Annotated in this window: 48 protein-coding genes and 5 pseudogenes (2 of these 53 running past the window's edge); 12 read left to right on the plus strand and 41 right to left on the minus strand. The window is 46.6% G+C overall.

Going from position 1 to position 57,671, the window contains the following annotated elements; genetic code table 11:
- The 3 genes from O9H85_RS03815 to O9H85_RS03825 all read left to right on the plus strand — a co-directional run.
- A protein-coding gene (locus tag O9H85_RS03815; RefSeq protein WP_269879972.1) for an MFS transporter crosses the window boundary here: on the plus strand, positions 1-1,050 show its 3' portion. 153 nt of this gene lie to the left of the window's left edge; the window shows 1,050 of its 1,203 coding nt (coding positions 154-1,203); its start codon lies beyond the left edge, outside the window; its stop codon occupies positions 1,048-1,050.
- A gap of 150 nt (positions 1,051-1,200) precedes the next feature.
- Positions 1,201-2,370 (plus strand): iron-containing alcohol dehydrogenase, encoded by a 1,170-nt coding sequence (locus tag O9H85_RS03820; protein WP_269879973.1) that lies wholly within the window; start codon positions 1,201-1,203, stop codon positions 2,368-2,370.
- Positions 2,371-2,471: 101 nt separating this feature from the next.
- Entirely contained in the window at positions 2,472-3,674 is a 1,203-nt protein-coding gene (locus O9H85_RS03825) for an MFS transporter (protein ID WP_269879974.1), read from the plus strand.
- A gap of 256 nt (positions 3,675-3,930) precedes the next feature.
- Here O9H85_RS03825 and O9H85_RS03830 read toward each other — a convergent pair whose 3' ends face one another.
- The 6 genes and pseudogenes from O9H85_RS03830 to O9H85_RS03855 form a co-directional block, all read right to left on the minus strand.
- Positions 3,931-5,025 carry a GntR family transcriptional regulator gene (locus O9H85_RS03830; protein WP_269880150.1) on the minus strand — a complete coding sequence of 365 codons (1,095 nt, stop codon included), beginning with the start codon at positions 5,023-5,025 and terminating at the stop codon, positions 3,931-3,933.
- A gap of 101 nt (positions 5,026-5,126) precedes the next feature.
- Positions 5,127-6,443 carry an ABC transporter substrate-binding protein gene (locus O9H85_RS03835; protein ID WP_269879975.1) on the minus strand — a complete coding sequence of 439 codons (1,317 nt, stop codon included), beginning with the start codon at positions 6,441-6,443 and terminating at the stop codon, positions 5,127-5,129.
- A gap of 20 nt (positions 6,444-6,463) precedes the next feature.
- Complete coding sequence (locus O9H85_RS03840) at positions 6,464-7,330, minus strand: carbohydrate ABC transporter permease (RefSeq protein WP_269879976.1); 867 nt, start codon at positions 7,328-7,330, stop codon at positions 6,464-6,466.
- Positions 7,327-8,064, minus strand: coding sequence for a carbohydrate ABC transporter permease (locus tag O9H85_RS03845; protein WP_269879977.1), 738 nt, complete (start codon positions 8,062-8,064; stop codon positions 7,327-7,329). The genes O9H85_RS03840 and O9H85_RS03845 overlap by 4 nt, the downstream gene beginning before the upstream one ends.
- Positions 8,065-8,253: 189 nt before the next feature.
- Positions 8,254-9,726, minus strand: coding sequence for an alpha-glucosidase/alpha-galactosidase (gene melA, locus O9H85_RS03850; RefSeq protein WP_269879978.1), 1,473 nt, complete (start codon positions 9,724-9,726; stop codon positions 8,254-8,256).
- 173 nt (positions 9,727-9,899) lie between these two features.
- Positions 9,900-10,033, minus strand: a pseudogene (locus O9H85_RS03855) (RNA polymerase subunit sigma-70); the annotation flags it as partial.
- Positions 10,034-10,525: 492 nt separating this feature from the next.
- Here O9H85_RS03855 and thpR point away from each other — a divergent pair.
- From thpR to O9H85_RS03895, 8 genes are all read left to right on the plus strand, one after another.
- Positions 10,526-11,050, plus strand: coding sequence for an RNA 2',3'-cyclic phosphodiesterase (thpR, locus tag O9H85_RS03860; protein ID WP_269879980.1), 525 nt, complete (start codon positions 10,526-10,528; stop codon positions 11,048-11,050).
- A gap of 38 nt (positions 11,051-11,088) precedes the next feature.
- Positions 11,089-12,057, plus strand: a complete 969-nt coding sequence (locus O9H85_RS03865) for a carbohydrate ABC transporter permease (protein ID WP_269879981.1) — start codon at positions 11,089-11,091, stop codon at positions 12,055-12,057.
- The gene (locus O9H85_RS03870) at positions 12,054-12,887 is read left to right on the plus strand and encodes a carbohydrate ABC transporter permease (protein ID WP_269879982.1); all 834 of its coding nucleotides are present in this window, start codon (positions 12,054-12,056) and stop codon (positions 12,885-12,887) included. Before O9H85_RS03865 ends, O9H85_RS03870 begins: the two co-directional genes overlap by 4 nt.
- 93 nt (positions 12,888-12,980) lie before the next feature.
- Positions 12,981-14,393 (plus strand): extracellular solute-binding protein, encoded by a 1,413-nt coding sequence (locus O9H85_RS03875; protein WP_269879983.1) that lies wholly within the window; start codon positions 12,981-12,983, stop codon positions 14,391-14,393.
- Between the two features lie 71 nt (positions 14,394-14,464).
- Positions 14,465-15,244: an HAD family hydrolase gene (locus tag O9H85_RS03880; RefSeq protein WP_269879984.1), complete on the plus strand. Its 780-nt coding sequence runs from the start codon at positions 14,465-14,467 to the stop codon at positions 15,242-15,244.
- A gap of 372 nt (positions 15,245-15,616) precedes the next feature.
- Positions 15,617-16,054 carry a DUF5662 family protein gene (locus O9H85_RS03885; protein ID WP_269879985.1) on the plus strand — a complete coding sequence of 146 codons (438 nt, stop codon included), beginning with the start codon at positions 15,617-15,619 and terminating at the stop codon, positions 16,052-16,054.
- A 467-nt stretch (positions 16,055-16,521) separates the two neighbouring features.
- Complete coding sequence (locus O9H85_RS03890) at positions 16,522-16,680, plus strand: hypothetical protein (protein WP_269879986.1); 159 nt, start codon at positions 16,522-16,524, stop codon at positions 16,678-16,680.
- A 421-nt stretch (positions 16,681-17,101) separates the two neighbouring features.
- The gene (locus O9H85_RS03895) at positions 17,102-18,547 is read left to right on the plus strand and encodes a stalk domain-containing protein (protein ID WP_269879987.1); all 1,446 of its coding nucleotides are present in this window, start codon (positions 17,102-17,104) and stop codon (positions 18,545-18,547) included.
- Between the two features lie 899 nt (positions 18,548-19,446).
- Here the strand turns inward: O9H85_RS03895 and O9H85_RS03900 are convergent.
- The 21 genes and pseudogenes from O9H85_RS03900 to O9H85_RS04000 form a co-directional block, all read right to left on the minus strand.
- Entirely contained in the window at positions 19,447-20,364 is a 918-nt protein-coding gene (locus O9H85_RS03900) for a DMT family transporter (protein WP_269879988.1), read from the minus strand.
- A 316-nt stretch (positions 20,365-20,680) separates the two neighbouring features.
- Positions 20,681-21,637 carry an NAD-dependent epimerase/dehydratase family protein gene (locus O9H85_RS03905; protein ID WP_269879989.1) on the minus strand — a complete coding sequence of 319 codons (957 nt, stop codon included), beginning with the start codon at positions 21,635-21,637 and terminating at the stop codon, positions 20,681-20,683.
- Between the two features lie 797 nt (positions 21,638-22,434).
- Positions 22,435-22,653 carry a hypothetical protein gene (locus O9H85_RS03910; protein ID WP_269879991.1) on the minus strand — a complete coding sequence of 73 codons (219 nt, stop codon included), beginning with the start codon at positions 22,651-22,653 and terminating at the stop codon, positions 22,435-22,437.
- Entirely contained in the window at positions 22,650-22,829 is a 180-nt protein-coding gene (locus O9H85_RS03915; RefSeq protein WP_269879992.1) for a MarR family transcriptional regulator, read from the minus strand. The genes O9H85_RS03910 and O9H85_RS03915 overlap by 4 nt, the downstream gene beginning before the upstream one ends.
- A gap of 68 nt (positions 22,830-22,897) precedes the next feature.
- Entirely contained in the window at positions 22,898-23,701 is an 804-nt protein-coding gene (locus tag O9H85_RS03920) for a protein phosphatase 2C domain-containing protein (RefSeq protein WP_269879993.1), read from the minus strand.
- 52 nt (positions 23,702-23,753) lie between these two features.
- A pseudogene (locus O9H85_RS37645) lies at positions 23,754-24,325 on the minus strand (YdcF family protein).
- Between the two features lie 34 nt (positions 24,326-24,359).
- The gene (locus tag O9H85_RS03930; RefSeq protein WP_269879995.1) at positions 24,360-25,562 is read right to left on the minus strand and encodes an ABC transporter permease subunit; all 1,203 of its coding nucleotides are present in this window, start codon (positions 25,560-25,562) and stop codon (positions 24,360-24,362) included.
- 134 nt (positions 25,563-25,696) lie between these two features.
- Positions 25,697-25,837, minus strand: coding sequence for a DUF4964 domain-containing protein (locus tag O9H85_RS03935; RefSeq protein ID WP_269879996.1), 141 nt, complete (start codon positions 25,835-25,837; stop codon positions 25,697-25,699).
- Between the two features lie 19 nt (positions 25,838-25,856).
- The gene (locus O9H85_RS03940; protein ID WP_269879997.1) at positions 25,857-27,617 is read right to left on the minus strand and encodes a glycoside hydrolase family 2 protein; all 1,761 of its coding nucleotides are present in this window, start codon (positions 27,615-27,617) and stop codon (positions 25,857-25,859) included.
- 17 nt (positions 27,618-27,634) lie between these two features.
- Positions 27,635-28,459: a carbohydrate ABC transporter permease gene (locus O9H85_RS03945; protein WP_269879998.1), complete on the minus strand. Its 825-nt coding sequence runs from the start codon at positions 28,457-28,459 to the stop codon at positions 27,635-27,637.
- The gene (locus O9H85_RS03950; RefSeq protein WP_269879999.1) at positions 28,460-29,335 is read right to left on the minus strand and encodes a carbohydrate ABC transporter permease; all 876 of its coding nucleotides are present in this window, start codon (positions 29,333-29,335) and stop codon (positions 28,460-28,462) included.
- 83 nt (positions 29,336-29,418) lie between these two features.
- Positions 29,419-30,723: an ABC transporter substrate-binding protein gene (locus O9H85_RS03955; protein WP_269880000.1), complete on the minus strand. Its 1,305-nt coding sequence runs from the start codon at positions 30,721-30,723 to the stop codon at positions 29,419-29,421.
- Between the two features lie 250 nt (positions 30,724-30,973).
- Positions 30,974-31,897: an ArsR/SmtB family transcription factor gene (locus O9H85_RS03960; protein WP_269880001.1), complete on the minus strand. Its 924-nt coding sequence runs from the start codon at positions 31,895-31,897 to the stop codon at positions 30,974-30,976.
- 83 nt (positions 31,898-31,980) lie between these two features.
- On the minus strand, positions 31,981-32,469 hold the full coding sequence (locus tag O9H85_RS03965; protein ID WP_269880002.1) for a GerAB/ArcD/ProY family transporter: 489 nt from the start codon (positions 32,467-32,469) through the stop codon (positions 31,981-31,983).
- Between the two features lie 225 nt (positions 32,470-32,694).
- A pseudogene (locus O9H85_RS03970) lies at positions 32,695-33,393 on the minus strand (aldo/keto reductase); the annotation flags it as partial.
- Between the two features lie 259 nt (positions 33,394-33,652).
- On the minus strand, positions 33,653-33,955 hold the full coding sequence (locus O9H85_RS03975) for an EthD family reductase (protein WP_269880003.1): 303 nt from the start codon (positions 33,953-33,955) through the stop codon (positions 33,653-33,655).
- Between the two features lie 52 nt (positions 33,956-34,007).
- Positions 34,008-34,661 (minus strand): peroxiredoxin-like family protein, encoded by a 654-nt coding sequence (locus tag O9H85_RS03980; RefSeq protein WP_333474156.1) that lies wholly within the window; start codon positions 34,659-34,661, stop codon positions 34,008-34,010.
- Between the two features lie 118 nt (positions 34,662-34,779).
- On the minus strand, positions 34,780-35,355 hold the full coding sequence (locus O9H85_RS03985) for a TetR/AcrR family transcriptional regulator (RefSeq protein WP_269880004.1): 576 nt from the start codon (positions 35,353-35,355) through the stop codon (positions 34,780-34,782).
- Positions 35,356-35,902: 547 nt separating this feature from the next.
- On the minus strand, positions 35,903-36,988 hold the full coding sequence (locus O9H85_RS03990; RefSeq protein WP_269880005.1) for a GerAB/ArcD/ProY family transporter: 1,086 nt from the start codon (positions 36,986-36,988) through the stop codon (positions 35,903-35,905).
- 279 nt (positions 36,989-37,267) lie between these two features.
- On the minus strand, positions 37,268-38,467 hold the full coding sequence (locus O9H85_RS03995) for a Ger(x)C family spore germination protein (RefSeq protein ID WP_269880006.1): 1,200 nt from the start codon (positions 38,465-38,467) through the stop codon (positions 37,268-37,270).
- Positions 38,468-38,470: 3 nt separating this feature from the next.
- Positions 38,471-40,051, minus strand: a complete 1,581-nt coding sequence (locus tag O9H85_RS04000) for a spore germination protein (protein ID WP_409348099.1) — start codon at positions 40,049-40,051, stop codon at positions 38,471-38,473.
- A 376-nt stretch (positions 40,052-40,427) separates the two neighbouring features.
- Here O9H85_RS04000 and O9H85_RS04005 point away from each other — a divergent pair.
- Positions 40,428-40,985: pseudogene (locus tag O9H85_RS04005) on the plus strand (IS6 family transposase); the annotation flags it as partial.
- Positions 40,986-41,151: 166 nt separating this feature from the next.
- On the opposite strand, the pseudogene O9H85_RS37650 reads toward O9H85_RS04005, so the two are convergent.
- The 14 genes and pseudogenes from O9H85_RS37650 to O9H85_RS04080 all read right to left on the minus strand — a co-directional run.
- A pseudogene (locus tag O9H85_RS37650) lies at positions 41,152-41,596 on the minus strand (sigma-70 family RNA polymerase sigma factor); the annotation flags it as partial.
- A 72-nt stretch (positions 41,597-41,668) separates the two neighbouring features.
- Positions 41,669-41,971: a DUF2437 domain-containing protein gene (locus O9H85_RS04020; RefSeq protein WP_269880010.1), complete on the minus strand. Its 303-nt coding sequence runs from the start codon at positions 41,969-41,971 to the stop codon at positions 41,669-41,671.
- Positions 41,972-42,012: 41 nt separating this feature from the next.
- Complete coding sequence (locus tag O9H85_RS04025; RefSeq protein ID WP_269880011.1) at positions 42,013-42,891, minus strand: carbohydrate ABC transporter permease; 879 nt, start codon at positions 42,889-42,891, stop codon at positions 42,013-42,015.
- 13 nt (positions 42,892-42,904) lie between these two features.
- Positions 42,905-43,864, minus strand: coding sequence for an ABC transporter permease (locus tag O9H85_RS04030; RefSeq protein ID WP_269880012.1), 960 nt, complete (start codon positions 43,862-43,864; stop codon positions 42,905-42,907).
- Positions 43,865-43,885: 21 nt separating this feature from the next.
- Entirely contained in the window at positions 43,886-44,971 is a 1,086-nt protein-coding gene (locus tag O9H85_RS04035; protein ID WP_269880013.1) for a mandelate racemase/muconate lactonizing enzyme family protein, read from the minus strand.
- A gap of 23 nt (positions 44,972-44,994) precedes the next feature.
- Entirely contained in the window at positions 44,995-47,301 is a 2,307-nt protein-coding gene (locus O9H85_RS04040) for a helix-turn-helix domain-containing protein (protein ID WP_269880014.1), read from the minus strand.
- 17 nt (positions 47,302-47,318) lie between these two features.
- Positions 47,319-48,851 (minus strand): extracellular solute-binding protein, encoded by a 1,533-nt coding sequence (locus O9H85_RS04045; RefSeq protein WP_269880015.1) that lies wholly within the window; start codon positions 48,849-48,851, stop codon positions 47,319-47,321.
- Positions 48,852-49,656: 805 nt separating this feature from the next.
- On the minus strand, positions 49,657-51,258 hold the full coding sequence (locus tag O9H85_RS04050; protein WP_269880016.1) for an extracellular solute-binding protein: 1,602 nt from the start codon (positions 51,256-51,258) through the stop codon (positions 49,657-49,659).
- Between the two features lie 91 nt (positions 51,259-51,349).
- Positions 51,350-52,210: a carbohydrate ABC transporter permease gene (locus tag O9H85_RS04055; RefSeq protein ID WP_269880017.1), complete on the minus strand. Its 861-nt coding sequence runs from the start codon at positions 52,208-52,210 to the stop codon at positions 51,350-51,352.
- 13 nt (positions 52,211-52,223) lie between these two features.
- Positions 52,224-53,192, minus strand: a complete 969-nt coding sequence (locus tag O9H85_RS04060; RefSeq protein WP_333474157.1) for an ABC transporter permease — start codon at positions 53,190-53,192, stop codon at positions 52,224-52,226.
- Between the two features lie 98 nt (positions 53,193-53,290).
- Entirely contained in the window at positions 53,291-54,139 is an 849-nt protein-coding gene (locus O9H85_RS04065; protein WP_269880018.1) for an SDR family oxidoreductase, read from the minus strand.
- On the minus strand, positions 54,115-55,215 hold the full coding sequence (gene uxuA, locus O9H85_RS04070) for a mannonate dehydratase (protein WP_269880019.1): 1,101 nt from the start codon (positions 55,213-55,215) through the stop codon (positions 54,115-54,117). The genes O9H85_RS04065 and uxuA overlap by 25 nt, the downstream gene beginning before the upstream one ends.
- Before the next feature lie 291 nt (positions 55,216-55,506).
- Positions 55,507-56,604, minus strand: a complete 1,098-nt coding sequence (locus O9H85_RS04075; RefSeq protein WP_269880021.1) for a Gfo/Idh/MocA family protein — start codon at positions 56,602-56,604, stop codon at positions 55,507-55,509.
- A 21-nt stretch (positions 56,605-56,625) separates the two neighbouring features.
- On the minus strand, positions 56,626-57,671 hold the 3' portion of the coding sequence (locus O9H85_RS04080; protein ID WP_269880022.1) for a Gfo/Idh/MocA family protein. It continues 115 nt past the right edge of the window; 1,046 of the gene's 1,161 nt are visible here — the last part of the coding sequence; the start codon falls outside the window, past its right edge; the stop codon is at positions 56,626-56,628.

Consider the following 57,671-nt stretch of genomic DNA (forward strand, 5'->3'; position numbering starts at 1 on the left):
CTTGTCACCGCGTACTCGATTCCCTACGGGCTCTTTCAATTGGTATATGGTCCAATCGCCGACCGGGCGGGCAAGGTGCGGACCATCCTATTTTCTTTGGCGTTGTTTTCTTTGGGCACCTTGGCTTGCGGAATTGTCCATGCTTTTTCCTGGTTGCTTGTTTTGCGAATCATTACCGGGATGTTCGCCGCAGGCATTATCCCGACGACCCTGGCGAAAATCGGCGATTTATATTCGCTGAATGAACGTCCCCGGGCGATCGCCTTCTTTATGTCGCTATCCACATCCGGGCAGGCGATGGGCATCGTAATCGGCGGGTTAGTCGCCCAGTTTGCGAGCTACCGGTTTTTGTTCCTGCTGCTCGGTGTGGCGGCGATCCCGACCTTGTGGACGCTTCGCCGCCAACGCGACGAGGAGCCGGCGGCCGGCCGGGAGACGCTGCCCCTTCTCAAGCGATATCTGACGCTGGTGCAGTTGAAGCGGGCGTGGCTTATATACGGCCTAGTCTTCTGTGAAGGTTTTGTCTTTTATGCCGGTTTTACGTTTCTTGGAGTATACGGCGTTGAAGAGCTGCATTTGTCTTATCTTGTCATCGGTCTGCTTACGGCGACCTATAGCCTGGGAGCGTTTGTTGGCAGCAGGACGATTACCCGCATTATCGGGCGGCTTGGGGCTTCACGGATGCCGTTGTTCGGCGCGTTTCTCATGACGCTCGGGTTTGCCGCCGTATGGGCCTGGACCAACGTCGCCGCGCTGACCACCGGGTTTATCGTGCTCGGACTCGGCTTCAGCTACTGCCACTCGACCCTACAGACCTATGCGACGGATTTACTGCCGAAAGCACGCGCCACCGCGGTTTCCATCTTCGCGTTCTCCCTTTTTCTTGGGAGCGGAATCGGTCCGGTCGCCGCGGGAAGCCTTTACGACCGATTCGGCTTTTCCGGGTTGCTGGGCACGGTGACGGTTGGGATGGCTTTGTTTGGCTGCTGCTGCGCCGCGTTACTCCGCGTACAAGCCGCAGCCCGCCACCGGACGGATCTGTCGAAGTAAAGGAGCAGGCCGTATTGGGCATCATGGGAATCATCATATGGTTACTAAGTTACGTTAAGGTAAGAAGCTGAAACTTTTATCAGTTATTTTCATTCTCGCACGGTGTAGCTATAATAGTTGGGTGAGAATTTATAAGATGGAGGATATACAATGAATTCATTTGAATTTCAAAATCCGACCCGGATTTTGTTCGGCGCAGGGATGGCAGATCAGTTGGGAGAGCAGGTTAAGAGCGGCGGCTGGAAGACTGTACTGCTCGTGTACGGTGGAGGCAGCATAAAAAAGATGGGTTTGTACGATCGGGTGATCAGTCAACTGCAGCAGGTAGGGGCGAAAATAGTAGAGCTTCCGGGTGTGGAGCCTAATCCTCGAGTTACCACGGTGCGTAAAGGCATCGATTTGTGCCGGGAAGAGGGCGTGGATCTCATCTTGGCCGTCGGTGGAGGCAGTGTGCTCGACGCCGCTAAAGCGGTAGCTGTCGGCGTACCTTATGAAGGGGATGTATGGGACTTCCTCATCCGCAAGGCGCAAATTCAAGGCGCACTGCCGCTCGGCACGGTGCTGACGCTATCGGCGACCGGTTCGGAGATGAACGGGAACTCTGTTATTACCAACTGGGAGGAAAATTTGAAAAAAGCGTTCGGAAGCATTCATGCTTTTCCGAAGTTTTCGATCCTGGATCCAACGCTCACTTATTCAGTTCCGGCGGATCAAACCGTTAACGGGATTGTCGATATGATGTCGCATGTCTTTGAACAATATTTCAGTTCCACTCCGGATACACCGCTTCAGGAACGGTTGTGCGAATCAATCCTGCAAACGGTGATCGAAAATGGTGAAATCGCATTAATGGAGCCGACGAATTATGCGGCCCGTGCCAATATCATGCTTTGCGGGACGTATGCATTAAACGGCGGCATGATTAGTGTCGGTATGCAAAACGATTGGGCGACTCACATGATTGAACACGAGGTCAGCGCAATCTACGATATCGCTCATGCAGCAGGATTGGCCATTTTGTTCCCGAACTGGATGAAATATGTTTACCGTGAACGCATCGACCGTTTTGTCCAGTTTGCCGTACGTGTGTGGCAGGTGGATCCTAATGGAAAATCCGATGAGGAAATTGCACTGGCAGGCATCGAGGCCACAAGGGCTTATTTCAGCCGCATTGGAGCACCGACCCGTTTGGCGGATATGGGTATCGGCGAAGAACAGCTGAATCGGATGGCTACGGAAACGGTACGTTTCGGCACCGTCGGGTCTTTCAAGCCGTTGAACGAGCAGGATGTAAAAGCGATATTGCAAATGAGTCTGTAAACAATACTATTTTAATAGCTTTCTTCTTTTATAAGGGGCTATCGGGATAACAGCCGGTGTTGGGTCAAATATTTTTTGATACCACCAAAGGAGATCCAGTCATGAAGTTTCCAGCTTCAGGACGGGCGAATCATACCGTCCTAGCGCTTGTCACCATACTATATTGGTCTTCACTTTATGTTTATGTTCCGATCCTATCGCCTTACCTTCTACATCTTGGCGCTTCCTACAGCATGGCCGGTGTTGTGCTTGGAAGTTATGGACTTACCCAAATCTGTCTCCGGCTGCCGATAGGCGTTTCTTCCGACCGAATGAAGCGACGCAAACCATATGTGCTGCTCGGCATGTTAACCACGGCGTTGAGCTGTCTGTGTTTCGCATGGGGCGAACAAATCGGTTGGGTGCTTGTCGGACGGATCGTGTCGGGGTTAGCCGCTTCCACTTGGGCGCCGTTTACCGTGATGTATGCCGGAATGTACCGAAGCGATCAGGCGACAAGAGCAATGGGCTCTATTAGCCTGCTAACCGCATTCGGTCAAATGATCGGTATGAGCTTAAGTGGCTATTTGGTAAAGACAGGAGGCTGGAGTTCCGTTTTTTGGACAGGAAGCGTTATTGCTTTCACCGGTTTTGTTCTGGCTCTGCTGCTAAAGGAGCCGAAGGAGAGCATTGACCGGGCACCAATGCAATACAGCGAAGTGTTGCCCGTCATGAAAGATTCATTGCTCCAAAAAGTGGCGACTCTCTCCATTTTAGCTCACAGTGTACTTTTTATCACGATGTTCGGATTTACGCCCTCCTACGCCGTATCTCTTGGGGCCGATGAAGTGAGCTTAACGTTGCTCGTCGTCGCTTTCATGATTCCCCATGCGGTCAGCAACTTTATCACTGGCAGGATTCTTGCCCCTCGGTTTGGCGCATGGCCTGTCGTGCTTATCGGATTTTTGTTCAGTGCGATTTGTTCCGCCGCAACCTCCATAGTGACCGATTATTCGCTGCTCGTGCTGACCCAAGCCCTTAACGGTTTCTTCCAAGGGTTACACTTTCCGTTGCTGCTGGCGCGGGCTATCCAGCATTTTCCGGAGGAAAAGCGGGCTACCGCCATGGGCTTTTATCAAGCGCTATATGCGTTCGGGATGTTTGCTGGACCGTTTCTGGCAGGCGGATTGAACGAGTGGGCAGGACTACGGAGCGGTTTTTATTTTGCCGGAATTCTCGGGATGGTCGCGGCCTGTTTGACCTTTTTTTGGTTTTTACGGGGATTAAGGAGCGCCGTCACATTGAAACGAGCCTCTGCAGAATAAGGACGATATATCCTTATTTAAGCAGTTGATCATATTCCCCATCGCGTCTTTATGTTGCAGCAACACTTGAGTCAATAGACATTTGATGATTAACAAGCTTCCGTACACTTCAACAGGTTGCCCATGTTTTGATATTATCCCCTTTAAGTAGACAAGTGCCGAAAAGCGCATACCGTATACTTGGAGGGGATATTATCATGAGCGAAATCAGAAAAACATACGACTTGATATGAACACGAACCGATTTAATTATGTATCATTCATTGACCTTGCATGTGGAGGTTCGAACCACAAGTTGAGGCGGGTAAATAACGGATTGGTTATGTGGGTCTGCGATTTTTCCTTCGATTATATCCACGATCAATTTAGCCGCATCCGTACCCATCTTTCTTTTGGGATGAGCAATGGAAGTCAGCTTAATTTCCGACATCTCGGCCAAATACGAATCGTCATATCCTATAACTGAGACATCATGCGGAACTTTCAGTCCGAATTCACGAAGAATATTAATAATATTCAGAGCAACCGCATCGTTGTAACAAAACATAGCAGTAACCTCGTATTTTTGGCTGTCCAACAAGTCCCTTATTTCCCTCTCAATGGTTTGCCTTTGCCCTTCGGTATCGTAGGCAATAATGAATCCCGGCAATATCGGCAAATTATATTTCCGATGGGCCTGAATAAATCCGTTCATACGGTTCACGCCCTGAATGTCGTCGGATTTAAAAATTCCCGCGATCTTGGTATGGCCAAGCTGTATCAAATGCTCGGTAGCGATGAATCCCCCTTTCTCCTCGTCCATTCTCAAACAGGGTCCTCGGAGCTGGGGATAAATGGCGTTCAGCATAACGTAGGGAACTGCATGATTCTCCAGGTTTAAAAAGTAATTAATGTTCGGATTATATAAGGCGCTCTTTGTAGGTTCAACGATAATGGCATCTACATTACGCATTAATATCGATTCTATGCATTTTCTTTCCTTCTCAATGTTATTATTGGTACTTGCCAGTATCATCGTATAATCCATATGGCTTAACTGGGACTCGATCCCTCTCATGATCGAAGAAAAAATATAATCGGATATATACGTGGTTATAACACCGATGGTCCTGGTGCCCTGCGCCGGATTGACGCGAATGGGCGGTACAGAGCAAAACGTGCCTCTTCCCTGCTTGCGGTATATCCATCCCTCTTTTTCCAGATCCCCTATAGCCTGACGAACGGTATGACGACTCACATCAAACATGGCCATGAATTCGGTTTCGGTACCGATTTTTTCGTGAGGAACAACCTTGCCCTGAAGGATCCACGATTTAATCTCATCTTTAAGCTTGGCGTATTTCGATTTCACGCAACCACACCTAGTCCAGAATTTGATAATAGCAATCATTTGGTTAAACAGAAGACCAGAGCAGAGCTCCGGCCTCCTGCATTACCTTCGGTTCAACACGGTTATTTCAGTGCATCCGTCATGTCCTTTTGAGTTTTTTGCAGAACCTGTTCCGCAGTCGCAGAGCCGTTGACCACGAGCGGATCCATATTTTTGCTGTAAATTTCATTCAACTGTTGGAACCGGTCGGAGGTTTCGTCTTCGGCCAGCTTCGGATCGATGGTTTTAACGATATTGAGAAAGAGATTCATCTCATTTTGGAAGCTCGTGTACTTCAGTCCTTCGTTAAGCAGACTGGTACGTACGGGAATAAAATTCGAAGCCTCGCTGAAAGCCTTCATGTTGTCCTTGCTTGTCATGTAGTCGATAAAAATGGCAGCCGCATTCGGGTATTTGGTGCCTTTGTAAGCAAAGAGCGCATTACCGCCCATATCGGAGCCGGTTTTACCTTTCACTTGCGGCATGTAGGTAACGCCCCAGTTTCCCGGCATATTCTCTTCCATATAGGAAAGATGCCAGCTTCCGGAGAAGGTAAATGCGATTTTCTTGGCAACGAACAGCATATTGGTGGCCGGTGTCTGTGTAAAGCCTGTCTTTACGACGAGCTTTTCCTTTTGCCATGTTTCATATAGCTTGGTAGCCGCAAGCGCTTCAGGCGAATTAATCGTAACGGATTTCATGTCTTTACTCAGCACGGATCCGCCGTTCATATAGATAAAGGGAAGATAGCGGTAGCCCGAACCGTTCTCCCAGATGCCGCCGAAAGCATATTCCAAATTATTGTCGGCTTTCAGTTTCCGGGCGATGCCGGTAAGTTCATCCCATGTCCAAGCGTCATTGACATCTTTAGGTATGCGTATTCCGGATTTCTGAAACATGCTCTTGTTATAAAAAATAGCCATCGTATCCGTGTGATGCGGCATTGCCACAAGCTTGCCTTTATAAGTCACGGCTGAACGATATGCCGGTACGAGATCCTTAAGACTTTCTTCAGAAATTTTCCCCGTCAGGTCCAACATCACATCGTTTTCTTTGAATTTTCCCAGTCTCTGGTAAGTGTAGCGTACGATATCCGGCCAATCATTCCCCGCGATTCGAGTATCTAAAATTTGCCTGTACGTATCGGACGGATATACCTGAGGCTCCAGCTTAATTTCCGGATGATCTTTAGCAAAATTTTTGAGCATCAAATCCCAACCGGCTTTATCCGATGTTGAGGATTCCCAATAAGCCACCTTAAGAACCGCTCCTTTTTCCGCGGCGCGTGAATCCGTATTCGTTGTCGGCGCACTGCCCGTCGAGCTGCACGCCGATAAAGAAACTGCCGCAGTCAGAGCACAAAGCGTTGTCAACGGCCGATAAAAAGAACGTATATCCATATTTACTCCTCCTAGGAATGCTAGCCTTTGATTCCCGTAAAAGCAATCCCCTGCACAAATTGTTTTTGAAAAAGGAAGAACACCGCCAAAACCGGAAGAATCGAAATGATGGCCGCACTCATCAAATCATTCCAGTTTACGTAATTGACTCCATTTAACATGGCAAGACCAAGCTGAACCGTATACATTTTACTATCCGACAACACGATCAAGGGCCATTGAAAATCATTCCAGCGCCACATGACCGTAAAGATCACCAGAACTCCCAGCAGCGGTTTGACATTCGGAAATACAATTTTACTGAAAATCGCAAATTCGCTGGCACCGTCTATACGTCCCGATTCGATCAGTTCATCCGGGATCTCCTCCATGAATTGACGGGAAAGGAACAACCCGAACGCTTCCGCGCAAGGCGGCAAAATCAATCCCGTATAGCTGTTGAGCAGCCCCAGTTTGGAGATGATGATAAAATTAGGAATCATGATGAGTTGAATAGGAATCATCAATGTGCTGAGTACCACCATGAACAAGAAATCTCTGCCCTTAAATCGGTACTTGGCAAAGGCGAAGCCCGCGAGCAGGTTGATAAAAACGGTAATCACCGTAGCGCATACCGTAACGATGGCGCTATTTTTAAAGTAAGTCGAAAAATGGGTGACCGTCATGGATTTGGCAAAGTTGCCCCAAATGAATTCGCTTGGCCAGAGCCTGGGGGGATATTCGAAAATTTCACCGATGGGCTTTACGGCCGTGATCAGCATCCAATAAAACGGGAATAGAACAACAATGCTGACAATAACCAGAAACGCATAGGCACAAGCCTTCAAAGTCGTATTGCCCGATTTTTTAGACAAAGCGGTTGGTTGGTTCATGTTTGTGGTTATCATACATTCTCCTTGCTTGCCCGAAGTCTGTACAAAGAAAACAACAGAAGGATTAAAAACAGGACTACGCCGGAAGCGGAAGCCCGACCGTAATAGTTCATCTTGAACGCGGTGTCGTAAACGTACATAACCAGAGTGGTTGTCGCATTGAGCGGTCCGCCTTTGGTCATAACGTAGATCAAATCGAAGGATCGGAAAGAGTGAATGACGACGGTGATGAGTATGAAGGTATGAATCGGCTTAAGCAGCGGCATCGTAATGTAACGGAACTTTTGCCAGGCATTCGCTCCGTCGATGGTGGCCGCCTCATAGTAGTCGGGCGATATCCCTTGCAGAGCCGCCAAATAAATGACCATGTTGTATCCGACCCTGCTCCATAAAGTGCCTACGATAATCATGACCATAGCCATACTGGGGTCTCTGGACCATTCGATGGATTGAATGCCGAGCAGGTTCAGCACATAGTTAATGAGCCCCAATTGATCGCTGAACAACCAGACAAACACCATGCCTACAACGACGGACGATATTACCGATGGAATAAACAGCACGCTGCGGAAAAATTCTCTGAATCTGATTTTTTGATTTAATAAAAGAGCAAACATGAGCGATAATACCATCAGAAAGGGAACCGTCGAAACGGTGAAAAGAATCGTCACCCAAATCGATTTTCTAAAAACCTCGTCCGTAAACAGATAAATATAATTATCCAGTCCGATGAATACCGGCTTTCCCATACCTCCCCATTTCACCAGGCTGTAATAAAAGGTCATAAAAATCGGTATGATCATAAAGCACAAAAACAGAAGCATGTTTGGAAGAATAAAAAGGTACGGAACGACCTTTATATTATTCCAAAACGGCTCTTTATGTTTTGTTGGCAAATGAAATCACCCGCTAATCTTTAAATGTCCGTTGTTGTTGACTTAGTTATCCGAGTGTCCTACAATCAGTCTCTCGTTACCTGCAGCTGCGGATTCCCGGTTTGCGGATGAGAATGGCGGACGGTTTGCCGATTTTTTAGGGAAACGATATACCCCCATGTCCGGCTGCGGACGATCGGCCCAGCGTCTTCCATCCCCGTTAAATTGCGGCATCCACGGAGCGAGCGCTTCAAGCATCTCCTCGCACATGGCCCAAACTTCCTTGGTGCTGCAGACGGCGGCAGTCAACGGATCGTGAAGCACGGCCAGCTTCACCAGCTCGCGGTCACCGGTTAGAGCGGCCTGCACCGCCATTTCTTGAACGCTGATGCTGGTGCGGCATGTGGCCGCGCATTGTAACGGGAGATCCCCGACAAATGTCGGATGGATGCCGTTTCCGTCCACATAACAAGGAATTTCAATGGTGCACTTGTCGGGCAGGTTGGTGATCAATCCGCGGTTTTCGATATTGAAGTGCCCTCGGTACGAACGACCAGTTTCCAGCGCTTCTATGATGTAAGAGCCGTGTTCGTTGGAACGCTCCCCCAGCTTGATGTATTCCGCCTCGCCTTTTAACCATTTGGGGTACATTTCTTTGTACTCTTCCGTTTTCGTAAGGCAATGATTCAGGTAACCGGCGGTTCTTCCGCCAATCCATACATCCGGATAAATCCATTGATCGATTTCTTCTTTTCGCTTCCGATACCATGGCAGGTATTCGCTGAGATGCCCGTTAGATTCCGTGGAATAATATCCGAATCTTCTCAGTACATCGATTCGACAAGGCTCGCTCCTTGATAGCTGCGGATGGTTCTCGAATGCGTCCAACAGATACGGGAGCATATCCTGTCCCTTATGAGTCACCTGAATATACCAGGTTTGATGGTTTATTCCTGCACAGACGAAATCGACTTCATGCTGGGGAAGACCGAGCGCCGTTGCAATTTGCTTATGGCCTCCCTGCACTCCGTGACAAAGGCCGACGACTTTGATTCCTCCGGCACGCCGTAATGCCCATGTATTCATCGCCATAGGATTGGAATAATTCAGCAGCAGGGCTCCGGGAGCAAGCTCGCGCATATCTTCGGCCAAGTCAAGCAGTACGGGAATGGTCCGCAGGGCGAAGAATACTCCGCCAGGTCCCAAGGTATCCCCTACACATTGATCGACCCCGTACTTTAAAGGAATTTCCACATCGTGCCGGAACGCCTCCAGTCCGCCGACGCGGGCCATGCAAAACACGTAATCCGCCCCTTTTACCGCCTCCCGTTGGTTTGTGGTCGGAACAACCGTCGCAGGCAGCCCGTTGGTCTGGATCATGTGCCCACAAAGGTTGGAAATCATAGTCAAGTTTTCCTCATTGATGTCCATCAATCGGAATTCGGTGTCTTGAAACTCAGGTACCGCGAGAATGTCCATCATCAGCCTTCTTGTGAACCCTACGCTCCCTGCTCCGATCATGGCAATTTTGAGCATACTTTTCCCTCCTCGATGTCAACGTTTTCAATTCGCTTTGATTTTCCTTTGCAGTTGTACGAATAAAGTTGAAAAATCCGACGTTACAACAAAACTTTATACGTACGTATATGCGTTTCAAAATCACCATATTACAAAAATGGATTAGCGGTTTCTTCGTTGGAATTCTTCTACCGCTCATCGAGAATATCCGGATTTTTGTATATTTTGCTCTTCTCAATCCTCAGCTGCACCTTTTTCACGACATCATCAGCTTCTGTGCCGAGGATATCGATCAGTTAATCTCATTTCCCTCCTTGCCCGTACCGTGTTGCAACTTTTAATCTCCCTTCGATAAAAAGTTGTCAACGTGACAGCGAAAAATTGAAAGGAGCCCGCACCGCGGTGTTTAGGCGGCGAAATCTCTTCCTGTACAAAACCTTTTGCTGCAGCAGAGAGCTTTTTTACATTCTTTTAACATAAAAATTGACGAATACTTGTTTACATTCTCATATGCACGTTATACAATGGCGTAATTTGTATCTGTTCCTTTCTCATTAAGGGAGTAGGATGCAAACCATGTTGGAGTATTTTTGTTTGTTGTTTACATTAATAACTATTAAAGTAAAATTTTACATTCTTAATGGAATCGCCTTAGTCCGTTTTCTGGGAATCTTTTCTTTGCCTTAAACTGCAAATCACAACCTCATTGCACATGATTGAGTCGTTGTACCAGTTAATAAAATCTTAAATTGACTTCCTTTCGAATCAGAATTATGTTGGTGTATCAAACATTTTTAATAAAAGGAGAAAACACATAATGGAACTGTTTGTCGCATTGGACGTACCTCTCGCGGTAAAGCGAGAGCTAAGGAACATTCAAAACCATCTGCGTCAATTTGATTCTTCGGGGAAATATGAGTCTGCTGAAAACTTCCATTTGACGCTGAGTTATATCGGGGAATGGACAAGCCAGGAGACTATCATTTCACATCTGGAACATATCCGATTCAACAGCTTCGAACTACAGTTACATGAACCGGGCATATTTGAAAATCCGGGGAAATCCGTAGTATGGGTCAATGTAAAGGAGAACGATCGCTTGCACGCCCTTCAACAAATGATCGTCCAGGCGCTGGCAAATGCAGGGGTGCTGATAAATCGTTTCGTTTTCGTTCCCCATATTTCGCTCGCTTATGGCTGCAACCCATCTATATCGAGTTCCTTTTCTGCTTGCAAGGTTATACCACTTTCTTTTGAAGTTTCCAGTTTTTATTTGTACGTTGTTCATAGTGTGTCAGAAAGTACCCGTTTTAAAAAGTTACGCAATTTCAAGTTGTTCTGAGAAGGCATCTTACACGACAAAGGAGACAACATCATCCCATGCTAAATCGAAAGCTAACCCGGCGTTCGACCAATCGATACGATAACACCGCTTATCTGTATCTACTCCCTGCGTTTCTATTGCTCGGAATCTTCACGATCTATCCAATCATCAATACGTTTATAACTTCGTTTAAAGACAATTTTCAGTTTCTCACGGGGAACTTCGCCGGGATCAATCTCTCGAACTATATCAAAATCATCGGCGATTCCACATTCCGAAGAGCGCTGTTGAATACGTTTTTTATCGCCTTTGTTTGCGTGCCTGCCACTATACTGATCTCGCTCATTCTAGCTTTATGCCTGAATTCCGTTAAAAGGTTGCAGGGCTTGTATCTGACGCTCTTTTATCTTCCCCAAGTCACGAATGTGATTGCATCAGGGCTCGTATTTTCTTTTATTTTCAACACACACTTCGGACTCATCAATATGGTCTTAGGATGGTTCGGCATCCATCCTGTGGCATGGATCAGCGGCGAAGGCATCGTCGGTTCGCCTGAACGGTATAACCAGGCTTATGCGCGAAGTTTGTTTATCCTGTTTGTGTACAGCGTTTGGGAGGGGCTATCGCTGCACGTCCTCTTGTTCATGCGGGGTTTACAGAACATCAATAAAGAGTATTACGAGGCCGCTCAGGTTGATGGTGCAAGCCGCTGGCGCATGATTCGAAGTATCACGCTGCCACTGTTGTCCCCGACGACGAGTTTCCTTTTTGTAACATCCATTATTTTTGCCTTCAGGGCGTATGCGAGTGTTGTGGCCTTGTTCGGCAAAACCTATGGTCCGCCCGGCGATGATTCAAAGATGATGATTACGTTAGTTGGGTATATCATGGACTCTCTCGGAGATTATTTGTCACCAGGAGCAATTAGCAGCGCGGGTGCCGCGGCAGTCGTGCTCGTGTTGATGGTTATGGTCGTAGTCTTTGTTCAACTATTTCTGATGAAAAGATGGGTGCATTACCAATGAGGACAAGCGTTAATCACGGTAAAGCGTTTCTGAATCTGTTCTTAGCCGTTTCCGCCATCGTCGTACTCGTTCCTTTATACTGGATGGTGAGCACTTCCCTGAAAACGTCGGCAGAAGTAGCGAAGGTTCCGCCGACATTGTTCCCGAGTCACTTTCGTTGGGCTAATTATTTGGATGTTATCACACAAGCACCTCTGCTCGGGTATTTGGCCAATACGATCATCGTCGGCGTTTCCGTCGTAGCCGTAGGCACAGCTGTAACTGTATTGTCCGCGTTTGCTTTTGCACGGCTTCATTTTCGCGGGAAAAACCTTCTGTTTTTTGCAATACTTTCAACTATGATGATCCCACAGGAGATGCTGATCATTACAAACTTTCAAACGATCGCGCAGTGGGGATGGATGAATACGCTGCAGGCACTCATCATCCCGTACTGGATCAATCCATTTAACATCTATTTGCTGCGCCAAACGTTCTTGCAAATACCTGACGAACTATATCTGGCGGCGAAGGTGGACGGCCTAGGCAACTTTCGTTACTTAAGCAAGGTCTTGGTTCCGATGTCCTGGTCCACCATATTGACAACGATGATCCTCTCATTGATTTTGATATGGCATACATTCGCCTGGCCGGATCTGGTCACAACGAAAGACAGCCTACGGCTCGTATCCAATGGGCTACAGAATGCCTTTACAAGCAGCGTCGGCAACATTGATTATGAATTGCAGATGGCTGCGGCGACGTTGATTACAGTCCCCCTGATCGTACTTTTCTTACTGCTTCGCAACTTCATTTTTTCAGGATTGATGCATGGAGGCATTAAAGGATGAAGTCTGGCTACGCTGCTGATAAAAAACGGCGTGTTAAACCAAAAACGCCTTGATATAAAAAAGTAAATCTAGAGTGGAGGAGTGTTCGTAAAAATGAACAAGAAGTTGTGGAAAGTCGTAATAGTCGTGTGCATGATTAGTATGATTCTGCTCTCTGCCTGTAAAAATTCGGGTAACACACTGACGAATCCTGCTGCCCAGACACCGAGTGCAACCGTAAAGCCGACAAGACCTCTGGAAAAGGCCGTTCAGAGCGTGCTCACCGACAAGAAACAAGTGAACATCTCGTTCTGGACGGGCACCGGAGCGACGAACTTCCCGATACTTGAAGAGATGGTCAAGGCGTTTCAGGCGAAATATCCCAATATTACAGTTGATTTTTCTAATCAGGGAGCGATCGGTGACCTTACGAAAAAACTGACCCAGAATATTGTTTCGAAATCGACACCCACGTTGTCTAATATCGTTGCAAGCACGTTTCCGGAGTACATTTCAAGCAAAGCAATCATCGACTTGATGCCTTATTACGAGGACAAAACGATCGGTCTTGCGAACGGGAACGACGGTATTTTCTCCTATTATATCGATGAAGTAAAGAGTCTCGGACCGGAAGGCACGATGTACGGTTTTCCGACCAACAAGAAGACGTCGGACGTGCTAATGTATAACAAAACGTATTTCGACAGCAAAGGGTGGGCCCCTCCGAAAACGTGGGACGAACTCGTGAGTTATGCGAAAACGATCAGGGAGGAAACCGGAAAACCTGGTTTCAGCTTCGACAATGCGTACGGCGATGCGCCTTTCATGCTTCTTTCAAGGCAATGGGGCAGCCCGTACATTCGCCCGGATGGCACTATCGATATCAACAATGATGCAGGCAAAGCCGCCTTGAAATTTTACAAGGACAACATGGACCGTGGTTATTTTACCATGCCTGCCCTGCTGCCGAGTGCGGGCGGCGGTAAATACAGCAACAAAGGTTTTGTCAAGGACGAAACGTATATGTTTATCGGAGCGGCAGCCGGTGTCCAGTTCGCTATACCAAATCCGAATGCGGGTCAAAAAAATTTCGAAGTGGGCGTAGCTCCTGTTCCACAAAAAGATGCTGCGAAACCCATTAATTTTTCCAAAGGTGAAGATTACGTCATTTTCTCGAATGCAACGGAAGAACAACGGGTCGCTGCATGGCTGTTAATTTCTTTTCTGTCCGATGCGAAGAACAATGTGAAATGGTTGACGGAAACCGGAAACCTTCCGATCAGCAAAGCCATGTTGGACGAACCGGAATACCAGTCGTTTCTGAAGGCCAAACCGAGTGCCACGCCGGGATATTACCGGGCTGCTGCCGTTAATGCCATTCTGTCGGCCGGTGATCTGTCGTATATCAAAACCGTTCCGAAGTCTGGTTCACTTGCCGACCAAGTAGGAAAAATGTGGGAAGCGGTCATGATCGGCGGCGGTAATGGGGATCAACTACTGCAGGAGACAGCAAGCAAGCTGAAATAACAAGACTTCACAGAAGAGACACCATACTGCCGGCGAAGGTGTCTCTTCTGCTCATTAAAGGAGCAGATGACATGCAGAAGTATGCATTTTTTTTCGATTTCGACGGTACCCTTTACAGCCACTCAACAAAAAGCGTACCCCAAAGCGCGCAAGAAGCCCTTTGCAAGCTTCAGGCCGATGGTCACACAATTATAATCGCAACTGGCAGAGGTCCGAATTCGATGGAATTGATTCAACGCGAATTGGCTTGCTCCTGCGATACGATGATTCTTCTCAACGGACAGCTCGTTTTTCACAAGGGTCGTAAAATCTTCGAACAATTCGTTCCTCAATCAACTCTGCGCGAATTCCTGGGTAAAGCGAGGGAATACGGGTTCGCTTACGGAGGATACTGTGTAAATGGAGAAGTGGTGGATCATATGAACAAGAGGGTCGCCGCGGTCTGGAATGATTTTCATAACCCGATACCGGCCGTGCTCGAGAGATTTGAAGAAAAGTATCCGTTGTATCAGGGGCATCTGTATATCACAAGAGAAGAATCAGACGTTCTGAATGAATATTTGAACGATTATGTCATGAACTGGTCGCATGAATATCTTGTGAATCTAATTTCGAAGGAAGCGGGGAAATCCCGAGGCATCCGCTGGTTGTTAGAACGATATGGAATTCCGAAAGAGCATTCCTTCGCATTCGGTGATGGGTATAACGACAAAGACATGCTGCAGTTCGTCGCACATGGCATCGCAATGGGGAATGCGTTGGACGATCTGAAACAAGTGGCGGAGCATGTTACGGATTCCGTCGACGAAGACGGGATCGCAAATGCGTTATCATTATACAACGTAATATGATCTGATTTTCAAACTGTATTGGCGCTGGCCGAAGGTGGTTTATGCCAATATAAGCCAAGAAGAGCTTTCCGCAGAACAGGTTTCAACCTCAACTTGCCCGTTGTAAGTGCCATAGACGGAAGGTTTCCAATTGGGCACATGAACCAGAAAAATATCCCCCCAGGACAGTGACACATTGCGATTTCCTGCAGCTGACATCACCCTTGGCAACAGGGTCTTTTCCCAAGTTGATGAAGGGAATAACCGCCTCAGCAGCCACGCAGCTCATCTGAAAGTCGGAGTTGAAAACCTCTCCGGTATAAGCATGTTTGGGGCATAGCACGCTTTCTTTAGTTGGAGTGAAATTGATGGGATGGGATGTGCTTTATATCAATGTTGAAGGCTTATTGGAAATATTTTCTATACATTCTTAACCATAAACTTAATGTTCTGATTGAATGTTGGCAGGAAGGGTTATATATTCAAGGAGTAATTCATGATTTATCGAAGTTTTCACCAGTTGAATTTTTTCCATACGCAAAGAAATTTTACTCTGGAAAACCGCTAAACATCGATGACGAATTAAAGTGGAAATACGCATGGCTCCATCATCAGCATAAAAACAAACATCATTGGGAGCATTGGGTGATTAATCCAAATACTAATGAAGCATTGCCAATGCCCAAAAAATATCTCATTGAAATGGTATGTGACTGGCGTTCCTTTTCTAGGAAATGGGGAAGAAAGGTCAATGAATCTACTCTTAACCTTATTGATAAAATCGTGGTGCATCCAGATACAAAAAAAGAACTTGAAAATCTGATGAAGTGAAATCTTTAACAACTATTAAAGGAAGGTTATCCCTCCTATGTTGTTAGTCATTACCAGCTGACGCAAACGTGCCTCCGAAATTCATGAGTGATAATAAAGTATTGCTGTTTCAAAAGGTTTGTTGCACTAACGGATGTAGAGGGAGTTGAATGAAATGTACCGTAATGCCGCGAAGCGTTTGGTCCGGAATTCACGTGAGGATTAGGCTGAACCCGCGTACCTGAGTGCGATAGATCCTCCTGAACCACTATCCAAAGTGGATCGGGAGGCTTTTTTCCATCTGCGATGAGCCCGGCTCCTTTTGGATATTTTTCCTTATAAATTTTTCGGAGCTTAGTTTCCCGGCTCATTCCCAAGATAATCCTATCAGCTTCCCGCCGCATTTCCCGGTCATGTCTCATGTAACCGGAACGCTCCCACTATAAACTGAAAAGTGTAAGAGAAATAATCTGTTGGAGGTTATGACCATGACCAAAAAATTAAAAATGATGTTGGCGGCTACACTGCTTACAGCGATCGCCCTTCCCGCATCCGTGAGTGCAAAGCCTGAAGCAAAACCGGCGGCTTTTTCGGCAAAGGCGGGATCGATATTTGCAGCGAAGCCCGAGGCAAAGCCGGAAATGTGATAATCGCTCAAAACATATTAGAAATGGAGAATAGTGAGAATCATGTTAAAGCTCAACAAACAAAAACAAAGTACAGTATTATTCCTTTTGCTCGCAAGCAGTCTTGCATTTAGCGGAATTGCGAATGCCTTTGGCGAGACCCCGCCTGCAGGTGTAAAGATTAAGGAATTCAGTCTGCTCGATACGGCAACTGACGTTGTCGGTTCGGCAGATTTCACACCGGAAGGTAATAAGGATGGTCACTTCAAGTTGATGCTGAGCCTGGCTCAAAAGACGGTGATTAATTCCGTTGTCCTTCGTTCCACTGATGATTTCGGTAAAGATAATTACCAGGACGTATGGAGAACAAACCGCGCGACTACGGGGTGGCTGCTCGGAATTGTGCAAGACAAAACAATTACGACACCGAACGGCACTACCCATGAAAATAGTGATCATCAATCCGGGTTTTCGCAAGGATGTAAAAGACCCTGTCGGCGAATTCGAAGGCGAGCTTGCCTTCGACCTTTATGCGAGCGACAACGGCACTATCAAGGAAACTCAAGCTTATGTGTTGGAAATCCAAACGCCACATGGAACAGTCGTCTCCAAGCCTATTAAATATAAGAAGCCGATGACTGCGGAAGGGACTTCGACAACGGCACCTGCACCAAGCCCTGCTCCTGCTCCTGCTCCTGCTCCTGCTCCGGCACCAACACCGACTCCGACGCCGGCACCATCTCCTGCACCGGCGGAGGGTCCGACGATCCGCGTGTTTTTCAAAGGACAGGAGTTGTCTTTTAGCGACGCTAAACCGGTCATCAAGGATGGTTCCACGTTGGTTCCTTTCCGAAAGCTATTCGAAACTCTTGGCTTTACGGTAAAATGGATCGATACCGGTGCGACCCAACAGGCGATCGGCACGAAGGACGGCCTCACCATCGAATTAACGATCAACGGCACCACCGCGAAAGTAAACGGAAATCCCGTTGGCATGGAAGTCCCTGCACAGATCATTAACGGAAGTACCCTAGTCCCTCTACGCTTTGTGGCGGAGAACACCGGCTACAAAGTCTCTTACTCCACCGACGGTAACGTAGCGAAAATCCAGATCGTCGATGCCGGAGTGGTCACAAGCCCTGCACCGACGCCGGGACCGACTCCTGTACCTGCACCAACGCCGGAACCTGAACCGACACCGACGCCCGTACCCTCTGTAGAGGAATTAGAGCCATACGTTGTCAAGGGCTATTTACGTAACGCGCAGGGCAACCTAATTCCTGGAGTTACGATATATGCGGATAACCAATTGTTTTATGATAGCAACATAGGAGGGGTGACCGATGAGAATGGTTATTATCGGATCGAATTGTCTCACATTCCCACGAGCTGGATTATGTCTACAACTTTCTCCCGTGAATATAACGGGAAAGAGCAGAGATTTTACTTAAGGTCTGACGTCGATCAACCATTCGCCGGGAGTTCAGGGGCTATTCGCAATTTTACCTTGAAGGATATTGTAGGGCATATTGAAATCCATCCTGATTTTTGGTCGTTTGACGATAGTTTGCCAACATTCCAAATGAATGACTTGGAAGTTACACTTCCACCTGTTGGACAATTATTTGACGGAAGCGCCGGAAAAATAATAACGACACACGCAGATGTACTCCCAACAGGAGGTCACGGAGTGAATAAAATACTGCTCGGCCGATACAAAATATCCGCTATATGGAAGCCGGAGGGTCACGCTCCAATGCCTATGCTGTTACGAATTAAAGGTACTGGTAAATTTGTTCAGTCTCTCGAATTCGATTTCCATAATCCATTGGGAGCACCTTCCATCTATATAAATGAGTTTGAAGCCAAGCTCGACAGTCAAAAATGAAAATATAACTGCAAAATATGCACAGCCTCTCTTATTTAGGGAGGCTGCCTTTATTTGTACATTGATGAGGTACTTTATAGAAGTCTTACTTACTCCACATTAGATTCCGGGGTTAACTGGTACAAACATATATTAGTATGTTGCTCTAAAGCGGCAAAAGCAGTTTGTTGAGCTATCGTACCGAGGGAGTTGAGCGACTGCCACTTTTAGGTACGATACGGTTGTCCGCATTGTCTATATCGGCAAGTTTTAAAGAAAACATCCCCATACTCTCAGGAGTCGGGGTTCCTCTTTCGCCGAAGATTCGAAAATATGGGGATGTAGGAGAGAAAGGCATCATGGCGTCGAACTGAATAACGCAACTCAAGCTATCTCCTGATGGAAGACGGTATTCCATCAGGACATTAAAGGCTGTTTCTGCATCAACCACTTTCCACTCGGCGATCGCAATCGACTCAGTGCTCGGATTAATAAAGGATTGTCGATAATCATGAAACTCGGCGAGAATCGGAGCCTTCTCTGTACCGACCGATTCGTGCTTCTCCCATCACGCGGATTGGTTCACTACCGATCACCTTCGTCACGCATGTCAGCCGAAGAAAACGCATGAAATTGCTGCCCGACCAGCCCGTGAAGCTATCGGTTATGGGATAAAGATAATAGCGGTCGCCGAACTTCGCAAGTTCCGGGTCGGCGAATTGCCTCGGCAACGCCTGATGGTCGTCGCCAAGGTTGGGACCTGAATTTTACCGAATTACACGCGATGCTGTGAGTCTGCGAAATTAGGAGTTGCCGTTGAATTTCGAAGAAATGGTGTCTTTAGCCAAAGCTATCGGGGCGATTCCTGCATATATTTCATCGGGAACCGCTATATACAACTTAGAACGTTATATCACCAATCATGAAGAGATCTTCTCCTCCCCGGACGGCTTTGCCAAAAAATGTTCACCCCTTCTCGGTAGCAGTTCTGTTGCAACCATAACTCCAAAAATAATAAGCACTGAGCCGCCGATCTGCGGCCAAGTCACAGGTGTCCCGAGCAAAACAAACCCGACAAGCATTGCAACGAATGGCTGCAAATTCAAAAAAATCGCCGCTTGGGATGCACCGATTTCTTTGATCTCCCGATTCCAAAGAAGTCCGCACACTCCTTGCATCAACAATGCTGTCGCGATGGCAAGAAACCAAGCCCAAAGTGGCGCGTGTGATATGGCGGATACCGGCTCCACGAAGGTAGCGGCTATGATTTGCATAGCACAACCTATGATAGTTGAGTACATGGTTGCGCTGAACGGATTGATACGCTCCGTCAACCTCCTCATCATAATAATGGAAGCGGCAAAGGTCAGCATAGCGATAAAGATCAGCCACATCCCAGGTGTAATCCGGAACGGCTTACCCACTCCCACCACGCAATAAACCCCTAGCACCGCAAGGACTGCACCAACGGCTACCCGTTTGGTCAGCGGCTCCCTAAGAAATAACCACGCGAGAATTACGGTTGTAATAGGTGCAAGAGACATGATTAAGGAGGCTGTCGTCCCATCTACCGTCTTCATCCCGGTAAAAAAGGCAGTTTGATTTGCAAGCGTTCCTATTAAGCCTAAAGGAATTAAGAGTTTCCAATCCGACAGATGCAGCCGAAAGGAGCTCCTCGAAAGCAGTACGTATCCAATTAAAAATAAAGATGTAAAAGAGAGTCGGATAGCCGAAAGCAGCATGGGCGAAAACTGCTTCACTAAAATAGCCCCGAATACAAAGTTGCTACCCCAGAAAAAAATACACACAGTGAGCAGCAAATACGATTTCAATTTCATCTGGTGGTCCAGTCCTCCCAGTTCAAGAAATGCTATCCTCAAGTTTACGACGATTGAGCCCAAGGTTCAATATACAAATCCTATACACAACAGAAAAAAGAATGCTTAGATGTGACGAGGGAATGCAAGGACTTAGACCCGTTGAGACATTTTCACCGGCTAGAAGATGCGTGCTTCTGGGCACGCTAAACATAAAAAAAGGCCGCTATATAACGACCTTGCACATTTTCTTATCTTCCGACGTTTGGTCGGTTCTTTTCCGGCTATTCCGGTCGGACAGATCCAGCCCATGACAAAAATAAAGCCAATACCAGTTTTATGACACGTCAATCTTCTTCTGCTCGATCAACCAATTCACGGATTCCCTAACGGCCTCCATTGAGGAATACCGGGGCTCATAGCCTAGCAACCGCCGCGCTTTCTCGATGCTGCAGCTGGGGCTATGGGCGATGTGGTCATAAACGGTGCGTGCCTCGCCATTGCCAAGGGAGTGCTTCATCGACTCGAAAGGCTCGAAGCGGAGTACCGCTTCATGGCCGAACCAAGACGCTGCCGTTTCCGCATATCCCCGAAGCGAGACGGCAGCGGGCGAGACGACATGGAAGCTGTGCCCGACCGCTTGGCTCCAGCATTGGGAAGCCTTAATGAATGCCTGGGCGACATCCTCCGCATGCACATGATGGACAGTTTCCATGCCCAGGTTGGGAATAGAGATTTCCTTGCCTGCAGCCAGTCTGGCGAAGACATCCGGGTTAAAATGGCCGGCGGGATTCAACGGCACCCAGCCCGGCCCTACGATATGCCCCGGATGCAGCACGGTAGCGGGAAAACGACCCTTTCTCGCCTTGTCCAGCAAATAAGCTTCAATCTTCGCCTTGCGGATGCCGTAATCGCCGAAGGGCCGCCGCGGCTGCTCCTCTGTAACCGGCACGGTCACGCTCGGCCCATGCACCCAGATCGTCCCGCAGCTGAGATAATGGTGCACCTCACCCTCCAGCGCTTCCGTTACCTGCTGAGCGCTTTCCAGAGTAAAGCAGATCAGATCGATGATGACATCCCCTTGAAGCTCGCGAATGCGTTGCCCGAACGAGCCGTCGGCCTCCGCCTTATCCCGGTCCAATGGAACGCGCCGGACTTCGTTCCAGGCCGGATCGGGCCTATACGGCTGCCTCTCGCCCCGGCTCACTTCGATAACTTCGTGTCCCAAACGGACCAAAGCTGGTACCAAATAAGTACCGATATGACCGCTGCCGCCAATAACAATGTATCGCACCAGGAATGGCTCCTTTTTATATCATATAGTCTATACTAAGTCATTCGAACTCTCTTAATTATAAAATCAAAAGCAATTTCATGTAAGAGCTAACGGAAAGATAACTAAATTACATTAGGGTAAGTGTTCTGAGAAAATTCAATTAAACTATTTTAGATCATCATAGAACTTTCGAGAGTGAGGAGAATTATGTTGGTGTCAAAAAAGCCATGGAACTTACCTTGAGGGTCATATTCCGAATCAAGCCCTGTCTCCAACCATTGTAAATTATTACAATCAAATATGGATCATAAAGAGCTAATGAAAGATTATAATGATTTCATTTCAGAAACATTGAAAAAAGTCTATAAAATATAAATAAAATCCATGATTCAATAATTCACTTCGCAGAACCTGTATTCTGCGAAGTAAAAGGAAAGCATTTTTCCTTCGACGATCGGGCGACCTCTTCTGTTCATGGGTTAGATAAAGGCGGTACTTGAAGGCAACTAGCATATTCCGGTCAAGCTAAAATTGCTGCTTTGGATCCGCTACATCCGATCGTTTCCGGTAGTCGCCAAAGGTTAGTTCTAATATCTCGGATACTAACACTATAACTTCCCTCAGAATCCACTGCACGGCAAAGGTAGAAAACCATTAGAACTAGGTTGGATTTTAGTGGATGCAATCAACGAATAGAATCCACGGCTCGAAGATCCAAGTAAGGAGAAAAATAGCCCTTTCGCTTCCCGGTAGGAAGTCGGAAGGGCATATTTTGTGTTACGGTACATTTTAGCGGCGAGTGAAGCGATTGCCCTTTAGTAAGACAACGTATTGACCGGGGCGGCGAACATTTGCTTCATTACGAGTCCCGCAGCCATACCGGCGGCGTCGGGCCGACGATCTTTATAAACGAGACGAACATTCCGGCAATGAAACGGAATGTTACGGATCAAATGTTTTTCAATCGCGGGTACGAACACAACCCCTGCATCCTCGACGATTTGCCCGGTCAAAAGCACATGGTCGGGATTCATGAACGTCCTGATGTAGTCGGCAATCCTTCGATGACGACTTTTTCTTGAAGCATCCGATTGACGATATTGGTAATTGTCTGCTGCGTCAACCCTGTCTTGTAAGCCAGCTCGACTCTGGAAATGGAGCCGGCGTTATATATGAGATGCAGCACCTTCTGCTGGTTCATATGCTTCATCAGCTGTTGGCTCGTTGTATTTTCAAACATCCATTCATAAAAACCTTTCATCGCGTATTTAAAGGACATTATCCAAGATCGAGAACGATGCCTGTCTTGTCATCCGATATTTTCAGCCTTGGATACTTCGAACAGTCCGGGTCGCCTTGCTCCATTCGAACCAAATTGGCAACGTAGGTGTCGAGGCTTTGGCTGTCAATGTCAGCAAGCATCTTTGTCCACGTTTCGTCCGGATTTACGTCAGCCAAGCAGTGAAACAAGCCATCCGTTATGGCATATAGCCTCGTCAGCCTTGCGCGGCTAAGACGGCCCGCTTCCAGGTAACGGCTTAGTCCCGGTTCGCCGTTCAGTACGGCATAACCTTCGCAGGTATTCGCTTTTCTCCTATTTTCACAGAGCGTAGGATATACATATTCACGGATTTTTGCCGGATCCGTTATTCCCTGGACTATCGCTTCCCTGCGCTTTTGCAGCGTAATCCGGTCGGCATGCGCCACTTGGTCATGCGTTACCCGTCTATATGTTCCGTCCATGTATTTGGCAAACAGCATGCAATCCCCAGCCTGGACAAAATCGATGTAAGTATCATTCACCCGGAATAATACAAAAGCAGCGCTCCACAATTGCCGTTTATCGGCGATATCGACTCCCGCCTCCAGCATGCTTTTGCGGAGCGTATCGTTCGCCTGGGTGACCACCTCCTCCAAACGGGCGGCTAACGGGACCTGTTGAAATGTTGAGGCCAATATATGTGCTGCAATATAACCGCCTGTATGCCCGGATGCATTACGGTAGTCCGTTAGTGATGTTGCTCCGTCCGCTACGCCGTAGACGTTGTCCTTACTATTTACGATCAGGGCGTCCTCGTTCAAGCATCCGCTCCCTTGCACAGAACAAACCTGTATCATTCAAACCAGCTCCATTCTATGGATTGCTCAGTTCCTTAATCACCTTATGCGTGGTACGGAAAGCTTTCAGTTCATGCAGCGTCCGGTAGCCTTGCTTCCTTACAGCTTGAAAACTTCGATCGGCATAATATAAAGCGGAATATCCGATTGCATTTGCTATATACCGAATTCTTCGAATGTGAAACGAGTTGGAGATGAGCATGCAAGTTTTGAACCCATGAAACTCCATTATTTTTTTGCAGTTGTAAATATTTTGAATCGTATCCATGGCCTCTTGATCCAGAAGGATTGTTCCTCTTGAACGCCGTTTCGTACCAAGTAATCTTTCATGATAACCGCTTCCGACCTTGCGGAAGAGACCGCTCCGCCGGTTAATATAATTTTTTCAAAAGGATGCGAACGATACAGCTCCAGTGCTACCAACAACCTTTCCTCCAATAGCGGGTGGATTCGGTCATTGTCACATTGAAAGCCAAGGACGATCATCACGTCCGCCCCTTCCTTCCGCAAAGGCGCCGTATGGATCCAGAGCATAAACAGAAAAAGCAGAACCGTGAGGCCTATTACGAGATAAATCAGTAAAGTCATACAGCAACATCCTATCAAAGAATAATAAGAAAAACTAGCCTTTTACTCCGGAAGTCATCGTTCCTTCAATAATGTACCTTTGGTTAAACAAGTAGACCACGATCAGCGGCAGAATCGTAATGACGGAACCGGCGAGAAGCAAGTTCCAATTTGTGCTGTACTCCGATTGAAATTGAGACAGCCCCAGCGTCAGCGTCCGAAGACCGGGTGATTGAATATAAAGCACCGGACGAAGCACTTCGTTCCAGTTGTTCATGAAGGCGATAATGAACAGCGTAGCCAGTGACGGCTTCGCCAACGGGAGAAATACACTCCCGTAGACCCGGTATGGAGAGCAACCGTCGATTATGGCCGCTTCTTCCAGGCTGGCAGGGACGCTTAAGAAAAATTCGCGCAGCATAAATGTTCCGAACGCTCCTGCCAGCAGAGACGGAACGATGAGCGGCGCATAGGTGTTAAGCCAGCCGAGCTTGGAGAAGAGCAGAAATTCGGGGATGATCGTCACCTCCATCGGAATCATCAAGGTCGCAACGAGCAGCGAGAAGATCCAGCTTTTTCCCGGAAAGGACATTCGCGCAAACGCAAATGCGGCAAGCGAACAGGTAAGAAGCTGTCCAAGAGACGCCGTCGTCGAAATCAATGCGCTGTTCCCCAAATAACGGAGAAAAATTCGGAAATGGACGAAAGCGTTCTGGTATATAAAATACGATAGCGTCGTTGTAGCCTGATAAGGCCCTCCCTTGGTCATCGCATAGGTGATGTCGAACGTATGAAACGATTCGATGATCGTGATGATCACTACGAAAAAGATCGTCGGTGTAAGCATCGGTATGGTCACGAAAAAAAACGACATAACCGGGCCTGCACCATCCATCTTCGCGGCTTCCTTCAAATCACCCGGTATATGCCCGACCTTGCGGATATTATCTATAGCAAACGAACCATCCACCCACATCGCCGCTTTGCCGAGCGGGAACACATCCTCCTGCTTGATTCCTTTCATTTCCTTCGGCGTCGGGGAAACTTTATACTTCACGGTAAGATCTATCAAAAACTTGAGCGTTTCCTTGCCGTTTTCATTGACGGCAAACTGGGTCTTGTCCGGATTCAGAATGTCGCCGTCATTTTGATACAGCCAAGGCTCAATTTGCGCATAGCGTCCGAACAACCAGAAGCCCCATTGATCCGTCTTGCCGTCGCCGTTCGTATCCAGCGTCAGCTTCTTGGCCGCATTCATTCCAATGAAGAAACATCGGTCATGTTCTTGTTACACTCATGGCCGGTTCGTTTGCTGCATGCCGTGGCTAGGCAGAGCCTCGATATCGCCACGGATATCGAGGCCTCCCATGAATCTCCTCGCGGTCCCGTCGATCACAGCCATCCCGCACATGCCGTGATGCCGCTTCGTCCAGTGCGGGTTACCCCTTCATGCAGGTTGTTGTTGAACGACCAGATGCTGAGATAAGGATCGACGGTAACCAATGGTACTGCAGGCGGTCTTAACGCTGTCAATAGGTTTACCTCCGCAGGATTAGGCCAGGTTAATGGCTCTAATGGCTTTCAAATCGACCTTCGGCTTTCTGTCTTCCGTGAGAAGGCCGTTGATTTCCTGCTGTACATCGGTCGTCTGGGTATAGCAGTAGCCGCAAACATAAGGGACATCCTTGATCGCTTGCGTAATATCCTTGTATCGCTTCAGGAACGCCTCTTCCGTAGGGACCATGCTGCCGTAGCCCCATCCCTTGTCGGCTTTGAATGCGATGCCTCCGTATTCGCTGATAATAATAGGCTGCCCTTTATATTCATGGCCTTGGGCAAAAGCCAGCTTGTGCTTGCTGAACGAACGCTCGTTGTTTACAATCGGTCCCTTTTCCTTATAGCGCACCGCAAATTGTTCACCGAATTCTTCATAGTCGTGCAGCGTGAGGATGTCGGAAACGGTGTGCTCCCATCCGTCATTTACGACGACCGGCCTTGTCTCGTCCAATGCTTTGGTCAAATGATAAATCGTTTCGGTAAAAGCCTGCTGCTTCCGTTCGGTGTAAATCTGCGGAACCCCCCACGATTCGTTGAACGGAACCCACGTAATAATACACGGATGGTTATAATGCTGACAGACAATGTCGGACCACTCCTGGGTAAACTGATGTACCGCCTGATCCGAAAATTCATAAGATGCCGCCATTTCAGACCAAACGAGCAGCCCCTTCCGGTCACACCAATATAAAAATCTTGCGTCCTCGATTTTTTGGTGCTTTCTTACGCCGTTAAAGCCCATCTCGAGCGTCTTATCGATATCCTCGATGATCGCTTCTTCAGATGGCGGGGTCAGGAGGCTATCCGGCCAGTAGCCCTGATCGAGCAGCAGCCGTTGGTACAGCGGCCGGTTATTTAAATAAATGAAGCCGTTTTCGATGGAAATTTTCCGCATGCCGAAATACGAATGGACCCGGTCCACCAGTGTACTGCCGTCGTACAAAGTAAGTTCGACATCGTACAGGTTCGGTTGGCCCGGCTGCCAGAGCATCACTCTCCATTCATGAATGTCACTCGCAATGTCAAGGCTCAGGCTGATCCGTTCCCGATCCACAAGCGACGACACCTGCTTCACAGGCTTCCCTTGAAACGTAATCGCGGTTTCCACGCGAAGATTTCGTCCGGATGCGCCGTCCACTTGATACTCGAATTTAACCGAGCGGCTATCGATGTCCGGCGTTATTTTCACATGGCGGATGCTGGCGTCGTTCATAAATTCGAGCCATACCGTTTGCCAGATCCCGGTCGTCTGCGTGTACCAGCAGCCGAAATTTTCATTCTTCCATCTCTGTTTGCCTCGAGGTTGGAAGCAGCTGATGCTGTCCTCCGCTTTGACGACAATGCTTTGCTCGCTATGAATATCGTGAAGCGAATCCGTGATATCAAAGGAAAATGCGGCATACCCGCCTGTATGCTGTCCGACAAAACGGCCGTTTACCCAAACCTTAGTCACATAATCCGAAGCCTGAAAATGAAGAATCACCCGCTTGCCCTCATACCGGGCTGGAAGCTTCGGCTTTTTCTGATACCACACGCCCGCATGGTGCGTTTCCTCCCCGATGCCGCTCGCTTTGCTTTCATAGCTGAAAGGGACGATGATTTTACGATCCAGGACCGATCCGTCATACCACATCTGCGATTCGCCGACATTGCCGTCATCGAAACGGAAATCCCATTCCCCATTCAAGTTCATCCATTCGTCTCTTACATATTGCGGTCTTGGATATTCCTGCCGAACCGCTTCCGTATTTGCCATTTTTCTTTTCTCCTCTCTTATCCTTTAATTCCTGTAAAGCTGATGCCTTGGACAATTTGTTTCTCAAAAATCATAAAGGTTACGATCACCGGTATGGATGCAATCGCATTGACCGTCATCGGCGTTACATAGTCCACCGTGTAGTTGGACAGCAGCGTAGGAATGCCAACGGGAAGCGTGAAAAGCTCCTCGCTTGTGATGGACAAGTAAGGCCATAAAAAATTGTTCCATGATCCGATAAAGGTAAAAATCGCAATCGACGCCAGCGCCGGCTTCGCAAGCGGTACGACGATCGTGCTGTAAATCCGGAACAAGCCGCATCCGTCCATTTCCGCGCTTTCAATGACTTCTTTGGGTACGCCGTCGAAGAAGCTTTTTAATATGACGACCCCAAGCGGCGCTGCAATCCCCGGTAAAATAATGCCCATATAGCTGTCCAGCAAATCCATGTCTTTGACTACCGCATATAAAGGAATGATGGTCGCTTCCCCGGGGATCATCAGTCCGGCAATGAAAAACAAAAAGATAGCGTTCTTGTAGGAAAAACGAATCTTTGAGACGGCGAATGCGGCTAAGGAGGTGAACAAGACGGTCAGCACGGTTTTCACGACCGCAATGAACAGACTGTTCCACATCCACCGGAGCATGGGTGTTTTACTCAGCACGTTGGCGTAATTAATGAACGTATACGGCGGAAGAAACCAATCGATCAACGTTTTGATGGGGGTTCCCTCCGTTTTCACAGAGACGAACAGCATCCATATCACCGGGATTAAAAAGCTTACGGCCACGGCGAAGGCCAGGACCAAGCGAACGGTTCTTATCACAGCGGCAGAATTCACCTAGATCTCCTCCTTCGGTTTAAATTTGAGCTGGAAGAAGGCGAGCACGAGTAAAATGATGAACAAAGCATAGGACATGGCCGCTGCATAGCCTAAATCATTGTTTTTGAACCCCGTTTCATAAATGTATTGGATGACCGGCCTTGTTTTCGTTCCGGGTCCCCCTTTGGTGATCAGCCAAATTTGGGCGAATACTTTGTAGGAAGCGATCACCTGCAGGAGCAAAATGACGCGGGTAACGGGCCCGAGAAGCGGCAGAGTCACGTACCGGAACATCTGACCGTCCGTTGCCCCGTCCATTTTTCCCGCATCATACAAATAATCCGGAATGTCCTGCAGGGAGGCCAAAAATAAAATCATATTAAAGCCGACCGTCCACCATAAGGTAACGCCGATAATGGAGACCCATGCGAGCGTATTGTCCGCCAGCCAGAAAGGCTCGGCCTGAATTCCGGCAAGATGAAGAAAAGAATTGATAAAGCCCGTATACGGCCGCAGCATGAAAATCCCCAAGAAGGAAATGACAGATACGGACAGGATGCTCGGAAGAAAAAAGCTTCCTCTGAAAAAGGTGCGAAATTTCGTTTTCATGTTGGCGAACAGCGCTAAAATCAAAGCCAGCACGATCATGCCCGGAGTGGATAAGACAACGAAAAGCGTCGTATTCCACAGCGCCAGCCAAAATTGCGGATCCTTGATCATGGCGGCGTAATTGGCCAATCCCACAAAATCCATCTGCTTGATCAGCGTCCATTGGTAAAGACTCATTTGAAGCCCTTTGAGCATAGGGTAGACCGTGAATAAAACATACACTAGGAAAAAAGGAAGAAGAAAAGGTACGGCCTTGACATTCCCGCTCCACTTCCTGATCTTCATTGCAACACCCCTCTACGTTATCCGGATAAAGCCCGGAAACAGTCTCCGCCCCCGGGCCTTTCGGAGCAAGGTTCAAAAGGTTATTACTTAATGACGGTCTTTACTTCCTCCATCATTTTCTTAAAGGCCTCTTCCGTAGGAACGCTATTGTTCCAGATGGTATCCAGGTTCCGTATGATGACGGTTTTGATCGGCCAGTTGTAAGCTGACTGTTTAGCAAAAGCAACGGTGTTGGCAACGGAAACGTAATCGCTTCGATAAGGAAGCTTTTTGAATTCCGGATCTTCAATCACCTTGGTTTTCGACGGGATATGTCCGGCCTTAGCCCACACTTGGCCGTTATCGGCGATATAATTCATGAAGGCCAGCGCGGCCTTTTGTTTCTTGGGATCAGCCTTCTTTTGAGTCGGCAGGATCAGCGTATGAGAATCTCCCCAGGTCGCCTGCTTATCGAAAAATTTCGGGATCGGCATCGCACCGAATTCCAAATCCTTCGTTTGCTCCATCGTTCCTGTGTTCCATACGCCGGACATGAAGAACCCTGCATTCCCTGCCTGGAATACCTTCGTGAAATCCTCCAGGTTTAATGGAATGACTTGCTGCTTATGATATAAATCCTTTATGTAATTGGCTGCTTTAACGGCTTTTTCCATATCGATTGAAGGTGTTTTCAAATCGTCGGCAATCACGTCCTTCCCGCCGAGTTGATGATACAGCGCCCACCAGAGGCGGAACGGATCGTCTCCCTTGCTCGGGAAAGCGAAGGCCATTTGCTGATTGTTTTGAAGGCTGGACTTCAGCTTCACGGCAAAGTCCACAAACCCTTGTGCGGATTGCTCCATGATCGGTTTGCCGCTGCCGTCAAGCAAACCGGCTTGCTTCAACATTTTTTTGTTATAGAAGAAGATGAAAGGGTGCGTATCGATCGGAACCGCGTAATGCTTCCCGTTCATAATCGTAGAGTTTAATATATTCTGGTTGAAGGAGCTCCAATCCAGGTTTTCCGTTTTGGCCACCGGATCCAGCTCAGTGACGACGCCTTGTTTGATTAATTCAGGAAGCTTGGAGGAATGGGATACACCAATATCGGGTCCGTTGCCGGAGGCTACGCCCGTCATTAGCTTGGTGTAATACTCTGCCCACTCCAGCTTCACGTTCTTCACTTGAATATTAGGATTGGCTTTGTTGAAGGAATCGATCATTTGCTGCATGAAATCTCCGTCACCGCCGCTAAATAGGGACCAGAAAACAAGATCAATCTTCTCGTTCGACGACTGCCCTTTGTCCCCATCGCCGGTCTTCGTGCCGGATGAGTTCCCGCTCGAACATGCGGTAAGGGCAGAGAAAGCAAGAACAGCGGATAAAAACAATGAAAGCCTTTTCGCCAATTTTTACACTCCCCTTCAAAGTGAATTTCCATAAGCTAAACAAACATCATATTTGTTTTATTACAATATTTATGTAGATTATGATAGAAAAATACTTTAAATTATGGAATATGGCAATTATTATTTTAAATAATTTTGGTATTAAAGCGATTATATTAACGCATTCAGATGTTTTATTACAATATTATTGCAACAAATGGCTTTTTAGCCCAAAAAAGAGACTGCCTCAGGCAATCTCCCCCATATCACGTTAATCACTATAGCAAATGGTCATTTTAATATCCTGATCGAAGTCGCCGAATTCTTTTCCAAACAAGTTGACTCCGCCTTTATGAACGGCATCCGATTTAATCCCAATTTTAAAACTAATAAAATCGGCACCCGATATATTCAGGTCCACGAGGGTTACATCGGAAATAGGAACGTCATCTACGGAAGATTTGGACCGATCGACTTTCCATGTCTTCAACATGCCGAATTGCGTGCTGTTCTCAGGCCACCAAGCCGGGTTGAGCCGCCCTTTCCTGCCACCGAAATCCCCCGGACACATCCAGGTGCCGATTTCCGTATCATTGACACAGACCGTAATGTCCGACGGCCAGTCATTATCGTACCTGGGGGCTTCGGAGCAAAGCTCCAAGCTGAACTGCAGGGACTCGATTTCGGCTTTATTGAAGGCTCCAAGCGGAAATTTATATTCAACATACCCTTTTCGAAACCAGATGAGCTGCGCTGTGATTCGATTGGGTTGAAAGAAGCTGGACGGATGGTCCTCAGGAATAATCATCTGAGAGGTGTTTGCCATGCCGCAAGTCGGATGTACCTCGCAATCGACAAAATGTCCGACAGGCATGTCGATTTCGAACTTATTTTTGTTACCTTGAGCATGGGTCTCGGGATTTAAAGCCATGAGCACATCGTCAAAGTTTCTGCTGCATACTTTCATCACTCCCCTGACGCCGGGATGCAATTCAGTGAGTATAAGCCCGGATTTTTCCAATATCCGAATATTGGAAGCCGCTGTAGAGACCGGGATATTCAATGCTTCGGCTATTTCGATGATATTCATATTTCTGTTGTTCAGCAGCTGAAGAATATGGATCCGTACCTCTGATGACAAAGCGTGAGCTACCTTTGCCAGTTCTTCCGGCTTATGAATGGATAATTTGAGCATGATCGCCTCCAAAACAATCGTGGCTTGCGCTTGTAAGAATTATATTAATTTTACTTGTAACCCATGCGCTTGTCCATGTTCATTCAAACCCGCTTCGGTTTTGAGGCAAATATTGGTACTAATGAAAATAACAAAAAATCGGCTGCGGTTGAATCCGTAGCCGATCCCATTGAACAACTAACTCCTCTTCGCTGTGAATTATAATTGCTGAGGTTTAACCATTGCGCTGTTCCTAATACTAAGACATAATAATAAATTGAAATCTTTAAATACACTCCGGCAATCCAAATCACGACCACCAACGATTCCAAATGCTCCAGGAAATCCGCGATGCTGATGAAGCGTGCGGCCTGCATAACGGGAAAAGTAAAGTTGCCCGTTATGTTTCCGAACAGCAACAATGAAAAAAGGCTGGATTGCATGAGCACGAACATCGAAATGATAACGGCAATGACAGCCCACTTTTGCCCTTTCACGGTCTCGCAGATAAGGACATGCTTGGTTTTAAATCGTTTTTGACTGCTGATAAGACGTTGAAGGGAATTAATTAGGAAAGGACGGGCCGAATGCAATCATTCGTCTGTCCTTTCAACGGTTGAACTGATTAATAGATTATTTGGATTGGCAGCAAAAGTAAACGTACATAACTTGTCATACTTTTTGATCTTTTTAAATGTTTGCACCAGAACCAGGTTCGTCGTCTAGAGTGTCTCTTTAATAATTTATTATCCAAAAGTACTGGAATTAGAAAGTGAAGTGAGTATCAAGAAAAGGAGACTATTCGTATTTATCAGCGGTTAAAAGAGAAATACATCCGGGTCTGGACCGAACCGGTGATCTTGGTTCATTTGATCGATCTTTTTCATATCTTCTTCAGAAAGCGTAAAATCGAAGATGTTGGCATTTTCCTGAATGCGTTCTTGGCGAACTGATTTGGGTATGGTGACGACCCCGTGCTGCAGATCCCAACGAAGGACGATTTGTGCAGGAGTTTTCCCATACTTCGCGGCCAGCTCGATAATCTGCGGCAGATCCAGATTACCCTTCATGATCGGACTCCAGGCTTCTAATTGGATTCCCTCACGTTTGCAATATTGGAGAAGCTCTTGCTGGTTGAGCAGAGGATGAAACTCCACTTGATTGACAGCGGGAACCGTGTCGCTATCCTGCTTTAACGATTCCAGATGATGGATTTTGAAGTTACTTACACCAATGGCGCGAATGTACCCGTCCTTTTGTAATTTTTCAAAGGCTCTCCAGGTTTCCTTGAACTTATCTTTGCCGGGCCAGTGAATCAGATAGAGGTCGAAGTATTCGAGATCGAGTTTAAGGCGGCTGTCCTCAAAAGCACGAAGCGTGGATTCGTAGCCTTGATCTTTATTTGCCAGTTTAGTAGTGATGAACAGCTTGTCTCTGGGGATTCCGCTTTGTTTGATAGCGGTGCCCACCCCGGTCTCGTGCGGCCTGCTTATCGAAAATTTGATATGAATATATCCACCGGGAGATATAACATCCAACGATTATCGGTGTGTGTGGTTTGGATTCCAATTGTGAAAAAGTAGGTTGGTAAGTCGGCTGCTGGTCAATAAGTACATAGCATTTTATAACAGAACGCTACCAATAGGCATTAAAAAAGATGACTCCTGATGAATACAGAAGGCATCTTTAGTGGCTTGATTCAGAATCCTTTTCAAAATCGTCCAAATATAGGTCACAGTTCAAATTTTAGGAGAGTTTTGCAAATATAATATTTGTTTATTCGACAATACAGATAACTGGGGGATTATGCAAAAATTCAATGAAATTTCTTGAATCGCCTTGTACTTCTTGACCTTCAGGTGTTGCCATTCCTTGATTGAGGGCATCTAAATTTTCAAATTCAATCTCAACAACCAAATACAGTTTTAAATTGGTATTATGGGAACCCGTTACACGATGAGTAGAGACGTTCCTCACTTTCGGAATTTTCTGCACGAGTGGAATATGAACGTCAAAGTAATATTTCTCAAAAGCTTCTTGGTTTTTCGGTTGTTCGTAAAGAACTATCATTTTGGCCATAATATGATTTCTCCTTTTAATCATCTACTTTAAAAAAACTTCAAAATGCTCTTTACAATACCTCTTTTAACAATTCTACCATTCTTGAGGGCTCTTCTCTTTTTGTGTAGTCCGGGTCTACACTCGCAAACCGGATTTTTCCTGATCGATCAATAACATAGGTTGCCGGAACAGGGAGTTCCCATGTATCATTTCCGTTATGTCCTGGAATATCAAGGCCGAACCCTTTATAAATTTCAATAATGTAATCCGGCAGTTTGAATACTAAATTATAGTTCCCAGCGACGATTCCATCTGGATCACTTAATACAAGAAACTCCAGCTCGTTCTTTTCTTTCATCGTAAGAGAAGCATCAGGGGTTTGAGGACTAACTGCAATCAATTGTCCGCCTGTTGCCTTGATATCTTTAAGTACTCGTTGGTATGCATTTAACTCAAGGTTACAATACGGGCACCATGCGCCTCGATAGAAGGTTAAGATCACAGGCCCTTTTTTCAATTCTTCATATAGGGAAATGGAAGCGCCTGTCGCATCTTTTAAGGTAAAATCAGGCGCTTGTTCACCAACCGTCAATCCTTTCGCAATATTCGATTCGGACAATTCTTTGGTTGCTTGTTCCATGAGTTTTTGGGTTTCGATCGGAGCTTTTTTTCTAAAATTGTCCTGATATTGCTGAATTTCATCGAGTAATTTTGTTGTCATCATTTTTTACCTCCAGCCTGTTTGTCCAAATATTTGTACCTACCGGTTGGTACAACTCGTAGTTTATCATACCGTTTTATTATGAGCAAGAAATAAATTGCCCATAAATTGCTTATACTCATTAAGAAAGATTAAACTGCAATCGAATCATATCGACTACATTCTTTAAAATTTGAATGTCTTTTTGATTCTTCATTAATAAAATACCTCCTTGAACCATCGATGCAATTGCTTCGGCACTTTTTCTCGTATCGACATTTGAATTTAATTGGTTTTGTTCAATCATTTCTGCTAGTGAATTGTCAATTGCTTCAATCCAACGTGTGAGAAAATGTTGAATCTTTGATCGAAAAGTTTCATCGTGCTCACTCATTTCAATAGCTAAATTACCTATAGGACATCCAAGTTTTTCTTGCATTCCTGAATGGTACGCAATCACCCAATCAAGCATTTTATTTATTTTCGATTTGGGGTCATCTTTGGATTGGAGAGTATTTGTAATAAGTGGATTGGTCATATTTTGAATGATATATTCAACAACAGCTAACCCCAGATCATATTTAGATGCAAAATAATGATAAAATTGACCTTTTCCAATATTGGAAGCATCAAGAATATCGCTGATAGATGTTGGTTGATAACCTTTAGAATGTATAATTTCTGTCGCTATTGAGATAATTTCTTGCTTTTTAGACATTATAACACACCATATACCTTTCATTTTTATTTGTACAAATCAATAATTTATTACAATGTTCCGTCTTTTATTATAAGATTTGTTGTCAATACGACGGATACGATAGCGGAATAAATTGATGGCAGTTAAACATTATTCATCAAAGTTCAAACTGGTATATTCATTGCTTCGCAGATATCCGGGTCTACATCAAATTATGATAGTAAGCTTATGATTCAACTACCCTAATCACGTTGATAAGTCTTGCAGGTCATATCCCTTTTCGTGTTTTCCTGTAAGATATGCGTTTACGCATAGGTTTCCCCGTTTTGTGGGTGGGCCACCCAACACCTCCGCCACCTCTGGTTTACGTATTGTTCCGGGCTGGACTTTGCCTGCAAGCCCTTCGGATTCCCCTCACGGGAGACACCCTGCCAGTCCTTCCCCATATGGAGTAATTTGTTCCCGTAACCCGAAATATCGCCGGTGCTCCGTGACGGGGGGCGGTCAATCTTGTTTTCCAGACCAAGCTGTCTTTTTAGGGGACAACGTCAACAGGTTGATTATTTCATTTTTTCCGTATAACTGCAACAGCAAGCAGTAATAACGGAAATAAAATACCAATAATTGGCGCAAATGCTGTATAAGCCTGTAAAAATTCGAACGAATAGGCGACATTGGGACGCGTAACAAGGGCGAAAACGACCAGAATAGCACCCACCGGCAGCGTCAATAACCGGTAATCTTTCAATTCCAGCACTTGGGCGATACCTATTATGGAGATATAGTAAAAAACCGTCACCCTATAATAAGTGGAGATAAACCAGATTGTCGCTACAAGCACTTCGATCCGTTCCACAAATTTGCCGACGCTTATTTTTTTGGCTAATACGTAAGGGGGGAATAAATTGTTCGACGTCATCTCCGCTCCAAGTACCATAATGCACAAAAAGGTAATAACGAACAATATGAGGCCGGCAGCGAATACTCCTTCGAATAACGCTTTTCCCATTCGATCGGGCCGATTCAAATGATCGACAAGGATTAAAAATATAATGGGTTCCAGGAAGGGGTAACTGATATACGTAAGGCTTGCTCCCACCAGCGGTTTCATTCCGGTCTCGAAAACAGGCTGAATGTTCTCGACTTTCATGTCTGGGGTAAGGAATAATACCAAAATCAGAAAAAATAATACGAATGCCGGAAAAAACACTTCTGCAGACCGGGCCAAAGTTTCGATTCCCGCTCTCGCTCCTATGACGGCAATGACCATAAAGATGATAAGAACCGATTCAATAGGTGTTTCCGGCAGCATTTGCGTTGTGATGAAATCTCCGATAAAGCGCAGCGACAGTCCGGACAGATTGACCGGAAACATGATAAGAAATATAAGAGAAACGAATTTGCCCAAGCCTCTTCCAAGGATTTCTTCGATTCCATAAATAAATGACTTACCGGGAAAGCGCCTCCCTAACGCCGTATATAAAGGAATCACTAATAATCCCGCTAATATCGGTATGATCGCTGCAATCCAGGCATCTTGTTTTGCCTGTTTGGCTATTCCGGACGGCAGAAGTAAGATTGCAGTGCCGATGATACACATTGTAATCAGCAATGACAACTGACGGGACGATATTTTGCCATTGTCCAGCATGATCTCACCTCAAATAAAGTATGGGATTTTTCAGCTAAATTACGTCAAGTACTTCATGAGATTGTCGACGAATGGCTTAAATATATAAATCACGGCATCCAAGGGATTAGGGATTTTCACATGCATGCTCTGAGCTAAACTTAGCCCTGTAGCGAAAAGGTGAAGTATGGAAAATATCCAAAACTCTTTCATAAGATGTCTTTTTCTTAGGGTTCGTCCTTCGATGATAAAAATAACAGCGGCTCCCGCCAATATTCCCGCACCTGTCCACATAGCCGTTCATTCCTTAGTCTTTTCAATAATGGAATTAATTATTGTCCCCATACGTCGAATCTTGATATCCAGCTTCATATTTACTGGAAGGTCGGCAAATTGTTCATCCCAATTTTTTTTTAATCTTGCCCAAGCTTTCGGCTCAGAACGATGGATCGCCTCGCCAAAACCATAAATGTCAACTTTATAAGTTTTTTGCACTTTATCTAGCGACATTTGAATAATGTTGCGCAACCTTTTTTTGCTATTATTTTCCAATTGAACGAACGTCTCCTGTTTAGTGAGATCAATCTTACATTGTACTTCCGCTACATTCAGTTCCATTCGGATCAATACATCGATTTGGGGCTTCCCGTCTACTAGCTTCCCCTTGACGTCTGTTTTTGTGTTAAACACCTCCATGGAAATTTCCCCTCCTTTAGGGCACGACACTAACCCGATCGTACTTCTTACTTTGTTTTGAATATAATTGTATCCTTTACTTTCGTTTTCATTTAACCAACCGATCAATCTATCTTTTTTAAACACGGCTAATCCCGCATAGGCTAATTTTGTTGGTATACTAATTGTCTGCAAGTTATTTACGGATTGTCCTATTTCTTGATTTCCTTTTATTTCAACGGCACTTAACACGGGATGTTTGCCCTGTCTCATTAAGTCATTCAACAATTCATCCAATGTCACCGTAGTCTCCGGAGCCCACTGATTTTGCGCGGTTTCGAGGGAAGCATACAAATGATTAGCAGGGATCTTTTCAATGCTGGTCAGTATTTTCAGAACATCCTCTGCTGTGCTCCCTTTCGAGACGACGATGAAGAAATCGGTCCGCAGCTCGCGGCCTCTTGATACCAAATCCAGTGTTTTAGCAATTCCATCTCTTGCCAAAGCTTCGCCAAACACGAGAATGCGCATATGGGACAGATACATTTTTCTCGGACTGATCGTTGTCATTTTTCTAAGCGCTTCAATCACTGTTTTGCCGGTTGCCGTATACATCGTTACAGGAGCACGGTTTGCGCCGGCTCCTTTTTGTTCGGCAATCTGCGTTGGATCGACAACTTGAACTGATACCTTGTATTGTGTGCCTGCTTTATCGATTCCAAGAGCTACAACGATTGCAAGTTCATTCAATTCCCGGCGGTTCCAGCAACCGGTGGTTACCAGGAGCAAGACCGCGCATAAGAACAAAGTAACAACCGGCTTCATACGTTACAGTCCTTTTTTGGCGGGTTTCGGATTTCGTCCGCGAACCAAATTTTTTTGGACGATCGAACTGGGACGGGAAAACAATCCCCATCGAGGCAGGCGAAATACCGTATCTTTCAGATCAGCCACGTTAACGGGCCCGATTGGGCTCATATAGGGGACACCGAAAGAACGTAAACGGCAAAGATGAAGGACAAGCCAGAAGATCCCGACAAAAAAACCGTATAATCCGAAAGACGCCGCCATTCCCATTAAAGCAAAACGAATCATTCTCACGGAAATGGATAAGTTGAATGACGGAACGACGAAACTCGCAATCCCAGTAAGGGAAACGACGATAACCATTGCCGCCGATACGATCCCTGCATGCACTGCCGTTTCTCCAATGACCAAAGTCCCTACAATGGATACCGCTTGTCCTACTGCTCTGGGAAGTCTTAAACTAGCCTCGCGCAAGATTTCAAAGGTCACTTCCATCATGAGAGCTTCGACGAAAGCGGGAAAAGGTATACCTTCCCTCTGCGCCGCCAAACTGATCAGCAGCTGCGTCGGAATCATTTCCTGATGAACCGTGGTGATGGCTATATAAAGAGACGGCCCTGCCAAGGCGATAAAAAAGCAAAAAAAGCGGAGGAAGCGCAGCAGACTGGCAATATCCGCACGTTGGTAATAGTCCTCCGATGACTGGAAAAATTGAACAAACAAAGCGGGAACCATCAAAACAAACGGTGTGCCGTCGACCAATATGGCCACACGTCCCTCCAACAATCCGGCGGCCAAAACATCAGGCCGTTCCGTATTGAATATGGTGGGAAAGGGAGAGTATGACTCATCCTGAATCATTTCCTCAATATATCCGCTCTCTAAAACGGCATCGAGATCAATTCGGTTCAGGCGTTTACGTACTTCTTCAACAACATTGTCTTGCGCTATTCCTTTAATGTACGCAATAGTCACATCAGTTTTAGTAATTTTCCCTATTTTCATGCTTTCTAACCAAAGATTTGTATTTCTTATTTTCCTGCGAATTAACGACGTATTGGTGCGCAAATTTTCCGTAAAACTTTCCCTTGGGCCGCGTACTGTGGTTTCCACGCTAGGTTCCGTCACTCCGCGGTTTTCCCCGCCGAACATTCCAACGGCATAACTGTGCGGATATCCGTCTACCAAAATGATCGCTTTGCCCGATAAGAGGGAGGTGAACAAAGTATCAAAATCCATTACATCTTGAATATCCCCTACCGCAAGAACGGAATCTTTCAGAAACTGTAAAGGGTTTTGTGCGGAGAATATTTTTGTGCCATAATCATTCTTTTGAATATCCAGCATTAAAGATTCCAGGATAAAGTTTTGAAGTGCGTTGAGATCAATCAAACCGTCTGTATAGAGAATGGCGGCTTGAAGCTGTCTATCGTCGCCGATCCGAATCTCTCTTACAACGATGTCGCTGCTATTGCCAAAAACGCTTTTTACCTTTTCAATATTTTGCTGCAAGCTTGCTTTTATCGGCTCTGGATTTGTTGTTGGGGTACCGCTATGGTCAATAGGGTGGCGTGTAGACCATTTTTTGAATATGCTTTTCATAAAATCCATGGCACTTTCCCCTTATAACAAGATGTTATTTTTTATCGTTTCCAAATAATGAAGATATTATCTTATGAATCACCGGAGGAGTTAGTTCCAAAGGGATATTTACGAACGGCGCGGCGTATTTCAATCTCATCCAATGTTCAGTCCGAGCGGATTGTAGGGCGTACGCCAACATTTTAACCAAAATATACTCCAAGGATATTTAGGCGCTTCAACAGCGGATTTTTCCTACAAGCGTATAAAACAGTCAAAATGTTGGCGCTACCCAAGCTCAAAGAAATCGCATAATCCATAAACTTGTATAAAGACTCTTTAAGGACTCCTTTTACTCTAACATACTTCATCGCTTTAATATTACATAGTAATTTTCATGCGATGGGTACACCAGTTTGGGCCGGAATTAGACAAGCGAATTCGTCCCTTTCTGAAGCCTACTAACGATTCCTACCGAACGGATGAAACCTACATCAAAGTCAAAGGACAATGGAAATATCTTTACAGGGCAATGGATTCAAAAGGAAACACGATTGATTTCATGCTGTCTGAAAATCGAGATGCTCCCGCGGCTAGACGATTTTTCAAGAAAGCGTTGACTTCACCTCACAATCAATTGCCGCGCGTGATCACCGTCGATAAAAACCCAGCTTACCCTACCGCAGTCCAGCAATTGAAGGACGAGAAAGCTATGAATCAAGAAACATTACTACGACAACAGAAATATCTAAACAATATTATTGAACAAGATCATCGATTCATAAAGAAAGTCATTAAACCAATGCTGGGATTCAAGTCTTTCAGTACTGCAGAGAAAACAATTGCCGGAATTGAAGTCATGCATATGATAAAGAAAGGACAGGTCGAATGCATTCATTCGTCTGTCCTTTCTGCAGTACAATTAATCAATAAAATGTTTGGTTTAACAGCATAGTCAAAAACAATATGGCGCTGTTTTTGATCCATTTTAATAGTTGCACCAAAACCAATTATTTTATCCTCGACCAATTTAATAAGCTCGTCCATCTTATGTACCTGCCTTCGTTTATACTGAAGCAGCTTGCCTACACCGGCAAGCTGCCTCAGTAACTTGAAATGTTTTACCGCTTCGCCTTATAAAACTCATGATACAGCTTCATGAGCGCCCGCTTTTCGATCCGTGACACATACGAGCGACTGATCCCCAGTTCCTTTTTCCCGTTCATCTAGAATGTCCAGATTCTTATATATTTTCGACTTCTCGATCTTCAGCTGCACTTTTTCCACGACATCATCGGCTTCCGTACCGAGGATATCGATCAATGTAATCTAATTTCCCTCCTTGTCCGTACCGATGGGGTCATGAAGCGAGACGTCTTTGCGTGTTTTTTTAAGCGACCGCAGATGCATCAGAATCTCGTTCTCGATACATCGCGCCGCAAAGGTAGCTAATTTTGTCCCTTTATCAGGAGAAAACGATTCGATCGCTTTGATCAATCCAATCGTTCCTATAGAGATAAGATCCTCAAGATCTTCCCCTGTATTATCGAATATTTTGACGATATGTACACGAAACGATGTAATTACTTTCAGACAAAAAAAGATCTGCAACGTCGAACTGCAGATCTTACTAAGCATTTAACCATAGCCATAGCCTTGCTGCTGCGGCCAATTGTAATCTTTAAGCGGTTTAAAAAACAGGATCGGCATCTCAGGCACCGGCGGCTTTTCCGTCCCTTGGGGGGCAAAGTTTTTGCCAATACCAATAATATGATTGGGGACGATGGGGGCTTTTAACTGTACCTTCTCGCGTTCATATACATTGCCCGTAGACTGGCGATTGATGAACAAATCCCCTGTAAATTCATAGATTTTATCCTCTTCCATAGTGCCGTTACGCACAATATCCTCTTTTGCTAGACTGAACCGGATAAACTTCATCGTTCTACCTCCAGAGTTCTATTTTACACGTAGAAAGCCTGTTATCCTTTTACTGAGCCCAGCATGACACCCTTCGCAAAATGCTTCTGCAAAAACGGATATACGATCAGGATCGGCACCATCGCCAGCACGATGGACGCCATGCGGATCGTCTCCTGCGGAAGCACCCTGTCGTCGCTGCCGCCGCCGGCTCCGACACCGTTCGAATCGGAATCGATGACCAGCGATTTCACCAGGACCTGCAAGGTCCATTTTTTGGCATCGCTCAAATAAACCAGGGCGTTAAAGTACGTATTCCAGTACGAAACCGCAAAGAACAGGACGAACGCGGCGATAGCGGGCATGGATAAAGGGATCACGATGCGCCAGAATACGCCAATGTCCGAGCAGCCGTCAATCCGTGCGGCATCCTCCAGCTCCGGGGGGAGCGAGTCCAGAAACCCCTTGATAACAAGTAGGCTCCAAGCGTTGGTCAGACCGGATAAAATCAGGGACCAATAGGAATTTAACAGATTCATATCCTTCATTAACAAATAGTTAGGCAAAATGCCCGCGTTGAAGACGAGCGTAAATACAACACCGCCAAGCATTAGCTTTCTGCCGGGCACATGTTTTTTTGTCAACACATAGGCAAACGTAAACGAGATCACGATACTGAGCGCCGTTCCGATCCCTGTGACGTAAACCGTGCTTTTTAAGGCGTTAAGAAAGCTGTTGGTCGACAGGATGTACTTATATGCGGCTAAAGACCATTTTTCGGGAAATAAGTAAAATTGCAAAGGCACATACACCGCCGGGTCGGTAAACGAAACACTGAACACATAAATAAACGGAAACACACACGCTATGGAAACGACGGCAAGCAGCGAGTAGTTTATATAATCGAAGACCGTCAACTTCTTGGTTGCCACGAAACTCAATGGGTTCTCCTCCTTAATAAATGCCCTCTTGCCCCAGCTTCTTCACTGCGTAGTTGGACAGCATCACAAGGATTAAGCCGACCACGCCCTTGAACATGCCTACCGTAACACCCACGCTGATTTTCCCTCCCAATATACCGATCGTGTACGCATACGTGTCGAACACCTGGGATACAGAGGTAACCAGCGGATTATTCATCAAAAGAATTTGCTCGAAGCCTACATCCGCCATGTGGCCCAGTCTTAAAATAAGCAAAATAATGATCGTCGGACGAATGGCCGGCAGCGTCACATGCCAGATTTGCTTCATTCGGGATGCACCGTCGATCACAGCGGCTTCATACTGCTGCGGGTCTACGCCTGCCATCGCAGCGAGGAAAATAATCGTCCCCCAGCCGACCTCCTTCCACATGCTCTGAGCGGTCAGCAGTCCCCAGAACAAGTTCGGGCTGGACAGAAAGGATACCGGCCCGAAGCCCATCCCCGTGATCAGTTTATTAATCAGCCCTACGTCCGTGGAGAGCATGAAGAAGGTCATACTGGCTACAACGACCCATGACAAAAAATGCGGCAAATAGACGATAGACTGATTGATCCGTTTGAACACCTCATGCCGGATCTCATTGAGCATTAAGGCCAGCGCAATCGGCAGCGGAAACATGAAAATAATGCTAAAGATATTGATCGCAAACGTATTTCTGAGCATGAGATAAAATACTTCGCTCGAAAACAAATCCGTAAAATTCGTAAAGCCGATCCATCGGCTGCCCCAGAAGCCTAGAAACGGATTATACTCCTTAAAAGAAATCAACAGCCCCCACAAGGGTACGAATTTAAACAGGATAAAATACAGGATGCCCGGCATTGCCAGAGCGTACATCCACTTACATTGAACCATAGCCGCCCACAAACCCGTCCGGCTATGGCTGCGCTCTCCGTCTGCAATAGGCCGAATCTGTATATGTGTCTGCATGAATGAACACCTCGCCCGTTTTTATTCACTGATTTGATATTCTGCCTTCTCAAGCCAATCGGGATTTACTGTGATGCCCCAGCCTGGTCCCTGCGGAACCTGTACTTGACCGCCCGACACCTTCAGCGGCTCTGTAAATAGACCCTTCGTCCAAGCGTCCTCTTCAATGGTATATTCCATGTACTTCCCTGCATTCGGAATGGCAGAGACCATGTGCATCGTAAATACGGTCAGCATCGATAAATTGGCGGCATGCGGCATGCAGGTCATGCGGGCCGCCTCCGCCATCTTAGCTACTTCCAGCGCTCGGCTCAAGCCCCCGACATAACAAATATCCGGCTGGACGATGTCCACTGCGCGCATCTGCATCATACGTCTGAATTGGGCCAAATCCGTATCCTGCTCCCCGCCGGTGACCGGAATATCCAAAGCATCGGCTACCTGCTTGGTCCATTCCAGCTCCATATAAGGGCATGGCTCCTCAAAATGGCACACCCCGTATTGCGCCAGCATCTTGCCGGTTTCAATTGCCTTAGCCGGTGTGAGCCCGCTGTTCGCATCGACAAACAGCTGCGTTCTGTCGCCGATGGCAGCCCGTACCTCCCGCACCACTTCCTCCGAACGGCCCGGATACACATCTACATCGTTCGCAAAGTTGTTAGCAATGCGTATTTTGAAGGCCTCTATGCCCTGCGTTTCCATTAAACGCTGAATCCGGCCCGCTTCATCCTTCGGGGAAATGCTGCGTTTCATGCTGGAGCCGTAAATCTTTATTTTGCCGGGCTTCCCGCCCAGCAGCTCGCTTACACTTTTACCCAGACGCTTCCCCTTCAAGTCCCATAAAGCGGTATCCAAGCCGCCGACAGCTCTGCAAATATAAGAGCCGGGAAACTTATGCTCTTCCCTGATCACCTTTTCCGCCAGCGCTTCGATTTCGCCCGCATCGGCCCCCAAAGCATAGGGAGCTACCTGTTGATGGAGCACAAGCGCCGAAATATTGGCATGGTAAGGCGCTATTTGTCCATAGCCCTGCAGTCCGTCTTCAGAAGTTACCCGTACTACGGAAAGCTGTCTTGTCGTAAAGGTCTCGATCCGTTTTATTTTCATCGGTTCATTCTCCATTCGTATAGTTAGCGATGGTCGGAGCGGAATTGCCCCGGGGTCATCTGTACGTAACGATGAAACAGGCGGATAAAATTGCGCTCGGAGTAGCCAATCGCCGCTGCAACCTCGCTTATACTATGATCCGTATCTTGAAGCAGCTTTTTCGCCTCGTCGATCTTGGTTTCCACAACATATTCCAGGTAGTTCTTTCCCATCTTCTTCTTGAATAAACGGCTCAAGTAGGACGGGCTCACGCCGACCCGCTCGGCGCAGTGCACCAAGGATAAATCGCTGCCGACATTTTCATGAATATATTGGCAGACCCACTGGATCGCCGAATCCCCCGCCGCTTCCCGGTCATTTCTTGTTAACCAAAGATAGAGCGGAAATAGCGATTCCTCAACCCAGTCGCGTATTTCTTTCGAGGTTTGCTTGCTTCTTAGCTGACCGAACAAATTGTGCTCCATCAAATCGAATACATTCGCGCCCTGCTTCTCGAGCGACACAATAAAGGACGATAGAAAAATATGATAGCTTTGGAAAATGAACACATACGATTGCGAATTCCGCAGCGTCTCGGTAAATTTCTTGAAATGCTGCACCGCTGAAGCCGTATCCTCCTGCTCGAGGGAATGGAGAATCGCCCGCTCCAACTCTCCCGGATACCTTAATAACGTCTGCTTCTTCACATGCTCCACATCATCAATGAATAACAGGGGCTCCGCATCTCTAAATATTCTGTATTGCAGGGCTTGATCCGCTTCTTTGTAGGATACCGGAACGTCTGCGATATAGGGGTAGAACCTTCCGATTCCGACGTTAACCTCGAAGGATAAATACGTGTCGAACGCCTCGATCATCGCAAACACATAGTCCGAGGTCAGGTCCCGCATCGTCTGTTGTACCATATCCGGCTTGAATTGCAGGACCGCAGCACCTCTTCCCTGATAAGGAATTGCATAACCCGTCAGCTTCTGATCATTCAGTATTTCCTGCATCACGTTGGCCAGTGAAAAAGCTACAATGCCTTTCTCCTCAGGCAAAAATCGTTTCTCCCGATAAATATTTTCCGCATCCACGATGAGGACAACGTTCGTCAATTCCACCTTGATGCCATACGTCTCACAATCCTGAATCAGCGATTGATTGGCCGTATAATCCCCGCTCAGCAGCTTAAAGAGAAACTTTTCGCGTAAGGAAGGCTCGACATTCTGCATATACATTTCCAGCTTCTGGCTTTCTTTACTCAAATAATCGAGCGATTCCTTGATAATATCCAGCTCGTTGCCTTTCGGCTCGATCCCGCTGCCACGAAGGTTACGGCTGTGGTTAATCAGCTGTCCGATCGGAGTGTACGCTCTTTTGGACGTAATATAGGTTAGGAGGATCCCTACCCCGACAAAAACGGTCAGGATCAGCACCGTCATTTCACGGATCCAGCTTAGCTGGTCGGTGATGACCTGCTCGGGTATAACGGATACGTACGTTCTGGAAAAAACATTTTTAACATAATGGTACTGTGCCGGTTTGCCGTCAATTCCTTCCGCTACAAAACGGCCCGAGCTTTGATTCGATGCTTTGATCATCGCAATTCCTTTAAGCCCGGCGGCTTGCTCCACCAAATTCACGTCCGGCTTGCGGTCTACCCCAAACGGATCGTTCAGCTTCACAATGACCAAATCCTGGTCTCCCGTTAAAAGAACCGTATCGGTTTCCATAAATTTGCTCATTGCGGAAGCCTCGATTTCAAAGACCAACACACCTTTAGGACCTTCGTTACCGATTAACGGAAGCAGCCTGGAAAACGTAATATAGCCTTCCTTGCCTTTAAGCTGTGTCCACTGGGTAGGATGCTTGCTTGAAAGCAGTTCATCGATATGGTCTTTATACTTATAATAGTTTTTTTCAATGGAACCGTATTCGTTGGAAATAACGACTTGATTCGTGCTGTTGTAAAAATAGATTTCGCTGATAAAGCTGTTGAAGTTTTTGACTAGTGCGATTTTTTTCAAAATGTCCATCGTTACCATTCCGCTTTCATCGGTCGGTCCGGAAAAAGCTTGCTGAATCAAGGGATCATTGGCTAACTGGAGAGACTCCTGCTCCATTTCTTGTAAGGCCCTTTCGGCACGGTCCTTCATAATGGTCAAAGACGAATCGCTTTCCGTCTGAATATATTTTTCCATCCGGTTCGTCGAGAATTGATAGTAAACCATGCTGGCTAATATAACCGGTATGCACACGGAGATGCAGCCGAGCCAGATGAGCCTGTACAAATAGGTTCTCGGATTCGTCATTCGTTTGATAAGAAACTTGCCGCTCCAGTTAGCCATAAGCCCTCCCCGTCTTCTTACTTAGGAAATTTCTCTTTGTAATCGGCTGCGAATTCCTTATACGCCGTTTGAAAGTCCGCGCTTCCGTTTAACTTATCAATATAAGCCTTGTACTCATCCATCGAAATTTGTCCGACGATCGCCTTCACAACCATCGACTGCCAATCGGATTGATATTTCGGCCAGATCGAAGTCCAGGTATTCGAGTTAATGATCGAGAACGGATCGATTTTGCCGACCTGCGCATAGGCTGCCACCGACTTTTCTTTCGCATCGTTATAAGCCTTCGGAGCCGCAGGATTGATGACCTTCATTTTATTGTTATAAGCGAGAGGGAAAATGGCGCCAGTCCCGTTCGCGGTTACTTGTTTTACGCCCAGCTCGGTAAGCTGCTGCTGACCATCAACCATTTTATAATCTACGCCTTCGATGCCATAGTAATTATAATCGGTTTGCTCCTGGGTTGTCGTTCTTTCAAAAAAGTCCAAAATTTGTTTTACCTTTTGCTCAGGCACCTTTTTCGAAATATAGAAGGCTCCGGAGAAGGGAACCGACAGCTGAACACTATAACCGCCCGGACCTTTCATCGGCGGCAACGAAATGACGTTGGCTTCCGGCTGCACCTTCTTAATGGTTTGCTCGAAGCTGTAATCCCGCCATGTATTTCTCCCGTAAGAGGCTGCCCGACCTGTGGTGAAAATTTCCTCAGCCTGTGTTTGCTTGATCGTAGGGAAGTCTTTGGCCAAGATGCCTTCGGCATACATTTGGCGGAAATAGGCAACCATATTCGTGTAGTTCGGCGTCAAGTACTTGTTGATCAGACCGCCGTCCTTAGCATAAACCGGATCCAAGCCTCCAAAGGCTGCTAAAAAGCTGCCGTCGCTATCTGCAAAAAAGTTGCCTGTGTTGCCTTGTCCGATCAGACCGATGGTGTCCTTCTTCCCGTTGCCGTCCGGATCTCCATTGACGATGGCTTTTAACGCCGCAGCATATTCATCGAGCGTCGTCGGCACCGGTATATTGAGCTTATCCAGCCAGTCCTTTCGTATTTTGAGGCTGAGATCAATATGCGGACGGTTTCTCGGTACGCCATATATTTTCCCGTCCGTTTTTATATAGTTCCAAACATCCTTATAGCCGTTATTTTTCAAATTCGGGTACTTGCTGAAATCTCCAAGGAACGGAGTCAAGTCCCAAAATGCGCCCTGCTTCACTGCATTTTGGAGCGTCGGACGCGTAATGCTGTTCGCTACGATGACTTCCGGAATATTGCCGGAAGCCAGAACCAGGTCAAATTTCGTGTCATAATCACCGGAGGGAATCCATTCCACGTCCAATTGAACTTTGTTATCCTTTTGAAATTTGGACCAATACTCATTATTCATGTCCGGGACGTCGGCAAAAGACGGAACCATGAACTGAATCTTCGGATCGGATGCCGCAGCCGCAGCATCGCCTTTGGCTGGCTCCTGCGTTTCTCCGCCGCAGCCAGCCACTAACAGAAGCGGAGCCAGCATAGCCAGACTGACTGTTAAAGTTAAAGCTTTCATAATAACCTCCCGTTGATTTTGCTGATTCCGCCGCTGATTAAGTTTCCTGAGCAGCGTATTCGAGTTTATTATAGGAGGAGCTCCGACTGCAAGTAAGTGACAATCCTTGTTCAACAAGCTCAAAACGGACTGGAGATCAATTATTGTCACACACTTAGCGGATAAAGCAATCTTGTCTAGTTATACGATGATTGTACCTGTAATTTCCTTTGGTGTGTAGCCAAGCGTTAATGGTAAAATACCTCTTGCAAATTCCCCGGGAAATAATCATTCACCACCTTAAATGTGGATGCACAGTTTATAAGCAAGATTTATGGAAGCTTCAGGGTACGAAATACAAAAAAGCGCCTTTCGGCGCTGGTCCCGCAAGAACGCTCTACCACCTCGCTGCCAAGCATTTACACGAATTCATCCCTCGTCTGGTCGCGGTGGATTCCCGTCCCGTTGATGATGATGAATTTGCTCGGCATATGACGCGGCTCGATCAGCATCGCATGATCCGGCACATCCATAGGGAGCACGCCTTTGCCTTATAGCACCTCAACCTTCAAATCATCCCTTCCTCCAGCTTCCTCCTGCGTGCTTTCAAATAAAAAATCCCCAATTTACGGGGACCTCAAAGCACCTATGTTTGTGTCGCCGGACACCTTTTGAGTAGCGGGCATGATAAGCTGGTTAGCAACGCGAATTCCCTTACATTCCGCGGCTTTCGCGAGTAATCATGCCCGCAGAGGCTCCATGTCAAATCGCTCTACTATCCCTCTCAAACATAACTTTATCCACGAAGTACAGCGAAGAGCCCTTATTATTTACCATTCTGAGCCTTGTAATTTTTTACATACTCGTCTTGAACTGCCTGGCCACCCTGAGCCATGTACTGTTGAACCAATGTTTTATACAGGCTATCCACTTCGGCTGGCTTAGCAACAATTAGTTTTGCAAGCATTTGAGCTGAAAGATTCTTAAGCGCTGCGTTGTATTTTGCATCGGCTGCATTCGGTAATGAATAGAAGTATGAATTATAATAGTCCACCATACCTACCTTTAAAGCATTCTCTGCATCCTTTTCATAACCAGGATATCCTGCAGAAATTGCTGCATTATTTTTCTGCTGATCACCAAGTTCGATACCGTTTGAAAGTATATCATAGTCGAGGTTGTTTGCAACAGTCATCATCTTATCGCCGGAATTTGTTGTTCCCGTCTGTATTGGAACACCATTAACCATGTTGTAGTCCACGCCTTCCTGACCGTTCTGGAGGAAGAGGGTTACCTTGGGGTCAGCCATCCAGTTGAGGTACTGTATTGCAAGGTCAACATTCTTGCTTGTTTTAGGTATAATTATTTGCACACCATTTGGGCTGTACCCGTACTTAGGATGTTTGCCTGCATCATTCTGCCATGGATCGATAGGAATAAGCTGAGCACCAGGAACGTTCTTTACAAGGTTGGCATAGGTGCCGGGAGCTGTCCTGTACGGACCATCCCAGTTAGTCTGGAATGCTCCGACTTTTCCATTGGCAATATCTGCGTCCAACAGTTTTCCATCCTTGTCAGTTGCGAAATTCGGACTAATCAAGCCTGCATTATACATCTTGTTCATATATTGAACAGCTTTATCAAACCCTGGCATATTCCAGTTTGCCTGCCAGATAGCTTGCGGCTGAAGTGTAGCAAACTGTTCTTCAGTAAGGTTAGATGGTTTAAAGGCTTCTGGTATATAGCTCAATCCGGGATTTGAAGGTTGCAGGGAATAACCATAAGGAATAACTCCGCTTACATTTCCAGGATTCTTCTCTTTGAATGCAACCATGGTGTTATAGAACTGTTCCGCTGTAGTAGGAACAGGAAGACCCAGTTTATCGAGCCAGTCTTTACGGATAAAAGTATTTGAACCTGCGAGAACAGTCCTCTTGCCCGGTACAGAATACTGCTTGCCATTAAATTTACCATACTTTAATACATCATCGCCAAGATACTTTGTAAGAGTAGGTCCATACTGCTTGAGAGCTGAATCAAGCTCTGCCAAACCACCCTGCTGTACATAATTATAAATAACACCCGAGTTGTAGGTGTAGGAAATGTCAGGTGCCTGGCCGGCTGCCATCAATACGTTCAACTTGTCTACTTCCTGGGCTCTAGGAACTGAAACAAAGTTTACTGTGGCATTAAACTGCTTGCCGAAATTATCGTTGATATACTTTGTCCAGAAGTTATTATTCAAATCCGGCTGTCCGGGTTTGCCTCTGTCGAAAACTTCGACAGTTAATGTTCGATGTTCTTTTGTAGTGCCTGCTGTACCATTTTGTGTGCCGCTTGACGAATTACTCTGACAGGCGGCAAATGTAGACGCAATTGTTAGCGCTGCCAAAGAGACACAGATAGATCTTTGAGCCTTTACCTTCAAAGAAACCACTCCTTTTTTAAATTTGATATTTCGCAAATTTATTTATATAAATTCGCGAAATAGATTAAATAATCCATTTCACGTACCTATATCAACCTTTAACGGCACCAATCATAATGCCGGATACAAAGTATTTCTGGAGCCACGGATACACTAGAAGAATCGGAACAGTACCAAACATAATACTTGCCGCTTTCAATGCCTCTGATGGCAGATTTACATTGACATTCTCGCCAGACATTTGCTGCGAAATATTGATAACATTATACAGCTTAAGCTGGATCGTATATAAATTCTGGTCTGTAATGTAGAAAAGAGCATCCTGAAAATAATTCCACCTGAACACGGCATATAGTAAACTGACTGTGGCAAGTGCTGGCTTGGAAAGTGGCAGCACAATCTTAAGCAGAATCTGCAGTTCGTTGCATCCGTCCAGGTGTGCAGCTTCCTCCAGGCTATCAGGCAAGCTCTGGAAGAACGATTTCAATATGATCATATAGTAAACGCTCATCATACCTGGAAGAACCAGTGCCAATGGAGTGTTCAAAAGACTCAGATTCTTTACATTCAGATAATCCGGAATCAAACCACCGCTAAAATACATAGTAAATAGCATCATTAGCAATAAAACATTTCTGCCCTTGAGTCTTTTTTTAGTCAACGGGTACGCCGCCAATATTGTAACGGTCAATGCAAGGAGCACAAATACAGCCGTCAGGATCACCGTATAGAACAATGAGTACAACATACCTGCATCCCCGAATACAACTTTATAGGCTTCTATATTAAAGTCTATAGGATAGATGGTAACTGCCTGGGATATAATCGCCCTATTAGAGCTAAGTGATTGCGAAAGAATATAGAGAAAAGGAACCAGGCATATAAAGACCGCAATTAAAACAATAAATGCTGCTGTATAGTCAACAATTCTATTTTTTGAATTTTGTGACATTGTCAGTACCTCCTCACCATATTCCATTTTCACCTAATTTGCGAGTAATAAAATTGGAAGTTACCAGGAATATTAAGCAAATAACAGACTGGAACAGGCCGACAGCTGCACCAACTGAAAAGTTCGCAGATTGAATACCTACACGATAAACATAGGTACTGATAACGTCACCAAAGTCCATAACAAGGTTGTTTTGAATGTTGAATGGACGGTCGAAGTTAATAGCCATAATATTACCGAGCTGCAGTATCAAAAGGATCGCAATGGTTGGTCTGATACCTGGCAACGTAACATGCCAAATCTTCCCGAATCTTCCTGCACCATCTGCGTCAGCAGCTTCATACAACTGCTTGTCAATTCCCGTCATAGCAGCAAGATACAAAATTGTACCCCATCCTGCGTTCTGCCATACTCCAACTAAAGAATAAGTTGCAACCCATGCATATTTGTTCGTGAGGAACGGTAACGTTTGACCACCCATATGGCTAATTAAGGAGTTTAACATACCTGTGGGAGAAAGCAACTGAGCAACAATTCCGCCGATAATAACCCAGGAAAGGAAATGCGGCAGATACAGTATTGTTTGGCTTACCTTTTTAAACTTATTCCATACCAGTTCATTTATTAAAATAGCCAAAATGATCGGCGCTGGAAATCCCACAAGCAAATCCAAACCGTTAAGCATCAAAGTGTTTCTAACAACCTGAAAGAATTGTGGTGATGAAAAAATTTCCTTGAATGTTGCAAAATTATTCCACGGACTCATGCTGACACCCTGAAAAATGTTGTACTCCTTAAAAGCAATCTGTATGCCATACATGGGAGCATATTTAAATGTCAATATATATGCAACAGGGATAATCAACATAAGGTAAAGTATAAAATCATATTTTATATAGTAAAAGAATCCTTTCTTTTTTATCAGCGGCTTTCCAACGCTACCCTTTTTATCCAGAGGAACACTACTATTCATTGCGTTCATAAATTACAACCTCCATTCTACTGGTTTCTCAACTTGCTCAGAGCGTAAGCATGGAAGAAGTATCCTAACTGTTCCCTTAATCGGAGACCGCTTCCCTGCTATACTCCCGAGTAGGCCATAAACCCGCCGTCTACTGGCACAGTGATACCGGTTACAAAACCGGACATATTATCGTCCGCAAGCCACAATAACGTGCCCAGAAGATCTTCAGGCTTTCCGAATCTTCTCATTGGTGTATGGGTTATGATTTTATGAGACCGGACGGTTAAAGAGCCGTCTTCGTTCGTAAGAAGCCTTCTGTTTTGCTCCGTCAGGAAAAAGCCCGGGGCGATCGCATTGACCCTAATGCCCACATCCGCCATATGAACGGCCAGCCACTGCGTGAAATTTTCAATCGCCGCCTTCGCCGCACTGTACGCTGGAACCTTCGTCATCGGGCTTGGAGCGCTCATCGAAGAAATATTGATAATGACCGCGCCTTGGCGATTGATCATATTTTTGGCAAAAACCTGTGCAGGGATGAGCGTTCCGAGGAAATTCAAGTTGAGCACATAGCTGAAGCCTTCCTCGGTCAGATCGAAAAATGTCGTGATCTCTTTATTTCCCAGATCCTCCGGCTTCAGGGTTTCATTCGTCGTGCTGCCCTTGGGATGGTTGCCTCCCGCCCCGTTGATGAGAATGTCGCACATGCCCAGCTGGCGCGTCACCGTTTCTTCCGCCGCCTTTACGCTTTCCGCATCCAGCACGTTGCAGGCAACAGCAATCGCTTCCCCACCGGATTCTCTGATGTCTGCCGCAACCTTCTCTCCTTTTTCCGCCGTGCGGTTTAATATGGCCACCTTCACTCCATGCCGGCCAAGCTCCCGCGCCATAGCGGAGCAAAGAACGCCGCTTCCTCCCGTAATAACCGCTACCTTACCTTTCAAATTATCGTTGATTGCAAGCATGCTGCCGCCCTCCGTTTTGTTCTTTCGAGCGAGTCCCAAATTCCCCACAAATACATAATGCCGAGAGCCCGGTCATATAGCCCGTATCCAGGACGGCACTGCTCGTTCCAAATATGTCTTCCGTGGTCCGGCCTGGCATAGCCCGTAAAGCCCTTCTCATGATACGCCGTGACAATATCGCAGATGTCGACCGTACCGTCCTGGGATCGGTGAGAGGTCTCAATGAAATTTCCGTTGTCGTACAGCCTCACGTTTCGGATATGGGCGAACGGAATGCGGTCTGCAAATTCCCTCACCATGTCCGCTACATGGTTGTTCGGGTTTACGCCAAGCGACCCGCTGCACAACGTGACGCCGTTATAAGGGCTATCCACCAATTTCAGCAGCCTGCGGATATTGTCCCGGTTCGTAATGATTCTCGGCAGGCCGAAAAGAGACCACGGCGGATCGTCCGGATGAATCGCCATTTTGATATCGTTGATCTCGCAAATCGGAATGATCTGCTCCAAAAAGTATTTGAGGTTGTTCCACAAGTCCTCTTCCGTAACGTTCTTGTACGCCTCAAACAGCGCGGGCAGACGCTTCATTCTCTCCGGTTCCCAGCCCGGCATCGTGAAGTCTGGATTCTCGTTGATGACGCGGACCAGCTCCGCCGGATTATTCATGCTGTCGATCTTAGCCTTTTCATAAAAGAGCGCAGTGGATTTGTCCTCCAGTGGCTCATATAAATTCGTGCGGATCCAGTCGAAAACCGGCATAAAGTTATAGCAAATCACCTTCACGCCGACCTTTGCCAGCCTCTCGATCGTTTTTTTATAGTTGTCGATATATTTGTCCCTAGCAGGCAGGCCCAGCTTGATATCCTCATGTACGTTAACGCTCTCTACAACCTCAGTATGAAAGCCGTATTCGTCAGCCTGCTTTTTGATCTCCAGCATTCTTTCGAGCGGCCACTCTTCCCCTGCAGGGATGTCGTGAAGCGCCCAGACAATGCCTTCCACGCCGGGAATTTGTCTGATTTGGCCAAGGGTTACCGTATCATTGCCTTCACCAAACCATCTGAATACCATTCTCATCGCCAATTCCTCCAAAAAAATGTGACTGTTCCATGATTTTGTACTGAGGCTCCCATCTGAGCAGCTTACCAATTCGCGGGTCGGCTTGACGGAAGAAGAATCGTTCGCAGCCAAGATGAGATGCTGAGTTTCTTGCCCATCCTTCTCGATGGCGAGCCTGCAGGCGGAGGCTACGTCCCTGACATTTTAAGCTTCCAGAATTCCCACGAGGAAGGTAAGACCGTTTGGTGTCACTGGGACCCATATACTCCTTCGAGCAAACCGCAGAACGGTCTCCTGTGTACGGATGTATTATTGGATCTCGTTATGGCCTACGCCTTCAATCAATTTGGCATCTCGTTGCGCCGCCAAGCAAAGCTCAGCCGCTTTAAAGGCGTGCTTCTGCGTCATCGCGATCTCCGTGCGGTTCAGGCAGTCCATAATCAGTTCCCCGAAAAACGGATATCCTATCTTCCCTTTTACGTCGAAATGATACTCGCCCTCATGATTAACGAGGTACACGTGCCCGCCGCCTTTTTCTCTGGCTATATCCACGTATTTGCGCAATTCGATATAACCGTCGGTGCCCAGAATAATCGTACGGCCGTCCCCCCATGTGCTGAGGCCGTTCGGCGTAAACCAATCGACACGGAAGTATCCCGTGGAACCGTTGTCGCCCACCAAGTTGCAATCGCCGAAATCCTCAAACGTCGGAAATTGCTTGTGGTTATAATTAGCCACTTGGCTGTTCACCACTTTCGCGTCCTTGGAACCGGTGTAAAACAAAAATTGCTCGCATTGATGGCTGCCGATATCGCAAAGAATGCCGCCGAATTGCTCTCGGTTAAAAAACCAATCAGGCCTGGACGGCACATTGATCCGGTGCGGACCATATCCGCTCACCTGCAGCACACGCCCGATCGCGCCCCGCTCGATCAATTGCCCGGCATAGACCGCGCTTTCCACGTGCACTCGCTCACTGTAATAAACCGCATACTTAAAGCCGGTCTCCGCAACTTTTTGCCGGGCCTGTTCCAATTGCGCGAGCGTTGTAAACGGCGCTTTGTCCGTAAAGTAATCCTTTCCGTGCGACATGACGCGCATTCCCAGGGCACAACGTTCTGACGTGATGGCCGCGCCGGCAACCAATTTCACGCTCGGATCCTGCAGCACCTCCTGCTCGGACCTGGCCGCCTTGACTCCAGGATACATTTGAACGAATTTGTCCACCTTGGCCGGGTCCGGATCGTATACCCATTTCAGTTCTCCGCCTGCCTCGATAAGCCCGTTGCACATGCCGTATATGTGTCCATGATCAAGACCGATTGCCGCGAACGGAAAAGCTCCCTTTTCACATACCGGAGCCGGCTTTCCTTTCGGGGCGTAGTTCATGCCGTCTTGTGCTTGCATCGCGCAATTCATCTCCTTTTATTACTTCTTATAGTCGCTGCCGAGCGTAATATCGTTCTTCGCGAAGGAAACTACCGATGAGGTTTTCTCGTAAAAATGCGGGGCGTTAGCAAGCAAGCTGTCTCTCGAATAGAACAGGTTGTCCTTCGTCAAAGGCAGGCTGACGCTCTTTCCTGTAGCGGCGGCTTCATAGATGGCCGTGATCAATTCCAGCGTTCTGCGTCCTTGATGGCCGTCGATGAGCACCTGCAGAGAACCGTTTTCGATCGCCTTCATCACATCGTCGATTTGTCCGGCATGCCCGGTATACGGGAGGTCCGCCATGCTGCCGTACGTAGTCTCAAGCTCCTCCTCGAGCGCGGTGTTCCGAATCGGAAATCCGTTTTCCTTGGAGGTGGAGGCATAAACCTTCCAGGGTGCGGAAATTCTGGCCTTTTCGCCTTGGAATATCAGCTGCTGCTCCTGTCCGTGGTGTACGACGGAACTAGTAATTTGCGCCAGGCTTCCGTTGTCGTAAGAAAGAATGGCTATGGAGATGTCCTCGACTTCCGCGTTATCATGCGACGTATTGCTCATCACCGCATGGACTTTTTCTGGCATCCCCATCATCCACTGCAGCATGTCAATATGATGAACGGCGTGGTTCAGCGTACAGCCGCCGCCTTCCTTTTCCCAAGTGCCTCTCCACCACAGATCGTAATAGCAGTGCCCTCTCCACCAGTGGGAATCAACCTGTGCATGCACGATTTTGCCTAACTTTCCGGTGTCGAGCGTGCGCTTCAGCTTCATGATTGGATCCCTGAACCGGTTTTGCCCGATTACGGACAAAATGCACTTCGACTCTGAAGCCGCTTCCAGCATGCGGTCGCATTCTTCCAAGGAAGAAGACATCGGCTTCTCTACCAATACATGCTTTCCGGCTCGCAAAAAGTCGATAGCGATTTGAGCATGCGTATACGGCGGGGTGCAGATCGACACCAGATCGATATCGCTGTCCAGCAGTTCACGGTAGTCTTGTTCAACTCTGCAGTCGAGCTGAAATTTCTCTTTATCCCGGACTGCCTTTT

Source organism: Paenibacillus gyeongsangnamensis, from assembly GCF_027533625.1.
GTDB classification, from domain to species: Bacteria; Bacillota; Bacilli; order Paenibacillales; family NBRC-103111; genus Paenibacillus_G; species Paenibacillus_G gyeongsangnamensis.

Excerpts from the sequence above, each read along its gene's own strand:
- O9H85_RS03875 (WP_269879983.1), top strand. The coding sequence starts at position 12,981 with ATGAACAAGAAGTTGTGGAAAGTCGTAATAGTCGTGTGCATGATTAGT.
- O9H85_RS03915 (WP_269879992.1), bottom strand. The coding sequence starts at position 22,829 with ATGAAGCATATGAACCAGCAGAAGGTGCTGCATCTCATATATAACGCC.
- O9H85_RS04030 (WP_269880012.1), bottom strand. The coding sequence starts at position 43,864 with ATGCAGACACATATACAGATTCGGCCTATTGCAGACGGAGAGCGCAGC.
- O9H85_RS03980 (WP_333474156.1), bottom strand. The coding sequence starts at position 34,661 with ATGATGACAACAAAATTACTCGATGAAATTCAGCAATATCAGGACAAT.
- O9H85_RS03880 (WP_269879984.1), top strand. The coding sequence starts at position 14,465 with ATGCAGAAGTATGCATTTTTTTTCGATTTCGACGGTACCCTTTACAGC.
- melA (WP_269879978.1), bottom strand. The coding sequence starts at position 9,726 with ATGCTCAAAATTGCCATGATCGGAGCAGGGAGCGTAGGGTTCACAAGA.
- O9H85_RS03835 (WP_269879975.1), bottom strand. The coding sequence starts at position 6,443 with ATGGATATACGTTCTTTTTATCGGCCGTTGACAACGCTTTGTGCTCTG.
- O9H85_RS03865 (WP_269879981.1), top strand. The coding sequence starts at position 11,089 with ATGCTAAATCGAAAGCTAACCCGGCGTTCGACCAATCGATACGATAAC.
- O9H85_RS03910 (WP_269879991.1), bottom strand. The coding sequence starts at position 22,653 with ATGAATCCCGACCATGTGCTTTTGACCGGGCAAATCGTCGAGGATGCA.
- O9H85_RS03885 (WP_269879985.1), top strand. The coding sequence starts at position 15,617 with ATGTTGAAGGCTTATTGGAAATATTTTCTATACATTCTTAACCATAAA.
- O9H85_RS04040 (WP_269880014.1), bottom strand. The coding sequence starts at position 47,301 with ATGGCTAACTGGAGCGGCAAGTTTCTTATCAAACGAATGACGAATCCG.
- O9H85_RS04020 (WP_269880010.1), bottom strand. The coding sequence starts at position 41,971 with ATGAAGTTTATCCGGTTCAGTCTAGCAAAAGAGGATATTGTGCGTAAC.
- O9H85_RS03960 (WP_269880001.1), bottom strand. The coding sequence starts at position 31,897 with ATGCTCAAATTATCCATTCATAAGCCGGAAGAACTGGCAAAGGTAGCT.
- thpR (WP_269879980.1), top strand. The coding sequence starts at position 10,526 with ATGGAACTGTTTGTCGCATTGGACGTACCTCTCGCGGTAAAGCGAGAG.
- O9H85_RS03870 (WP_269879982.1), top strand. The coding sequence starts at position 12,054 with ATGAGGACAAGCGTTAATCACGGTAAAGCGTTTCTGAATCTGTTCTTA.
- O9H85_RS03950 (WP_269879999.1), bottom strand. The coding sequence starts at position 29,335 with ATGAAGATCAGGAAGTGGAGCGGGAATGTCAAGGCCGTACCTTTTCTT.
- O9H85_RS03990 (WP_269880005.1), bottom strand. The coding sequence starts at position 36,988 with ATGCTGGACAATGGCAAAATATCGTCCCGTCAGTTGTCATTGCTGATT.
- O9H85_RS04060 (WP_333474157.1), bottom strand. The coding sequence starts at position 53,192 with ATGAACGCAATGAATAGTAGTGTTCCTCTGGATAAAAAGGGTAGCGTT.
- O9H85_RS03900 (WP_269879988.1), bottom strand. The coding sequence starts at position 20,364 with ATGAAATTGAAATCGTATTTGCTGCTCACTGTGTGTATTTTTTTCTGG.
- O9H85_RS03930 (WP_269879995.1), bottom strand. The coding sequence starts at position 25,562 with ATGAATGCGGCCAAGAAGCTGACGCTGGATACGAACGGCGACGGCAAG.
- uxuA (WP_269880019.1), bottom strand. The coding sequence starts at position 55,215 with ATGAGAATGGTATTCAGATGGTTTGGTGAAGGCAATGATACGGTAACC.
- O9H85_RS03890 (WP_269879986.1), top strand. The coding sequence starts at position 16,522 with ATGACCAAAAAATTAAAAATGATGTTGGCGGCTACACTGCTTACAGCG.
- O9H85_RS03975 (WP_269880003.1), bottom strand. The coding sequence starts at position 33,955 with ATGGCCAAAATGATAGTTCTTTACGAACAACCGAAAAACCAAGAAGCT.
- O9H85_RS04000 (WP_409348099.1), bottom strand. The coding sequence starts at position 40,051 with ATGAAAAGCATATTCAAAAAATGGTCTACACGCCACCCTATTGACCAT.
- O9H85_RS03895 (WP_269879987.1), top strand. The coding sequence starts at position 17,102 with ATGAAAATAGTGATCATCAATCCGGGTTTTCGCAAGGATGTAAAAGAC.
- O9H85_RS04055 (WP_269880017.1), bottom strand. The coding sequence starts at position 52,210 with ATGTCACAAAATTCAAAAAATAGAATTGTTGACTATACAGCAGCATTT.
- O9H85_RS03840 (WP_269879976.1), bottom strand. The coding sequence starts at position 7,330 with ATGATAACCACAAACATGAACCAACCAACCGCTTTGTCTAAAAAATCG.
- O9H85_RS04075 (WP_269880021.1), bottom strand. The coding sequence starts at position 56,604 with ATGCAAGCACAAGACGGCATGAACTACGCCCCGAAAGGAAAGCCGGCT.
- O9H85_RS04035 (WP_269880013.1), bottom strand. The coding sequence starts at position 44,971 with ATGAAAATAAAACGGATCGAGACCTTTACGACAAGACAGCTTTCCGTA.
- O9H85_RS03940 (WP_269879997.1), bottom strand. The coding sequence starts at position 27,617 with ATGGCAAATACGGAAGCGGTTCGGCAGGAATATCCAAGACCGCAATAT.
- O9H85_RS03985 (WP_269880004.1), bottom strand. The coding sequence starts at position 35,355 with ATGTCTAAAAAGCAAGAAATTATCTCAATAGCGACAGAAATTATACAT.
- O9H85_RS03820 (WP_269879973.1), top strand. The coding sequence starts at position 1,201 with ATGAATTCATTTGAATTTCAAAATCCGACCCGGATTTTGTTCGGCGCA.
- O9H85_RS03825 (WP_269879974.1), top strand. The coding sequence starts at position 2,472 with ATGAAGTTTCCAGCTTCAGGACGGGCGAATCATACCGTCCTAGCGCTT.
- O9H85_RS03995 (WP_269880006.1), bottom strand. The coding sequence starts at position 38,467 with ATGAAGCCGGTTGTTACTTTGTTCTTATGCGCGGTCTTGCTCCTGGTA.
- O9H85_RS04065 (WP_269880018.1), bottom strand. The coding sequence starts at position 54,139 with ATGCTTGCAATCAACGATAATTTGAAAGGTAAGGTAGCGGTTATTACG.
- O9H85_RS03845 (WP_269879977.1), bottom strand. The coding sequence starts at position 8,064 with ATGGGAAAGCCGGTATTCATCGGACTGGATAATTATATTTATCTGTTT.
- O9H85_RS04045 (WP_269880015.1), bottom strand. The coding sequence starts at position 48,851 with ATGAAAGCTTTAACTTTAACAGTCAGTCTGGCTATGCTGGCTCCGCTT.